This is a genomic window from Paenibacillus sp. JCM 10914, assembly GCF_001315105.1.
Classification (GTDB): Bacteria; Bacillota; Bacilli; order Paenibacillales; family Paenibacillaceae; genus Paenibacillus_AQ.
In genome coordinates this window covers 1-57671 of record NZ_BAZR01000026.1, presented here as the reverse complement: position 1 = coordinate 57671, position 57671 = coordinate 1, and the positions used below count along the sequence as shown (strand labels likewise).

The window sequence follows — 57671 nt, the reverse complement described above, 5'->3', positions numbered from 1 at the left end:
ATTTCAAAAAACAGCTCAATTGACCAAAGGCGAGACTGAAATCATACTCGCTGTTCAATTCAAAAGGGCTTTAGTGAACCAAGACCGCGTTGATTTCGATGCTCCGGTTGAGCTCATCCAAAACACAACCTATGTACCTTTGAGATTCGTCAGTCAAACCATGGGGGCAGATGTAAAATGGGATCAGAAAGCCAAAGAGGCCATGGTTATTCTGGATGGAAAGCAAGTTGTCGTAAAGTTGAAGGAGCCGAAGTATTCAGTACCAACTAACCAACGACTAAGCGAAACTCGTGTCGCAAGCTTATCGGAGAAATTGAATGAGGCATCTGATCTATCTAAAGTGAAACAGGTTAACACTTACTTCAGACCTTATTTTACAGATCGACTAATTCAGCAAATCATCCAACAAGAAGGACTTAACTTTAAAGAAATGAATTTTGATATGAACACAGCAACCGTGAACTACACAAGCAATACTAGTGCGACACTGATACAATCCTTTGTTCCTGGGAATATATTAACGGGAGAACTGCATTATGTGTTGGATCGGGAAGCGCACGTTATTTATGCAAATGGAGTATGGAAGGTGGACAAGGTAAGAGATCATTTGAGACAGATCCCTAATATGAGTTTGGAACCCGATCTTCAGTAATGATATCGACGAGGCCACGAGTTTTACTCTGTACGATAGAAATACCAGAAGCTCAGGGACTGCTCATGGCAGTCAATGGAGGTAGCTTCAGGGTGCTGATGGGATTGTAGTATTGATGTCAAGCGTAGATAACAGGGCTCAAAATGCCCATAAACAAAGGGTTTCCAGACATTGAGTTTTTCTTTCGGCTGTTAGGCCGGAGGTGCTAATGTCAGGAATCCCTTGATTTTCCATGATATCTCGCCGTTCTTTCTATTTCAGAAGCCACTCTTCAGCTTCTTCTTTACTTTCGTACAATCTAAAATGATTGCCTTTGTTCGTTTCCATAGCCATTTCTTTGAATCTGCCTGTTTGAATGGTCTCCTGAGAAATAATAGCAGCAGCTTTAATACCATAGTTTGTAAATTTCTGAATCATATTGCCGGCTAATTTGGTTTTAAGTTTGAAGAAGTCTTCTGATAAGGCTGCATAGTGTATCATAAGCGCATTTGTCTCATGTTCCCAGCATAAAGATATTAGATCAAGTGTATCATTCTCTGTACTTAAAGGTTCAGTAGAAGACATCAGTTCAATATATTTTTCACTCTCTAGTTCTCTAATTTGATAGTTCATTTTCTCCTCTTCCTCCACAACTTCATTTTCAAACAACTTCTGGCGGGTTTCACGGACCCAATTCAGTTCATTATTATAGGTTGATACAATATTTTCTGAAATCCTCTCCCATATTAAACTTTCCCTGTTGCTTCTATTAGGTGTATGAAGAGCCCGTCTGTATTTCTCATTCTGCATAATCAATTGCAGTCTGATTTCATTTTCATATTTAAAAAGTACCTCATTTAATTCTTGATTACTTAACATATCGGACCATGCTAGCTGCACCAGAAATGCTTTTTTTATCTCAGGAGCTTCTGGTGATGACATAATCCATTTTTTTAGCTCTTTAATTCCTTCTTCCGTTATGGAATATATTTTTTTGGAAGGAGAGTTATCCTGATGAACCACTTCACTGGTAACAAAATCTTCATTTTCCATATTCATTAGCGCTTTGTAAATTTGATTATTATTACCGGACCAATACATGAAGGAGGAATCCTCAAAAATCTTTTTTAATTCATATCCTGTTGAGGACTTCCAACTCAGTATGCCTAATATTGCTAATTGAATTGACATAATTACACCCCGTTATAAACAACATAGGTTAACAGTAACATATGATATAATGTTGGTCAATCTAAATCAAAATATTCAAGGCGCTGGCTCAGCGGGATCGGAGAAGCCGATTACCAATTAGATAAGTATCTAACTGAATTTTACAGCGATTTCATTAAGCTAACGGGCAGGATAGTCTTATCGCTTCTCGAATATATTATTCAGTTTGATAATTCAATGAACGTTGTGAATATAACGTTGTCTGAATGATACGCAAATCTTATATGTGAGGATGATTCGTTTGAAGCAAGGACTCATTGTGTTTATGAACGGAACTTCAAGTTCAGGAAAGACTAGTATTTCTATGGAACTGAAAAATCAGAAAGAGATTCCTTTTCATCATTTATCCATAGATAATTTTTTTGGAAATTACAATGATTTTATTGATAAACAATTTCCAAATATTGAACCTACAAGAGAAGTGGATCATGTCGGACAAATACTTTTTGATCCCATAAACTCAGTGTTCCATGCAACCATTAAATTGTTTTCAGAAATGGGTTTGAATGTAATCATCGATACCGTAATCGACAATGACAAGCGGTTTAATGATTATCTTGATGCGCTTTTTGATCATCCTACTTTATTTGTAGGTGTACTATGCTCGAAAGAAGAACTCATAAGAAGAGAGCAAATAAGAGGAGATCGACAGATTGGATTAGCAAATTCCCAGTTCGACAAAGTATATTCCTTTAATGAATATGACCTTGAAGTAAATACTGAAGAGTTGAGTCCAACAGAATGTGCCGAAAGGATATTATGTTTTATTAAATCCGATCAGGATTACTCAGTATTTAAGAAATTAAGTAAAAGAGAGGCTAGTGTTTCATAAAAGGCAAATCCATCAGGATAACAACATATTCAACGGGAAACGAAGGTTGAAATCATATCAAATACGAGCAAAGCGAGGGGAAATCGATGTCTACAGCGATTGAGGAAAGAATTGAAGCCATTATCCATCGTTTACTACCGGAAACCCATTATAAAAATAAATACGGCCAGGAAGCAACGCTAGCTGAACGAATGAAATATTACAACACGCCTGGGGTATCCATTGCGGTTATCCATAATTTCAAACTGGAATGGGCTCGGGGATTCGGAATCCGCGAGGCGGGTAAACCCGATCCGGTAACCGAAACAACACTTTTCCAAGCCGGGTCGATCAGTAAGCCGGTTTTTGCTTTAGCGGTCATGCGATTAGTTCAGGAAGGGAAATTGGATCTTAATCGGGACGTGAACGATTACCTAAAGTCCTGGAAAATACCGTCTGTTTCAGGCTGGCAGCCCAAAGTGACGCTTCGGCAATTACTGAGTCATAGTGCCGGGCTTACTATTCACGGATTTCCCGGTTACGAAACAACCGATGAACTTCCCACGGTAGTGCAAATTCTGAATGGACAACATCCAGCTAATACCTCGGCCGTGGAAGTTAATCTCATTCCGGGATTGCAACACCGATATTCCGGAGGGGGCACCACCGTCGCGCAACAGCTTGTTGTAGATTGGGTGGGTCTACCTTTTGCTGAAATCATGAGCGAGTTGCTATTCAAACCGTTAGGTCTTGCGAACAGTACATACGAACAGCCGCTGCCACCTCAATGGCATGAGTTTACCGCAACGGCACACCCTTGGAAAGGCAGGCCCCTCCCAGGCAAGTGGCATGTCTATCCCGAAATGGCGGCCGCAGGCCTATGGACGACGCCTTCAGATCTGGCCCGTTTAGGTGTCGAATTGCAATTAGCATTGAAAAATAATTCGAATGGCATTCTTTCTGCGGACACGCTAAACCAAATGTTAACTGCCCAGGTCGAGAATCATATGGGTATTGGCTTTTTCCTTGAGGGTGAAGGGGAAAGGGTCCGTTTCGGCCATAACGGGTGGGATGAAGGTTTCGTAGCTCGGTTCGTTTTATCCAAACATCTCGGTTTTGGTGCTGTTATCATGATCAACTCGAATGAAGGCAATCCAATAATTAGTGAAATCGAGCAGGCCATCGCGCGCGAATACGAATGGCCCGGATATTTTCCTGACAAAAATAACGTTCATGTACCGCGCAATATACTAAATGAATACGTAGGCGATTATCAAACAACATCCGGACTGCAAGCTTCAGTCATACTGGATGGCAATGACTTGGACTTGCAAATTCAGGAACAGTCCCCAATCCGGCTGTCCCCCGAATCGGAGACGAAATTTTCAACAGAACTAAACGCAGTCGTCGATTTTGAAAGAAACGTGGATGGCCATATTGTGGCATTGCATATTCATCAAGAGGGAAGATCATTCCGGGCGGACAAAAAATTCGCTTAAGTTGCGGAACTGTCTCAATAGGTAATGAATTAAACAGTTGGAGAATGATTCTCAGCGTATTTACATTTTGGTTCAAGAAAGGGCAATCCAGGCGGCATTCTATGAATCGTCAGATGCAAAGACGTAGAGCCGATAACTGCGAGTAAAATCGTAGTTATCGGCTTTCTTTATAATTAACTCATGCATCAACATGCCTGTGATTCAGAGTAGAGGGAAGAAAACACATCCAAAATTTAATGGCCATATGGGTAAATTTCGGGGGATGTCATGATATGGTGGAGATTATCTCCTCTCTGATCATTGTTCAGAATTAATTGTAAAGTATGACACTCATGTAATAGCAACTGTTAAGTTCAATGCAAAACAGCCCCACGAAGTGGAGTGTTGGTTCGAAGTTAACCGCATCGAGCTTTAGCTCAATTGGCGTCTAATTTTATATCACTTTACAGTTATATAACTGCGTGGTAATATAAAATCGTTAAGGTTAATCCAATAGTTGGAGGGATCAATGTGGAGGGAAAAGTTTTACAGATGGATGGTCACCGTGTCGTTAGTTTCGAACGCTATTTGAAGCACCCGGTGGAAAAAGTATGGAGGGCCATCACGAATCCGGAGCATATGGCCAAATGGTTAACCGTGCAGTCGGAGATGGAATTGAGGGTGGACGGTCAGCTGGCGTTTCGTTGGGATAACGGAGATCTCGTAGAGGGGAAGATCACGAAAATCGACCCGCCGCACGAGCTGGAGTACACGTGGTTAGAGGAGGCTTCAGGATACTCTGTGGTGCGATGGAGGTTGAAGGATGAAGGTGAGAGATGCCTTCTTCATCTGACGCATACCTTTTACGAAGTGGCCGTTGTTCCCGATTATCTGGCAGGTTGGCATGTGCATCTTGAAGCGCTGGATGAGGTTATTAATGATCAGTTTACCCGGTTCCCTTGGGAGCGAGTAAAGGAAATGCGCTCGAAATATACTTCTATTATGAATTGAAGAGAGGAGGAAGATAAGATGAAGACACTATCTATTCACCACCGTACGTTCATAAATGCAACTCCGGACAAAGTGTATGCGGCGATTGCAACGGGAGAGGGCTGGGATGCGTGGTTTACGCAAGGCACGACCGTCGATGCGCGACCGGGCGGAACGATTCATTTTCGGTTCAAGGATTTCGGACCCGACCATATTACGCTTGAAGATGGAGGAACGGTTCTGGAAGCGGTCACTGGCGAGAAATTTGTCTATCAATGGACGCCAGGCGAATCAACAACGACGATTTCCTTTCAACTGACGGAACTGGGCGAAGGGACTTTGGTTTCGGTAGTGGAGTCGGGATATAAACAAACAGACACTGACTTAAAGGCGTTCGCCGATTGTGCAGTCGGATGGGGGGAAGCATTGACTTTGCTCAAATATTACTTGGAGCATGGTATCACGTATGGCGCCGTTCCGAAACATCAATTGGAAAAGTCGATGACGGAGCAGTACTCGAAACGAATGGACAATTTCATGAAATCACGTCAATGAGGAAGAGTGCAGACAATGACATCTAAAAGCGTTTTTGAAGTTTTGGCAGAGCCGCACAGACGAACTATCCTGGACTTACTTCGCATTCGTGAGCGTTCGGTTGGGGAGCTTGTGGACATCTGCCAATTGAGTCAGCCGGGAGTTTCCAAGCATCTTCGAATCATGCGGGAAGCCGGCTTGGTTGCAGCACGGTCGGTTTCTCAGAAAAGCATCTATTCGATACGTCCGGAGCCGCTTCAGGAAATCGATCAATGGCTCGAGTCGTATCGACACTTCTGGTCCGGGAAACTTGATGATCTTGAAGCCTTTCTTGATCATGAAGAATAATATCAAGCAAGTAACGATTAGATTCAACTCATCCTTGATTCTACTTCATCGGTCGCGTTTCATATTTCACTCAATAATTCGTATTTTTCCGAAGTGAAAATAAAGAGAATATAGCTACCTATGCCCCTGAGCTTACATGGCCCATCTGGGGGTTGGCGCTTGGCTTGGCTGCTTTAAAGCACCTAGATGTCGAATTTCAGACACTGAGATCTTCACGCTAAGACGAAAAAAAACCTACTGCCACACCTTAGCGTGGGAGTAGGTCTTTTTGTAATAAATGCTTAATGTCTGTATGTATGTATGATGAGTAGTCTACCATATAACAGTAAATGTTCCTGGCAACCAAGGATAATTAAAATTGGATACCTTTATGCGATAGGTACCTGTTAATCCTGTGATTGTTTTGCTTTCAGATTTAGTACCGCTCAAAATATAAGATCCAAACATGTCAAAATCGGTCCCATTTGAAGATTTCAGTAATTCGACAAGCACGTAATTATATTTATCATTCGGTTCATCATTCTTTCCAGGATTAGAGTAGACCGTTATAGTACTATTTGAAAGTGTTAATGTACTAGATGTAGAATTAAAGTCCCAAGATCCTGTTCCAAACGGAGTAATCGAATTATTTGCTTGTGGGTTTATGGATGCTCCTTTATCACTTGCATGCGAAAAACCAGCGGGGAATGCTAATAAGCTAAATAGCATCATTAGAACAAGCGACACTTTGATTTTTTTCATAAGACTTCACCTCTCCAATTTTTTTGATATAGAAAGTCGGTCGATCTATTTGTTCAAAACCATTCAAACCAACCTTTCTCTATTATATTTTGGTACAAAGATACATTTTATGTATATCATATCACACTAAAGGTATAATATGGAATATTAATTATAAACCTAGTCATTTTAACTATTAGATTTTACTTGATAGATTCATAGCTTGTGGCGATGACAGAAATCAGTAGCTATCGCTGTGGCCAACTACCAGCTTTAAACATTTCCCGATAAGAAACCAAACTTTATTTGATATAAGGTGTTATTGTATTTAGATACTCGAAAAATCTTAGTTGGAGGAGAAGTAATGCAGGAAAAAAGCAAATCAACTATTTTGATTGGAATTTTAATTTGTCTTATAATTATTGCTCTTAAGCCAGTCCCCTCATTTAATAATAATGTTCCTGATCCATCATTCGTCAGCGAGTCAGTTGTACAACTAGCTGAGAACAGAATAGCTATAGTTGAAACAGAAACTAATTCTGGACTGAGTGGAGAAGTAATTGTTTTGGAGTTCAATGAGGATAAGAAGACCTTTGAACCTATTGGAAGATATAATTATCTTGACTTTTTTAGAAATCCTGAAAAATATAATTTCTAGATTAAATTAATAATTGAATTTTTGAAACCCGTTGATGATTAGATCCAATGGGTTTTTATTTTCTAAAACGATGATGATAAAAGCTACAAGGCGAAAAGAGCGCAAGTTACAGCAAAGGGTACAAGTTCTTGTCCTATTATGAAGGGAGATTTGGAAAATAAAGAAGAGGCTTCCGCCCTCCGATAAAGCTTCAAAACTTATATACGAGAGAATGTTAGTCAAATGAGCTTGTTTTTTGACGCGAATAAATAGGCGCCGATACCCGTGGCAATGGATAGATTCAGGGAATCCACGTCTGAGGTCTGTGCTATTTTCAAGCCGGTTCCCACATTGCTAAATATTTCTTCGTCAAGACCTGCAGCTTCATTTCCGAAAACAAGGGTAAACAGCTCCGTTACGGGACAGGTCTCGGGTGTCAGTGTGGTTGCAGCACGAAGCATGAAAGTAAACAGGTCGTGCCGACCGAACTGGCTGCGATATGACTCGAAGCTGGGAAAGGAACAGCATTGAATCCGGAATAATGCCCCCATGGAGGCGCGGATGGTTTTGGGATGAAAATGATCTGCTCCGGGAGTAACGATCCCGAGATTGCCAAATCCCAAACCTGCGGTTATCCGGATAATGGTGCCGAGATTGCCCATATCCCCAGGATGAACGAGGAGAATATGAGGTTTATCGGAAGCAAGGCTATCTGAATATTTGGAAAACACCCCAAACACGAAGCAATTTTCTTTCCGATCGACCTTGGCAAAAGCCTTATCCTGCTGGACAACTGGAATATGCTGCTGCTGGCAGAGCGTTTCAAGTACACTGCGATCCCGATAAGCAGAATGGATATAAACGACTTCTACGATCTCCGGCCGTGCCTGAATCATTTCAATAGTTGCGTATGCACCAAGGGTATAGCTATAGTCCTGCTCTTTACGATATTGCTTTAATGAGATATTTGTCATGCTTGTCATCGAAACCCGCTCCTTTATGAATTAATTTCATATAGGATGCAAAGTCTCTGGACCAACAGACCTAACTTAGGATGATAATCTATTAGCTCCACACAAGGTTCAGGGTCTGTTTGCCCTTAAGACTTTGCGTGGAGCAGATCGAGTGTTACACCGAAATTAATAGCCAAAGGATTCACCCTCTTTCTTAGTTTGCCTGATATTATTATATCACTATCGCAACTTAAGCACGTAATTAGAGGCAGGATAGCGTAATGCCCGAAATATCGCTGAGAGTGGACGCATGACTATAATATGTGGAACAATGATGCCTTAGGATATTGAAAAATGTGCGGGCCTTCCCTCTTTAAAAGGGGTTGACTTCCCTCTAACACTTTACTACTATAAAGCATGTGAATTAACCTATATTCTGGGAGGGGATTTTAATGAAGAAGAAAATAATGTATGGGTTATTGGCAGGCACGCTCACGCTGGGGATCGGCACAGGCGCTATGGCATCGTCAGCTTTGGAGCCCATCAAAGCCTATTTGAACAGCAAGATTTCCCTGAAGTTAAACGGTACGGTGGTAATGCCGAAAGACGCAAACGGGAAAGCCGTGCTGCCGATTACCTACAACGGCACGACATACTTGCCTGTGCGAGCTGTAGGCGACCTGATGGATATCGACATTCGTTATGACAGCGCAACTTCTTCAGTACTGATTGGCGGCAATCAGGGAGCCCCCTCCGAAACCGCCAGTCCGTTATCATTAAGCACGCTTGGAGCCTCCGTATTGGGGACATCGGCTTGGCACACCAAAGATTCCAGCGATACGGTCTATAAAGGCAAAGATTATAAAGACGTTTATTTACATACCGATTCGACCAAACAAGGCAGCAGCTTCCAGATCATGACGGGTAAAAAATATGCCAAACTGCATCTTGAGCTGGCCGTGGTTGGCGGCGCGCAAGAAATCGTAATCATGGACCACAACAACACAACGCTCAAAAAGGTGTCCCTGGCTGCTGAAGATGGTCTGGTCGGCGTTGACGTCGATGTATCCGCTGCAGATTTTATTTTTGTGGAGATCGTTGATGAGGGTCCCGGCACTTCTCTGTTTGTTCCTCTGACCAGCTCCTATTTGACAAAATAAGCCCTTGCGATGATTCGCGCGGGCGGAAGACCATGATATTTACAGACGAAAGCCAGGGGTTAGTGACCCCCGGCTTTCGTCTGTCTATTTGTATGATCTGTATTAGCTCTGACAAACAGCTGCTGTTACCTGTTAGGGCCCCGTCTGCGTGGTGATTGTAATCTGACTCTGCTAGATCTCGACGCCCAGCCCCTCTTTCATGGCTTCCATGGAAGGTGGACTGTCAACAGTAAATCAGACAACATTTTTAAGAGCTTCATAACGAAACTGCACAGGCGTCATATAGTCTAAGGTTCCGGGAGTCCGTGGGGCTGGGGTATATCAAATGAAGTTGTAGTCTGTTGGTCGCTAAGCTAAGGGGAAACCTTTCTGGGGAACAGATGGAGTAGTTTGCCGGTTGATTGTCGGGGGAGAAGAACATAGTCCCATTGAAAGTCGCTAAAATAGCGGTTTTTTTGTTTTGTCGGTACAGGTTCTTGTTCCCAACCAGCTAAGTTTACATACAATTTCATTGAACTAACGGGCAGGATAATTGAAGATCTAACACGCTATTGGGCAGCAGAGAACTTGCGGGAGATTTCCCGATATGCTGTTGGTGACATGCCTTTTTTAGCCGTAAATTGTTTTATGAAGTAAGTGTCATACTCAAATCCGGTAGCACGTGCAATTTCATTTAAGCTCATGTCTGTATGCGTCAGAAGATTCCCCGCAACCTTCAAGCGGTGGGACAGTAAGTAACCCATCGCTGTGCACCCGTATCTTTCCTGAAACATCTTATTGAGAGAAACGCGGTTCAAGTACGCGCATTTAGTTAAATCTTCCAGGATGATTTTGTCCGAATAATTTGTGTGTATATATTCCAGAACTAAATCCACAGGTGATTGTTCGCTGTGACGGTTTAAATCCTCAAGCACCCCCATTATTTGTATAAAATATTTTTTTATTCTACATGCCCAGAGTGCATCGCTTTGTGCATACACTTCTGTGCCAAGCACAAAAAACCACTCAAATAATTGTGGATATGCCTTCTCGGTTATGCGAGGTATCCCGGTCCGTGCAGGAGATTTACGAAACAGCGAAAGACCTGTTTGTATTTGTGGATTGGTCGGAAAGTAATTTTGTGTTTCAGAATGAGGGGTCGAATCAAGAAAATCAGCATGAAAACAAAATGATGATGCCGAAGCGTTGTGCTTGCCTAAAACTTGCATCGTATCCTCAGCAGACAAACAAAGAATAGCGGGTGCTGAAATGGTGACCGGGCGTTCGTTCAATATCCCTTTTATACTTCCATTCGTAACAAAAACAAGAGTAAACCGCTCCGGGTAGGGGAAATGTGCAAAATCCTCGGCAGCTACAAATTCGATATTTACCGTTCTGTTTTTATGGCGGTCAATTTGTGGCATGGTTCTCACCTGACAGATAGTATAGTTAAATGCTTCATTTATAACAGTGTATCACAAAAATATAAGGGGTATACTTTGGTTATTGACAAAGAAAGGTGGTTATGATGATGTCAATTAACATCGCAATTAACGGTTTTGGTAGAATTGGTAGACTTGCATTTCGGCAGCTTTTTGATACGGAAGGATATAGAATTGCAGCCATCAATGATCTTACAAGTCCGCAGATGCTGGCGCACTTGCTGAAGCATGATACAACGCAAGGGCGTTATGACGCCAAGATTAGTTATAGTGAAGACAGCTTGACCGTGAACGGCGTGGATATTCCGATCTATGCCGAAAAAGACCCCGGAAAGCTCCCGTGGAAGGAACTGCAAATTGACGTTGTTCTGGAATGCACTGGCTTCTTCGCATCAAAAAAAGCGTCAGCAGCACATATTGAAGCAGGCGCCAAAAAGGTGCTGATCTCCACCACCGCCGGGAAGGATGTTCCCACTATTGTTTTCGGAATCAATGAACATACGTTGGCTAAGAACGACACCATTGTTTCGGCGGCTTCCTGTACGACGAACTGCCTTGCGCCTATGGCGTATTTCTTGAATGAGCTTGCACCACTCAAAAAGGGCTTTATGACCACCATACACGCTTATACAAACGACCAGAATACCTTGGATGGACCCCATGCCAAAGTCGATCTTCGGCGGGCGCGTTCTGCAGCAGGCAACATCATCCCGACCTCAACCGGAGCAGCAAAGGCAATCGGGCTAGTGATTCCGGCCTTGGATGGCAAGCTGGATGGAACATCGCAAAGGGTACCGGTCATGGCGGGCTCACTGACAGAATTAACCGCAGTGGTAGGCGGCTCCGTGACAGCAGAGCAGGTCAATAAGAAGATGGAACAGTCCCAATCGAATGAATATGGGTATACAGATGAACAGCTTGTTTCGTCTGATATTATCGGCATGACTTACGGCAGTTTGTTTGACGCAACACAGACAAAGGTAACCGAGCTAGGAACAGATACATTGGTGAAAATTGCTGCGTGGTATGATAACGAGAATTCCTTTACCAGCCAGTTAATACGCACCGCAAAATACCTAGCAAAATTATAATGTTTAGCGGGCTAGAGGATACTAAAAAATGAGCGTGTGACAAATTAAAAAAAACACCTTCAAGAGAATGCAATCATGTCGTAAGATATGGAGACTACTTTGGAGGTGTTTTTTCATTTTGTCGAGGGACAAGAACATGGTCCCATTGAAAGTCGCTATTATTATCTGACGACAAGAACTTATATACTACGTTTACTAGCGAAAAAGTGCTCAGCTTTACGGATAGTTGAATTCTAGCGGCAATGGAGTCGAACAGTTGGAGATGGTGACGAAAATTTTGCATATTCCAGTACTAGGCGATTGCAGGTGATTAAATGTTATTGACAATCGAAAAAGATACGCTATTATATTAAATAATTCTAAATCCATATGTTATGATTAGAAATAGTAGAAGTGACTTGACCTCTCAGAGAGCCGTTGTTAGGTGGGAAACGGCAGCGTTCGTCATTTCGAAGTCGTCTATGAACAGCTTGCCCGACAAAGTAGGGCAAGACGGAATTCCACCGTTACAGGGATAGATGGTGATGGCCATCGAAAGAGATCATTTTGAGTACGAAATGAATTAGAGTGGTACCGCGGGTCAACCCCGTCTCTATACGTAGAGGCGGGGTTTTTTGTTGCTGAAATTCGTGCTTAGCCTCAAGTGACATACGCTATAAACCCGTTATTTGGAGGCGCTCCAGACGTCCTTAGAAGTATCCGTATTGGACAGGACACTGCACGCCAGAAACCATTTTTATAGACAGAGGAGTTGAAATCTATGCCAAATTCAGAACAACCGAAGCAGCTCTCCAAGACGCTCGTTCTTTTAATGGCGGTGTCGTGCGGACTGGGCATTGCAAATTTGTACTACAATCAACCCTTGTTGGCTGATATTGGGCGAACATTTGGCGCGGATGACCAACAATCAGGCTTGGTCTCGATGCTGACCCAGATCGGCTTCGCCGTAGGTTTATTTATTTTTATCCCTTTTGGAGATATTCTTGAAAAGCGAAAGTTAATAACGGTGCTTCTACTCTCGGTCGGAGTGGCTCTGATTTCTCTATCTGTTGCGCAAAATCTGACATGGGTATACATAGCAAGCTTTATGGTCGGTCTCACCACCGTAACGCCTCAAATCATTGTACCGTTTGTAGCAGAGCTCGCCCCCCCAAACGAAAGGGGCAAAGCGATCGGGAATGTAATGAGCGGCCTATTGATTGGCATTTTGCTAGCACGAACCGTTGCGGGTTTCATCGGGGATCTATTTAGTTGGCGAGCCATGTTCGGATTCGCAGCCGCAATGATGTTTGGGCTTGCGTATGTTCTACATCGTTATCTGCCTGTTAGCCAGCCGATCATGAAACTTTCGTATTCCGGCTTGATCCGATCCATAGGACAGTTGATTGCCAGTCAGCCCACGCTCCGAGAATCCGCGCTCATTGGGGCGTTTGTATTCGGTTCATTCAGTGCATTTTGGACTACGCTGACTTTCTTCTTGGAAGGACCGAACTATCAGTACGGCAGCTCTGCAGCCGGACTATTTGGCCTGGTTGGTATCGTCGGAGCCGCTACAGCTTCCTTAATCGGTCGGTTGGCCGACCGCGTCAGTCCCAAGTACATGATCGGATTGATGAGCATGGTCGTATTAATCGCGTATTTATCCTTTTGGCTGCTTGAAACTCGCCTTTGGGGATTGTTCATCGGAGTCGTTCTGCTGGATCTAGGTTATCAAGGCGTTCATGTATCCAATCAGACTCGCATCTATAGCCTGTTGCCGAATGCGAGAAGCCGGCTTAATACAGTCTATATGGTCAGCTCTTTTCTTGGCGGTTCCATTGGATCCGCATGCGGCACGATCGCATGGCAGCGCTGGGGATGGCTTGGCACGTGCGCCATAGGTGGAGTCATGGCGACAGCGGCCTTCTTGATTTGGCTCGGTCATCGCCTGATCCACCCGCGACGCGAAGTACAGTAAAAAGATGAATAGGTTTTGGTCAAAAGGAAAGGAGGTGTCCTTTTGTCGGGGGACACTGAAGTCGTTAATATTAGCGGCTTTTTTTATTTTATCGGTACAAGTACGTGTCCCGTGCCAAGGACAAGAACATAATCCGATTGCCGATTAGGCATATATCTAAAATAAGTAGTATTAAGAAACACCTCAATTGGACTGGTAACCGATATGAACAAAAAAGTACCGATGATTCTCTAGAAATGGTGCGCCAAATTCACAAGATATATAATTATACCCGGGTGATATTGATCTTTTATTTTTACCCGGGTATAATTATTGAACAAGAGCTCTAAAGAAGGAGGTATAAAATGCAGACTGAACTAACTCAAATAAACTGTACTGCCTTTGTAGGGGGAGAGCGTATTGCCAAAGGGACATTGCAGTACGTTGTTGCTATCGTAAAGGATACCCTGGATGATAAGGAAATCGCCCAACTGCTTATTTTTAACGATTTGACCGGAAAACCAATCGATATTGATTTTCGTGGAAAAACAGCTGAGGTACTTCAACGGTTAAGTAATCACGCTGGCCATGCACCAGCCACGGAAGAAAGCAAACAACCAACAAGGCGGGTTGGGCGCCCCAAGCTGGGGGTGGTATCTGGTGAGGTTACTTTGCTTCCTCGACATTGGGATTGGCTTAAATCTCAACCTGGAGGAGCCTCTGTAACTTTGCGAAAACTGGTCGATGAAGCTCGTCGTTCTGGGAAAAATGAGAGTAAGGTTCGCGCGGCACAAGAAGCAAGTTATCATTTTATGACGGCAATGGCGGGCGATTTCCCTCAGCACGAAGAGGCCTTGAGAGCATTGTATGCTGGAAATCAGGATCGTTTTTACCAATTGATTGACGATTGGGCACCCGATATCAGAGACCATATCAAAACATTAGCCGAGAATGTATTCATAAAGGAAGAGACCTAATTATTGAAAGGAATGTTATGAGCTTGACTAAAATGATTCGTTACATTGAACCGACTCAAAACAATGGCATGAAATTTGTACGCCGAAACATTGAGGGGTGTATATTCATGTTAAATCTGCTGCGTTTTCGTGATATCGCAGACTACACATCTCACCCTGAACTAGCCCCTGATGAACCGATCAGTGGGGCGGAAGCTTTCGACCGATACATTAAACACACACTCCCATTTTTACATGAAAGTGAGGGGGAGATCGTTTTTATGGGCAATGGTGGGGAATATCTGATTGGTCCCGAAGACGAAAGTTGGGATTTTGTCATGTTGATTCGTCAAAGCAGCATGCAGTCGTTTCTTGCTTTTTCGGATCATACAGCGTACTTGGCAGGGATTGGACATCGGACTGCTGCCATTGAAGATTCTCGCCTGCTCCCCATAACAGAGCTTACTAATGTCACTTAAATGAAGGAGAAGACAACAATGAATATTCTGAGAGTAAACGGTATTGATCTCGCCTATGACAGCTATGGCAACGAAACTGAAGAAACCATTCTCCTGATAGCCGGGCTTGGAACCCAAATGATCCGTTGGACAGTTCCATTTTGTGAGATGTTGGCCGCTCGAGGATTTAGAGTTATTCGCTTTGACAATCGTGATACTGGTCTATCCACACACTTTAGTCATCACGCTACGTTAGATTTCGAAGCGCTCGCAAAAACACTTATGGCGGGACAGCGCCCGGATATTCCATATACACTTCATGATATGTCTGACGATGCGATCGGACTGCTCGATGCCCTAGGGGTAAAAAAGGCACATTTCGTTGGACGCTCGATGGGCGGTATGATTGCCCAGCTTGCAGCCAGCAGATACCCGGAACGGGTTCTGTCCCTTACTTCCATCATGTCGACAACAGGAAATCCGGACCTCCCACCAACATCCCCAGAAGTTATGGCATTGATGACTCGACCAGCACCGAATCCGATGGAGGATGAGGCAGGGTATTTGGCGCATAGCCTAGCTTTTGCCAAACGCATTGCCGGTACCGGCTATCCGTTCGAAGCGAATGAGTATCGTTCGCTCATTCGAGAGGAAGTTCAGCGAGCTTATGACCCGGGCAGTGTTGGGCGACAAATCGCAGCAATTGCCGTTTCTGGCGACCGTCGTCCGCATCTGGCCAAAGTAAACGTTCCAGCATTAATTATTCATGGAACGGATGACCCGATGTTTGTCCCCGCATGTGGCAAAGACACGGCACAAGCCATCGCTGGTGCAGAGTTCATGTTGCTTGAAGGCATGGGACATGATCTGCCACCGCAACTGTTTGAAACCATTGTTAATGGAATCGAACGGACAGCCCGGCGCACTGGATAATTTAAAAATACGACATTATCGCAGGACAAGGATAAGAATTCATTATTGGAGTCGTAACCTAAAAACAACCCCAAAAGGGTGACTTCGATTTGGGAAGTCACCCTTTGCATGCTCTAGGATTAAAAGTTGGCACCGAGAGTGGTTACCAAGGAAGAACGAATTCATTGGATTCTGCGCTTGATCAGGCCATGCTTACGGCTTGGGTTTTCGATTTTCGGCAAGAAGCTCACCCATCGCTACCCATTTCGTTTCCTCGGGCGGTGCAGAATAGGTAACCGGAAGTCTCGGAAACAGGAGTTCGGCAATTCGATACGCTTCTTCCAGATGCGGGTAACCCGATAAGATGAAGGTATCTATCCCAAGGTCTGCGTATTCCTGCAAACGCTCTGCCACTTCATCCGCGCTGCCGACCAGTGCCGTACCGACACCGCCCCTGACTTGCCCAATACCCGCCCATAGATTGGGACTGATTTCAAGATCATTCCGATGTTGGTGCACAAGCTGGCTCATACGGCGCTGTCCCACGGAATCGAAACGATGCAGCAACGACTGCGCCTCATTAACATCATCCTCGGTGACATGTGAAATAAGCTTATGGGCTGCATCCCATGCTTCCTCTGATGTTTCCCGAACGATGACTTGAACGCGCAAACCCACTTTGATACTCCTCCACGTTGCCTTGCACGCTCTCTTACGTCTGCAATCTTCTCAGATACCATGGCGGGCGTCTCGGCCCAGGTCAAGTAGGTATCGATATGCTTGGCGGCGACATCGTGTCCGGCTTCCGAAGAAGCACCGATAAACAGTGGAGGAGATTGGCGGCTAAATGGGCCATATTGCAGCTTGGCGCCTTCCACTTGAATATGCTTGCCCTGGAAAGTGACGCTCTCGCCGGTCATGAGCTTATTCCATACTTCGAGAAATTCATCCGTTACTTCATAGCGTTCGCCATGCGAAAGGAAGATTCCGTCGCCTCTCATTTCTACCGGATCGCCGCCCGCAACGACATTAATAAGCAGCCTGCCAGAGGAAAGCCGATCGAAGGATGCCGCCATTCTGGCGGCAATGCTTACCGAGATGCCTCCAGGGCGTACGGCAACGAGAAATTTCAATCTCTCGGTAGCTGAATGAGTGCAGAAGCTACGATCCAACCGTCCTCGCATGCATGGCCGGTAGGAACCAGCATGCCGGTGTAACCGAGCCGGTCTACCGCTTGGGCGATTTGTCGAAAATAGTGCAAGTCGGTTATTTTGGCCCCCCGGGATGTCCCCAAATATCTTCCGTCCCCCATGGTTGGCAAATACCAAAACATTTCCATATGATGCTCGCTCCTTTCGTTTATGTGGTTCAGCGGCCCGCGATAAGAGATACCAGTTCGTGCCGTAAAGCGGCATACTCCTTGGCAGCGCGCAATTCCTGAAAGCCTTCTATCTCCGAATCTTTAAATAGAGGGTTGCTGATATCCTGAACGATTCTGCCAGGATTCGATTGCATAACGATGATTCGGCGCCCCAGCAGCAGCGCTTCATCTACATCGTGCGTAATGAAGAAAAAGCATCGGCGGGTCTGCCGCCAAATTCGGCGCACATGCTGTTGCATTGACTCCCGGGCAAGCGCGTCCAAAGCGCTGAAAGGTTCGTCCATCAATACGATTCGAGCTCGGTCGCCAATGTCCGTGCCAATGCCGTCCGCTGTTTCATGCCTCCGGAAAGCTGATGAGGCAGCCGCGATGAAGCTCCCTCAAGACCAACCATCTCGATGTACCTGCCGCTCTCTGTTTGCGTTCCTTTCTGGACAATCCGGCCATCCGTAGCCCAAACTCCACGTTACCGGTAACAGATAACCATGGGAATAGATTAGCATGCTGGAATACGACGCCGACTTGGGGCGTCGGTTTAGTATGGACCTCGCCGTCAATGGAGACAGACCCGCTTGAAGGTTTCAAATATCCGGCTAAGATATGGAGCAGTGACGATTTCCCGCATCCTGAAGGTCCAACGACACAAACGAATTCATCCGGCGAAAGGGAGAGTTCGATCTGGTCCAAGACCTGGACTTCGTCATGATCTTGGCGATACGTTAGCGAGATGTCCGTCAGCCAGATACCAGACGGCGAAACGGATAATAGGGATGGCGCTTGTTCAGTTGAATTCGCGTCGATGTCGCCCGTTGCCTGTCTTGCCACGCTCATGGTTCTTTCCGCCTTTCTAGTTATTAAATATCAAGTTTCGTTATTCGGTATACAGATTGTTGAGAAGCGCCGCCTCGAACACGCCAAGCTCTGGCGCACTCTTTATCGACTGCTGCTCCACGAGGAAATCAGCAGTTTGTTTTAATAACGCAGCGAATTGACCGGGTTGATCTGGTGTCCCCAGATATTGCACATTCGTCTGTGCCGCTGCGTCAAGTACCGTAATTTCATTCATGGCTTTCAGGGTTTCCTCAGTCGACAATCCGAGCTCTCTGGATAAAGCTTCGGCTGCTTCTTGCGGATGATCCCGGTAATATTTTGTCCCTTCATCGAGCACTTCGATATAAAGTCTGACGACCCCCGGGTATTTTGCGGCAAAGTCGTTGTGAACAACGCCGAATTCACCGGTTAATGCGCCTTTTTCGGCGACTTCCTTGGAGGTAATCACGACTACGCCGTTATCTGCAAGAAGTTTAGATTGCACAGGCTGCCAGGTGTATGCGCCGTCAATGTCGCCACGCTGCCAGGCAGCTATGAGGTCCGGAGCTTGCATGTCAATGATTTTGAGGCTGGCCGGATCCGTACCAGCTTGTTTAAGAGCCGACAACAGGCTGAAATGCGAAGTGGAGCCGAAGGTAGTAGCAATGGTCTTGCCTTTCAAATCTTGAAGAGACTGAATACCGGAATGGTCCTGCACCACGAGTGCTTCGCTCTCTCCGATGACATCATGAATGTAGTAAATCTTGTTCGGTAAGCCTTGGGCGATGCCCGAGGCGCCTGGAGGGGTCCCGACCAGTCCGAAATCAATGCTACCGCTAGCCATAGCGGTATTCACATCGCGCCCGGAATCGAACTTTAACCATGTTACGGTGACGTCGGGGAATTTCTTCTCCGCAAGGCCCAGCGCTTTCGCAACCAGTTCCCCGTTGGGCGAAACCTGATAACCAATCCGGATTTCTTTCGGAAGCTCGTTGGATTGGCTATCGGATGTGGTTGACGCATCTTTGGTTTGGCCTTGCGACTCACCAGGTGGATGGCTGCAGGCTGCAACCGTCAGCACGAAGGCTAACAGCATAAAGGTTGTCGCTAGACGAAACGGTCTAAAAGTAACTAATTTCAGATTCATAGGGATGAGCTCCTTTTTCTTTAGTTATTGTTCAATCCACGGCGAGACCCGTTGAATGAGCAGCCTGATGGCTGTGTCGATAAGAATTGCGATCATTCCCATAAGGATTATGACGGCGTAAATAATATCGCTGCGCAAGTATTTACTGGCATCCAGTACCATCCAGCCAATGCCGGAAACGGCGGCGATCATCTCTGCGGCGACCAAGGTGGCGTACGTGACACCGACGGCCGTGCGCAAACCGGTAAGCAGATCGGGTAGGCAAGAAGGGAAGATGACGTACGCGTATAGCCCCAACTTGTTGGCACCCAAGGACTTGGCCCCGTTGATTCGATCGATCGGGATGCGGCGCGCGCTGTACACGGCGGCAATAAACATAGGCGCGAAGCCGCCCAGGAACAATAGAATGATTTTGGACGTGTCTTGGATTCCGAACCAAAGCACGAGCAGGGAATAATAGGCCAACGGTGGAAGAGGGCGGTAAAACTCAATGAACGGGTCGAAGATCGCTCTTAGTAGCCGGATTCTTCCGCAAAGGATACCGAGCGGAACTGCCGTGAGAAAGACAAGCATTAGGGCGACGGCTATGCGCTGCATGCTGGCGCCGATATGCGCAAGCAAGCTGGTCCCTTTGTATCCTTCCCGGGCGATGGTTACGAAGGCAGAACCCACGTCGCCGGGAGAAGGCAAGAACAAGGGATTAACCCATTCATTGCTGCTCGCGATCCACCACGTAAGCAGGACAAGTCCTACTGATATGGCGGAGACGGCTAAATAGATTCCATTCCTGAGATCGAAGCGGCTTGACGTCGATCGTTGAACATTAGCCATCGATAAGGCTCACATCCTTTTTTGAAAATGTTTAGTATGCCGAGAATTGAAGTGGGGCCGTGCTGAAACGTTCAGATGGGAGTCGATTTGACTTGTGACCGAGAAGGAACTCGGTAAAAAGACAACAAAAAAAGAGAGCATCCTATCGAAACGCTCGGCCTTTTGATCGGCCAACGGCTCGCGATTGTCTCTCCTGATGTCAGGTGGAGGGGAACGATAACTCCTTTGTGGTTGTTTAGAAACATAGAGGCTTAGGTGTCTGTTCGTAATGGTTGCTTGCGCTCTACCTTGTTCAACAGATAAGAGAGCGTATCCGCGCGCAGTTGGTTATCTAACGGAGCAAATCCAAAGAGTTCGCAAAAGAATATACCGTCTGCGGCAAGTCGGGCTATGGTCGCTTCAATCGGATCCTCACATTCGGCTATCATGCGGCTGTGCCACGCGAGGTAGCGCTGCCGCATCGGTTCGAGTAAATCAGGATTGCTGGAGGCGGCAGCTAGTATCCCAAAGCTCATCTCCAGATCGTCTTTGCTGATCTCGAATGTCTTTTTTAGATAGGCTTGTGCCCAACCGTTATGAAGCGTGGTACTGCTTGTTGTTTCTGCGACGGTGTCCGAATCGAATCGGTCCAAAAAGTCTTCTAGGGCTGCCTGGATAAGGCTTTCCTTGGTAGGAAAATGGTATAGAAGCCCGCCTTTGCTAACGCCTGCTTCTCTGGCAACCGCGTCCAATGTAAGGTGGGAAGCGCCCATTTCCCTAACCAATTGGCAGGTTACCTTCAGTATGGCGTCGCGTTTCGAATTCCGATTCATGGCAACACCTCCAGCAATACTATACTGTCCGGACGGTCAAGCAGTCAATCTTTTTTTATATAAAACCGATGTGATAAGTGGGGTATTATAAGCCAAGGACAAGAACTTGTACCGATTACCGATTAGAAAAGTATCTAGCTGGGTTTACATGCAATTTCATTTAACTAACAGGCAGGATAATACAATACTTTTATGGAATGTAAAGGTAATTATCTGTAGGAAAGATAAGGCGAGTACCTCCTGGTACATACCAAGTAATGGTTGTTAATTCGGAATAATATCCTATTTCTAGCAATGGATATATTAATGCTATGTTCTACAATTAATAACATTATAGAAGGGTTGATGATCATGAATAAGAAGCGTTTAAGAATATCTATAATCATTACATCATGTTGTCTTGTATTAATAGGCGCATTTTTTATAATTAGAGAACCAATAGATACTAAGCAAGTTGTAGACTCGACTATTAATGACACCACTCCTCCAAATGAAAAAGAAGCATTAGAAGATTGGCAAATTGAATACGATAGAAGAGCTCGAACGGAACCGGTAGGAAGTGTAGTAACTAAACATGGAGAATTTTATTATGCACCTTTCCCCAAACAATTTCCACCAGAGGAAGTTGTTAGTGAAGATCTTAGTAAAGTGACCAAAGATACAAAACAGTTAACAATAAGAGGTTATTACTACGAGAAAAAACAAGAATAATATCAAATGACATGGAATAAAACGATTGCATCTTTCGTAATTTATATATTGAACATATTGATTGAAATGTGGTGATTCGAATGAACTCAATGGAAAGAATACCTTTGTATCAGATGGTTCAAGAGTATATACGCGACTTGATAACGTCGCAAGTATTGAAGGTTGGAGACCGTATACCTACGGAAAAGGAACTCATGGAGCGATTCGGAGTAAGCAAGATTACGGTCGTTAATGCCCTGTCCGGTTTGGTAAACGAAAGAATCATAACGAGGGTACCTGGAAAGGGGACTTTTGTAAGCAATCCTGAATATGAAATTCCGACGACATCTCCTAAAAGTGCCGTAAAGCAGATCAATAAAACTAGCGAAGAAATGCGGACGCGGTTGATCGGTCTAATTATGCCCAGCATTTATGACTATTTTACCATTAGACTTATACAAGGTATTCAGCAAGCCCTAAATGAGAACGATTACCGCTGCGTTATCTATTTATCTGAGGGCAGCCTTGATAAGGAAAAAGAGGCTATCCAGACATGTATCAAAATCGGAGTTGAAGGGTTACTGATTTTCCCGGTTGACGAGGAATTATTCAACGAGGAAATATTAAGCATGAAATTTGCGGGATTTCCGTTCGTTCTCATCGACCGTTACCTTCCAGGGGTGGAAACTCATTATATCGCATCGGACGGTAGGCTTGGCGTTAACATGGCTGTAAATTACCTGTGGGAGCTGGGGCATCGTGAAATCGCCATATGCTCCGACTCGCCCATACAAACCGTTACCGTTCAAGAGCGGATCGATGGGTATATGAATGCCTTCAAGGAAAAGGGATCACTCATTAACCCTGCCCACATCGTAACCGGTTTTGAAATCGGGAGTCTTGAGCAGGCTGAAACACATCCACTGTACCGCTATATCCAAAATCGAATGGCAACGGCCTATATTACGCTAAACGGAAGTCTTGGAGTGAAAATCTATCAGATTGCGCGTCAAGCCGGATTGAAGGTGCCAGAGGACATATCCATCATCAGTTTTGACGATCCGACTTCAATAATTGAAGGATACAGCACTTTCACACATGTTAAACAGTTTGAACGAGACATGGGCTACCGCGCGGCTTACAAGCTGCTTGAGGTCATTAATAGTGATGACGGGCAAGACGGAAAATACTTTAAAACCCTAGTGGAGCCGGAATTAGTAATTGGCGAGACGACGGGGAAAAACGTTTTAGCCACTTCATGATACCAGTACCCGCTTCTCCTGATATATATGTAACCTAATAACGAGTCCGGCGCGCCTTCTATTCGAACCTGACAATGGAAGGGATGGCTGCCCGGACTCTTCTATTAGGTCAACTTCAATTTTCTCTTCTCATGAAATTCCCCACCATAATAAGTCCCCAAATCAATAAAGAAATCCATCAGAGTTCTTCAATCCATTTCATAAGTATATATTGAATATAATGTATTGCTATTAAAGAATAAAAACACCCGAAAAGAAGGACGGGAGAAGGGGCGCTAAACCCATTATTTATAACCTTAAAGACCTTTTCTTCGATCTGAAGGTTACTTTTTATCCAAATGAGGAAATTAAGGAATTATTTCAACACCATATTGAATATATTTAAAATACAGAATTGAAACCGCTTGCAAAGAAGGAGGGGGGAGCCAGTCACGATATGCCTTAAAATTGTCTCTATTCATAAGCTATCGGGTATGGATTTGTTCCTGAACCTTGACCACCAGAACATCATAATCGAAGTCCCTTAGATTGACTGCTCTATGAAATCTGATACGACGAAGATGTAGGAGGTGTTAGGAGAGTGGTACCAAAAGGTGTTGTTATTCCTGGATTTGAGAAATTAAAAAAGAATAAAAAATTAACTAGAATATGGTATTTCAGGCATATATACTTATTTCTACTCCCTGCTATCATCTGGTTTCTGGTATTTGCTTACTATCCGATGTACGGCATTATAATCGCGTTCAAAGATTATAAATTCAATCTGGGGATATTGGGGAGTCCGTGGGCGGGCTTTAAATATTTCGAACAGTTTTTAAACGATTCCAGTTTTTACGATGTACTCCGAAATACGTTATCCATTAGTGCCCTCAAACTTATTTTCGGATTTCCAGCTCCATTGATCCTAGCCTTAATGCTCAATGCCGTCATGCACAAAAAAATCAAAAGAGTGTTTCAAACGATTTCCTATCTGCCGCACTTCGTGTCGTGGGTCGTTGTCGTTACTTTGCTTCAAAAAATCCTGTCTCCAAACGTAGGGCTTATCAATGACATTCGGTACCAAATGGGTTTGGATCCGATCTTTTTTATGGGAAAGCCGGAACTATTCTATCCATTGGTCCTCATATCCGACATCTGGAAAGGTGTAGGCTGGGGTTCGATCATTTATTTAGCCGCGTTAACGAATATCGATCCGCACTTGTATGAAGCTGCGGATATGGACGGGGCAGGTCGATGGAGCAAACTATTTAAGATCACGCTACCATGTCTTACTCCAACGATCGCTATATTGCTTATTTTCTCCCTCAGCGGAATACTGAACGCGGGTTTTGACCAAATCTGGTTGATGCAGTCCCCAGCAACATTAAGCGTCTCGGAGATATTGGACACTTATGTCTTAAAAACAGGCCTCCAACAGGGGCAACTAGCCTATTCCACGGCCATTGGTTTATTCAAGTCCGCGATCTCGCTGCTTCTCATTGTTGCTGTAAATAATATATCCAGACGCGTGAGTGACGTATCGTTATGGTAATAAAAAAGCTAGCACTGAAGACGAGGAGGTGTGTGTATGGATGCGAGAAGGCTGACGGTAGCAGATAAAATGTATATGACGCTTAACTATTCGGTGCTGTTTCTATTCTGCGCTACGGCACTGTATCCATTTATCTATTTTCTAGCCCTTTCCTTCAATGACGGCTACGATGCGATGAAGGGTGGAATCTATTTTTTTCCTAGAGTGTTTACTTTAGAAAACTATGCGAAAGCGTTTAGCAACTCTTTGATCTTAAATTCGTTTTATATTTCCATTACCCGAACCCTTGTGGTTACGGTTGGCTCCGTATTTTTGACGGCCTTACTAGCTACGCACTTTCGCGGAAGGGTTTGCCGGGAAGAAAATATATCGTATTCTTCTTTTTCTTTACCACGCTGTTCAGCGGAGGACTTATTCCAACTTTTATCCTGTTCCGGCAATTACACATCCTGGATACGTTTTGGGTGTTGGTGTTACCGTCCCTATATAGTTTTTTCAATGCGATTATCATGAAAACCTTCTTCGACGGGATCCCTGAAGGTCTGTCGGAATCGGCCCGAATCGACGGGGCAAGCGAGTTGTCGGTATTTGCAAGAATCATACTCCCTCTATCGATGCCGGTGCTTGCTACCATTGCCTTGTTTGTCGGGGTGGGTGTGTGGAATGACTGGTTTACCGGTCAGTTTTTCATACAGAATGAAAAACTGCAGCCTGCCGCTACGTTTCTTAATAAGATGATCAGCGAAGCGTCTTTCCAGTCGATGACGTCGTCGTCGGGAAATAGCGGATCCGCAATTCAAAATATGACCGAGACTCAGATGGAGCTGCGAGGAGTAACGCCGGAAGCCTTGAGAATGACTTTCGTCATTATTATCACGACCCCGATCATCTGTGTGTATCCATTTCTTCAGAAATATTTTGTGAAAGGCGTACTGGTAGGTTCTCTTAAGGAGTAGTTGGTATAAAGGGCTATGCCTTTTATATAAAAAAACTTCCAGTGGAAGGGGATTGTAGTATGAGGAAGAACAGGCGTAGGAGTGTTCTTGGCGTGACACTAATCGCTTTACTGCTTTTAGTCACCATGACGGCATGCACGGGAACTGGCGGAGAAGAGGGAACTGGCACGGTTGGCACAGGTCCGAATGAGTCAGGTGCTGAAGAAATGAAGCCGGTAACCTTGACTTTCCTTAGTGCTTGGAATGGTGGCGGAGCCGGTTTTCCGCAGGACCAGAAGAATAATCCCGTAGCCCAAAAAATTAGGGAGAAAACCGGGGTAACGTTAAACCTGGAATCCATCACAACAAGCGAAGTAGAAAAACTAAACACCATATTTGCTTCCGGTACGGTGCCGGATATTGTTAACGCACCTTTCTGGTCTACTACAGGAGGAGAAGGGCAGGTCATCAAGAAGGCGGCCATGGAGGGACAGCTTCTGGATTTGACCCCTTATCTCGATAAATACCCGAATATTAAAAGACTGGTGACTACCGGGATTGCGAAGGATTTTGCCGAGTTCGATCTCAATAGTCCCGAATTTGAAGGCAAGACTTATCTCATTCCTACGGAGACCCCGGACGGAACCCCTGAGAGCATTCATAATTGGAATTACGGCCTTTTTGCTAGGGGCGATATCCTGAAAGCTTTAAATGTAAAAGCGGAGGATATTGATACGCAAGAAGAACTAGTGGATCTATTGGTCAAGATAAGAGATGGCGGTTTCAAGGATATTGGCGGGAAGCCGGTCATCCCGGCCGGAACCATGTGGAACGGATGGGATTACGGCCAATTCCTTGCCGGGTGGACGGATTACACGATTTCGGACTTCCGTGAAGTGGATGGAAATCTGATCCACTGGACGCAATCTAAGGATCATGAAGCTAGATTGTTATACATGAGAAAGTTATTAACGGAAGGTTTGTTTGATCTTGAGGCCTTTAACAATACGAGTACTACAGCGAATGAAAAGCTGACTACGGGCAAGCTTGCCGTATTCGGAGCCCAACCAATGTTAGTTGATTTACAAAAAACGCTTTATAAGACGAATCCGGAAATGCAATATGAACTACTCGGACCCATGAAGAATAAGAGCGGAGACATTCGAACACAAGTAGAAAAACCCGGCCGTTCCGGTTTCCCTGCCCTTTTCTTAAGCGCTAACATCAAAGATCCGGATGCGGCATTGCGGTACATTGATTATGTCAACAGCGAGGAAGGTCGATTGCTTGCGTATTTCGGGATCGAAGGAACGAACTACACCATGGAAAACGGGGTACCTCAATGGATTCCTGATGTGAAAAAACAATTCGATGAGAACCCGGATCTGAAACGAGATGCAGGGCTTAATTATCTTCCAGGCAGGTTCATCGGGGCATTCTCCTCTGATGTCACTTGGCCTACGCCCGAAGATCAAAAAACGGAGTGGCAAAAGTTGGAGGAACGTTTCTCGGAAAAAATGCCTATCAAAATCATAGACAAAGTAAGCGCCAGCTATCTCGCAAGAGAGTGGCCCAAATATCAGGAATATATAGATAAAACCAGCAGTTTGAATTTCGATGAGGAATTTAAGAGAGCTTTTTTTGCGGCGTCAGATGAAGAAGCGCTAACTATGCTTCATAATGTTCAAGAAAAATTTAGAGCTGCCGGCGTGGAAGAAATGGCGGAGTTCGTGGCTCAAAAAGCTGCAGAAAGAGATGATGTAGGATTCTAGATGTTTCATGAACATTAGGTCAGTCTTCTTTTAAATATGAAAGGGAGGGGACGACACATGTTAAACCCGATCGTTTCAGCAGGCGAATTCACTGAACTCGATAAGTTTATGTTCGAATCGTGGGGTTACTTCGTCATTCCAAATGTGCTGTTGAAAGAGGAGATCAATGAGTGCTTGCAGGCGTCAACACGACTTCATGAAGCGGCAGGTACCGTCGGTTGGGGTCAAGTCGGCAGAGGGTATGAGTCTGAACACGCGCTTGAAAACTTAATGGATCATCCGGCGGTTTTACCGAAGATAAGAGGTTTACTTGGCGATCGATTCATTATGCAGTCCGGGTGGAACACGAAGCAGCCGGCAAGGGGAGGTATGGGAGGCTGGCATCAAGACGGATCAAGCGCCTTCGATTTTAAGAATCTGGGGTACCCCATTCCCCTTATACAGCTCCGAGCTTCATTTTTATTGACCGATCAAGAAGAACCGGGCATGGGGAATATGGAGTTCATTCCAGGCAGTCACCGCAGTTTCGTTCCTTTACCGGATTCGATCCGGAACGCAAAATCGGATACGCCGATAAGCGATGTGGTATGCGCGCCTGCAGGATCAGTCCTGGTGTTTCACAACGCAGTATGGCATCGGGCACACGAACACAACTGGGATTACGACCGCTATACCATGCATTACATCTATAGCCCTCCGTGGGTAAATCCCTCGGACCGTTTCCGCAACAATGTTGATTTTATGCAAAGAACTACGCCTCTGCGGAGAGCTTTAATGGGGGATTTTTCAAGACCTGATGCGCCATTCGGAGCAAATTATACGCCACCTCCTTTTGAAGAAAACTAAAATCTTGTGAAAAATATAAACGATTACGGAGGGGAAACACATGTTGAACGTTGCGATGTTAAGTAAGTGGCATGTGCATGCAGATGATTACGCGAGAAGGTTACAATCTCACGGTAACGTCAAACTCACGGCAGTCTGGGACGAACAGCCTGAACGCGGAAGCGAATGGGCTGCCCAATTGGGAACGAATTTTGAAGCGGATTTGGACACTCTTTTGCAACGGGAAGACATCGATGGCGTCGTGGTTGATGCGCCTACAAGCATGCACGCAGACGTCATGGTAGCTGCCGCTGAGGCCGGCAAACACATCTTTACCGAGAAAGCCATGGCGCTTACCGTAGAAGAATGCGACCTTATTTCTGCAGCGGTACGCAAAGCAGGCGTCAAGTTCTGCATTTCATTTCCTGCTCTTACAAGACCGCATCAATTGTTCGCTAAACAACTGATCGATGACCAAGTATTAGGAAACGTTACACTTTTGCGCATTCGTAACGGACACGACGGTGCTTTGAATAATTGGCTCCCCGAATACTGGTATGATGAGAAGCAAACAGGGGGCGGAGCCATGATGGATTTGGGCTGTCATCCGATGTACATCGCAAGTATGCTGCTCGGTAAGCCCAAAAGAATCACCTCCATGTTTCATTATTTCACCAATCGGGCCGTCGAAGATAATGCGCAGTGCTCTATTGAGTTCGTCAACAATGCGGTCGCACTGGTCGAAACAAGCCTGGTTACGTACAGAACCCCTTCCGCCTTAGAGATTTACGGAACGGAGGGCACCTTGATGATCTCAGATGATACCGTTAAAGTCATCTCGAAGAAACTCGATTCCCCTTTCTCCGGATGGATCTCACCTGCTCAACTCCCTAAAGAGCAGCCGCTTCCGATCATCCAATGGGCAGATGCATTGCTTCATGACAAGCCGATGCCTTTCGGACTGGAAGAGGGGACGAAATTGACCGAGCTATTGGAAGCGGCATACATCGCTCATAAGGAAAACCGAACAGTAGAGTTCAAATAACGCGGGGGAGGGAATTCGATGAGGACCGTAAAAGTAGGAATCATCGGTTGTGGAATGATTGCGGGCGGCAAACATATGCCGTGTTTATCCAAGCTCGACAATGTACAGATGGTGGCCTTCTGCGACTTGAAGCCGGAAAGGGCCGAGGAAGCCGCGGAAAAATACGGCACGCCTGACGCAAAGGTGTTTACCAATTATAAGGATCTGCTTGCCATGGAAGATATTGAGGTCGTACATGTGCTAACACCGAACAGCTCGCACGCGACGATTTCCATTGATGCTCTTGAAAGTGGCAAACATGTCATGTGCGAAAAACCAATGGCTGTCACAGGTGCGGAGGCCAAAGCGATGTACGAAGCCCACTTGCGAACAGGCAAGAAGCTCACCGTCGGGTACCAGAATCGTTCCAACGCCAAGAGCCAACTGTTAAAAAAGATGATCGCCGATGGAGAACTTGGAGATATCTACTTGGCAAAAGCTGTCGCTACCCGAAGAAGAGGCGTACCTACATGGGGCGTGTTTCTGGATAAAGAGAAACAGGGCGGCGGTCCTATGATCGATATTGGAACCCACTCCCTGGATCTGATCCTATGGCTTATGGATAACTATGAACCGGAGAGTGTCGTCGGTAGTGTCTTCCATAAACTGAAGCATACCGAAAATGCCGCGAACGAATGGGGATCATGGGATCCAAACGAATTCGAGGTAGAAGATTCGGCGTTCGGGTATGTGAAATTTAAAAATGGAGCTACGGTCATCATTGAAACCAGTTGGGCTCTTAACATTGCGGAAGGTGGCGGCAACCTACTTTGCGGAACAAAGGGAGGCGCGGATTTTGCCAAAAATGAACTGCGGATCAATGGCGAGCGAGACGGGAGCTTGTTCCTGAATAAAATCGATGTGAATCCGAATGCAAGAGAACGATTCAGGGGAGAAGAAATGACCGATTTCGAGTATGAAGCCAAACAATGGATTCACAGTATCGTGAACGATACCGAACCCTTGGTTAAACCGAGGGAAGCTATGATTGTTTCACAAATATTAGAAGCGGTGTATATATCCGCGGATACAGGAAAAACCGTTTATTTTGATCAGGAATAAGCACAATAATCATTCATCTGATAGTGGAATTTGAGTCCGCTTTTTATCAGAATGTAGTTCAAAACAAGGTCCTATCCTGAAACATATGTTTCCTGACGGAGGATTTGAGGTCGTATTGGCTAATGTGATGGAGTGGAACAGGAGAAAAAGATATTCTTTTTAGACACGAAAATACCAATATAAAAAGCCTAATTTCTCAGTATTAAAATTGAGAAATTAGGCTTTTATTGCATTGCTTATCCATTAAAGTGCCCGATTATTGAAGAAAACTTGGCCCACTGTAAATTGTTTTCAAAGTCGATAAAGTCTGATGGAAATGGTTGTTTTACAGGAATAGAGAATGGAATTAGAGGGGAACTTATTTAATACTTCGGATGTTGGGGAAAGGGCTGACTGGATTGGATTTTTTCGTAAGTAAAGAATCGTTGACAAGCATTGAATGGATTCTGAGAGCTATCGTCAGCTTTGTTTTTTTACTTCTTGTAACTAAACTAATGGGACAGCGTTCCATTTCTCATTTAAGGTTGCTCGATTTCATTATTGCTCTAACCCTCGGCAATATTATAGCTCACCCGCTCTCGGATGAGAGATTGGGTTTAAAGGGATCTATGATCACAACCATCGTTTTAATTGTGTTATATGTTACAGCGACGTGGTTGAGTTTGAAGTGGCCGTTTTTCAAACGATATCTGGATCCATCACCAATTACACTGGTTAAAAATGGACTCATCCAATTTCAAAACTTATCTAAGGCAAGAATCTCAATTGATTTTTTATTTTCTGAGCTTAGAAAAGAAAAAGTAGAAGATATACAAAAAGTATCCCTTGCGGTATGGGAACCGGGCGGAACCATATCCGTTTTCATGGACACCCAATACCAACCGCTTACACCGGCAGTTATGAAATTAGCAACCCAACCGTTTACGATCTCAAGGCCGATCATCGTAGATGGAAAAATTGATATGAACCTTCTTCAAGAAATTGGCAAAGATCTTGATTGGCTTAAAATAAAAATAGCACCCATTCATAAAAACATCCACGATGTGATATTGGCGACCGTCACCGAGAACGAAAACGTCACAGTCTATTCAGTACCAAAAGAGAAATCGTATAATTAAGAATGTAGCCCGTTTCCAGTATGGAGACGGGCTTTTGCACTTTCATTATTAATGTTCTTTATTGCGCAGAGCAGGTGGGTCTAGGGTATTTTTTTATGAGTCAGGTGAACCATGTCCGTTATACACTTCCAACGACTTTTTTCATTTCCGCATCGATCCCAATGGATCATTTTGACGAACTTCGGAAGCAGTACTCAAACATGAGGTTGGGGTATGTCGAATGAAGTTGTAGTCTATTGTCGCTAAACTAAGGAGAAACCTTTGTGGAGAACAGATGGAGCAGTTTGCCGGTTGACAGCTGCTTCTGTTCATTACTCTAATAGGCAGCATAGTTCAACTATAATTGTTTTCTCAATCCTGTTTATTCGTTGAAACTGTTAAACTGTATTTAACTTGAACGAATAGGGGAATTAGAGATGAGCAAAGGAAAAATCGTATTCTTGAACGGAGTAACCAGTTCAGGAAAAACATCTATAGTAGACGCTATTCAGTTGAAATCGGATGAGTTTTTTTATGTGGTTGCAAACGATCTTTTTGAAAATACAATTGGCGATAACTATCTTCAAGAAGATTATTGGAAATATTTGAGTGATGCAATTATAATGATGTATCATACCACCAAACTATTTTCTGATCATGGTAAAAATGTGCTTATCGATGGCATCTTGGTAGAAAGACCTGAGTTAAAACCACATTATGAAAAGGTTAAGGACCTATTTGCTGAGTATCCCTTTTATATGGTTGAAGTGTTTTGTCCTTTGGATATTTGTCGCCAAAGAAATATTGAACGTGGAGATAGAACTGAAGATCAATCAGACTGGCAAAACAAAATGATGGCAAAAGATATACAGTACGACTGTACTGTCAACACACACATAAATTCTTCTGAAGAATGTGCAGATTCGATTCTAAAATGTTTGTATGGTAAGTCCGAAGATTAATCATATTGCGGCAGCTGAAAGCCCGGCGAAAACTGCTTGATTAGTCAAGCGCTAAAAGGAGAGTAACTCATGACAAAGCTGCAGGTTGAAATTGTTGATTATCTGAATGAGGAACAGAAGGATGAAGTTGCCACACTGTATTATCAGGCATTTCCTTTAAAACTTCAGTCACTATGGATGTTTGCCGGTAGCGAGAGTGAAGCTGTAACAGTACTGAGGCGTAGCCTGCGATATGAAAATGGTCTGTACGCTGTGATGGGAGGAAAGGTACTGGGGTTTATCGGGCTAGAAAAAGGCGATGGGTTCTTTGCTTCACTCCATTACAAAACACTCAAGTCGTCGTTCGGTGTGATTGGTGGAATGTGGCGCTACACGGCCTACGGCATATATCGTTTGTTCCATGGAAATATTCCCAAGGACGCGGTCCATATCGATCCGGTCGTCGTTTCCAGCAATGCAAGAGGATTAGGGATCGGGACCCGATTATTTGAAGCAGCTTTTATCTGGGCACGACAGGCGAACCGCAGTAAAATGGTGCTGGAGGTCGTTGACACTAATCCGCAAGCGAAAAAACTGTACGAAAGACTTGGTTTTGAAGTGTTTAAAGAAGAACATACCGGTCTGTTTACAGAGAAATCCGGTTTCAAAAAAGTCATTCACATGGAGAAATCGCTGAACTCACTGAATCATTCTAAATAAGTTAAATCAACAATTTCATCAAATATAGCAGTCCAAAGTCGGTCAGATACGAAAATACTATGAATGTCCAATGACAAGAACATATAAACTATGAAAGCTGCATAAAATGCGGCTTTTTTTGATTTGAGTACCTAAGTTCTTGTCCTATTTGTAGATCCGTCATGCGAGCCCTACTGATAGGCCAGATGCCTAGTAGTAGGTTTATTCTAGTTAAACGAATCTTAACAATTAGGCAATAAAGTAATAATAAAAGGAGGAGGAAACATGATGCAAGAGGCTGTCGTTTGGGGACCGCTCATTGTTAAATACCATTGGATTGCAATAATCTTTTCTGTACTGGCAGCGCATGTAACCATGAAATATTGGTTGAAGGGTAAGGGCGATTTAAGCAAGCCTATTCTAAATGATATAACGAATGTACTTTTATGGGCATTATTGATTTGGAAGTTTAGTGTGATTATTTTTAATCCCGTCACTGTTTTGAATAATCCGTACTACATTCTTTATTTTACCGGGGGTGAGCGTGGGGTCTTGCTATCGGCGATTGTAGTTCTTATCTTCCTATTTATTCAAAGTAGTAAGCGTAGAATTACCTATTGGGTGTACGCGGCTGTATTGGCGGTAGGCTTATTATCTTATATGATAATCTACTCTATGTTTCAGCTCATCTTTAACAATCCGACAACATCATCATTTCAGTATGGCCTCAGTCAAATTGTTTTAGCCATCGTACTATTGGTTTGGATGTACAGCAGAAAAGAGGGCTTTGAAAAGCCGCAAGAAATCAATCAACTTATTCTTTGGTTTAGCATCGGACAGATTTTAAGTTACTTTTTTAAAAGCTTTTCTGAAGTAGTGTACTTAGGTTTATCGGGTGAGCAGCTAGTTTTTTTTTGGCTGTTGCTCTATGTTGTTTGGCTATTCACAACTTTATAAAAAAAGAGAGCTTTAATGAATCTTAACAATCCTGCGTTATGGTTGTTAGGAATACTTTGCTGGAGGAACTACAAATGGACAATGTTTCAATTTTATTTGCTTTAGCGGCAGGGGCGCTATCCTTTTTTTCACCCTGTATTTTTCCGCTTTTGCCTGCTTATCTTGCTAATCTTACAGGCTCTTATGGGGGTGGGGAAAAAACAAGTGTTTCAAATAGAACACTGATGATTCGTTCCACTCTCTTTATACTTGGCTTTACTGTGGTTTTCCTGCTTATGGGTGCTTCCGCGAGTATGATTGGACAAATTTTCGCTGCGAATCGAGGGTTGCTTGAAAAGATTAGTGGACTACTCATTATTATATTTGGTCTACAGATTGCAGGAATTTTAAATCTTCGTGTTCTCATGTTTCAAAAGCAGCGGGAAACCAAAGCTCCAAAGAACGGAAGCGGGTGGAATTCATTTGTCGTGGGAGTTGCTTTTGGAACGGGTTGGACACCTTGCGTCGGTCTGGCTTTATCTTCAATTTTGCTGTTGGCCGGATCTTCTGAAACGATGTACAATGGAATCTTTTTATTGTTGTTTTATTCGTTGGGTTTAGGAGTTCCTTTTTTATTGATATCAATCTTGATTACGAAATCTAAGGGTATCATGAGAAAAATAAATAAATGGTTACCGAGTTTGGCTCTGCTGAACGGATGGATTTTGATCGCGATGGGCTTACTCTTATTTTCGGGCCAATTGCAAAAGTTAAGTGCATGGCTCGCTTCCTTTGCGCCAATGCTCTAATAAGAGAGGATGATCTTTCCTATGAAAAAAAATATTATCGTCATTGTTATCTTGCTCGGTTTGGTTGGGTGGGGAATTTACGATACAAGTAAGAAAAATGATGAACGTCAAGCAAGCTTGGCTAGTAGCGAACAAGCAATGGAGGGAATAGATGACTCCTCACTGAGTATTGGTATTAACCAAGGGAACATTGCACCAGACTTTGAGTTAAATAGTCTGGATGGTAAAAGTTCTAAGCTTTCTGATTTCAGAGGACAGAAGGTAATCGTCAATATGTGGGCAACCTGGTGTCCGCCGTGTAGAGCAGAAATGCCGGATATGCAAAAATTTTATGATAAGTATAAAGGCGAAAATACCACAATAATTGCTATAAATATGACAACTTCAGAGAAAAGTGTAGATAGAATTCCCGAGTTTTTAGATGAATTCGGGATTACATTCCCCGTTTTATTGGATAAGCAAAATAAAATAGGTGAAATATACCAAGTGTATGCTCTTCCTACAAGCTATATCATTGATTCGCAGGGCATTATTCAGCAAAAAGTTACAGGTCCAATGAATTATGAAATGATGGAAAAACTAGTTAAAGAAATACGCTAAGTAAATTTGGAGGTAGTTGGAATGACAGTAGCGGGAGCCGGAATTTTAGTAGTAGAAGATGATGTGAAAATTCGAAAGCTGATCGTCTTGTACCTGGAAAAGGAAGGGTATGAAGTATATGAGGCTGGGGATGGGGAAGAAGCTCTAGATGCCTTTAAAAAATATGACCCTTGCCTTGTTATTCTGGATTTAATGCTTCCGAAAATAAGTGGTGAAGAAGTCTGTAGGAGTATTCGAGCAGATATGAAAGAAGAAATTCCTATTATTATGTTAACAGCTAAAGTAGAGGAACATAACCGGATCGAAGGATTAAAATCGGGAGCGGATGATTATGTAACGAAACCGTTTAGTCCGGGTGAATTGGTTGCAAGGGTAGAATCCATCTTGCGGAGGACGGGCCAGCGGTGTAGCAAACTTACGTACCGCGGAGTAACCATCAAACCGTTACGGGGTGAAGTACACTATAAAGGGGAGAATCTTCAACTCACACAGCACGAGTTCCGTCTTCTGTATTTTCTAATGGTGCATCCCAATCAAATTCTAACCAGGGAACAGATCATTGATGAACTGTATCCCAATAACGAAAAGGCAGTAACAGAAAGGTCGATCGATGTTCATATAGGTAGATTAAGAGAAAAACTGATGTGGGATGGGGACAACGAACTAATCGAAACTATTCGAGGAATGGGGTATCGCTTTGTTGCTTTTTAAAAATAATCCATTACGAATCAACATCATGTGGAAGTTCACACTGATCAATGTCGCGGTCATTGGTATTGCCATTTGGCTCGCAGGAGTTTCGGTAAAAGACTATGCTTGTCTGTTGTTTGCTAATTCCCCGTCTGTGACTATAGAAGAAAGCGCCATTTTCGATCAAACGATGCAGACTTTTTTAATTAAAGCAAGTCTGACGGCTGTGTTGATTGCAGCGTTCATCCACTACTTTTTGTGAGAAAGTTGATTCTTCCTCTCAAAGAATTGGGTCATGCAACGCGACAAATGGCTCAAGGAGAAATGCCAAACCCCTTATCGATTCGTGTTCACGATGAAATTGGTCTGTTGACGGCTGACTTTAATCAATTGAGCCAGAAATTGAAACTGGTAGAGGATTTAAGAAAAAAAATGCTGTCTGATATCTCACATGAACTGCGGACACCATTAACGAATATAAACGGATATTTGGAAGCTTTAAGCACAGGGGTTATTCCTGGCAATAAAGAGCTATTCGACTCCATTCACGAAGAATCGATACGCATTACCCGTTTAGTTGAGCAGTTACACCAATTAAATGTGTGGCAAGGAAAGAAGATTTCCAATGAGAATAAGATGAACGTACTCTCTATAGAAAAGCTGATTGATTCCTGTGTGGATCACTTTTCGTTGGAGTTCAAGAATAGAGGGGTCATTATTGATCTCAAGACTGAAGCAGCGAAAGTAGTAGGAGATGAAGATGGGCTAAAACAGGTGCTTCACAATCTTCTGACCAATGTACTGCAATATGACGAGGGTGGATGGGTTGAGATTACAGGGAAGCAGAAGGAGTCAAACTACCAAGTAATCGTCAAGAATTTAGGCCAGCCGATTCCTGAAGAACATGAATCTCTAATATTCGAGAGATTCTATCGGGTAGATTCATCCCGCAGTAGGGATTCAGGAGGATCAGGATTAGGCTTATCTTTAGTGAAGGAAATTATTGAGCAGCAGGGTGGAAAAGCAGGATTGCGGTCAAAAGGGAATGAGCACTCCTTTTGGTTTACCGTACCTTTAGAAAAATAAAACCAATATTATTGAACTATATCCTTTGTAGAAGACATTTTTAAAAAAAGCTAGGCGACTTGAATGAGACGAAAAAAACAGTCTGTCATTTGACAGTCCGTTCTTTTTACAATAACAGCATAAGTACTAAGAAGATAATTGAGATGAACAGTAGTATAAATGCTGATATAAATGAAGCTTTATGTCTTTTTGTTTCTTTGATATACTTCCGTTCCATATAACCTCGATAGAAAAACGGCAAAGCGAGCAGAAAAGCTAGTAATGGTTGAGGCTGACTACGGTTTAAAATCCAGAATGTGATAAAAACTGGAACTAGCAAAATCAGTGATACAGTAATATACGTCCATAAATACATTTCAAAGTCGCTAATTTAGCGGCTTTTTTGTTTTATCGGTTCAAGTTCTTGTTCCGAGTCAAGGACAAGAACTTGCTTCGATTACCGATTAGATAAATTTCTGACTGAATTTCATTGCTAATTCTTTAAGCTAACAGGCAGGATAGTCAGTCTATTCTAGATGGAATTTATTCAGCTGAATTTAGCGATCAAAAATACCCTGAACAACGTCTTCGGTCTTGAAAGGAAGCTAGTATGGAGACATCCGAATTACTTCAGAGCGGAGACAGCTCAAATGATGACATAGCGAAGATCGCCTGTTCCTCTACGTATCATTTTAAAGTAAGGGTTGGAAATTTTATAGAAATCAATAATTTTTCTTCAAAAATATAAAAAATGGGTACTCCTAACCGATATAGTAATAGCGACAATAAAAGCCATCTATATAGATCTGCTGAATCGATAGTCCTATATAAATAGTCCATTCGCAGGATTTCGAGTCATGATATGAAATATTAGACAGGTTATTATTGATACATATATGCTCATATGATCATATATAAGTTGATAGAATGGTTGAAAAGTAGCGTAAAGAGGCGTGCTTTATACCATGCATAATAGAGCTGGCTGTCCCATTGAAGGGGGTGGATACAAGAGGGATTGGTTAGTTCTGCAATGCAATAACATCACGAATACTTATTAAGGAGGAGAAATATGCACACTCAATTGAAAAAAATGAAAAAATGGTCCGTTTTGTTGATGACAACAGTCATGTTCTTTTCAATTTTTGGATCATCTGCTAGCGCAGCTAATCGTCCTACGACGATGGCGCCAAACGGTATTGTTACAACACCTCATTATTTAGCTTCCGCTGCAGCGCTAGAGGTGCTTCAGGATGGTGGTAATGCCGTTGATGCAGCGATTGCTGCACAAGCGACACTCGCGGTCGTATATCCGCAATACACAGGTATAGGCGGGGATGCATTCTGGCTTATCTACAACGCGGAGACAAAAGAGATTAAAGCGTTGAATGCAAGCGGACGTTCCGGTGAGAAGACAACCATTGACTTTTATAAAGATAAGGGCTTTGATAAAATCCCTTCCCGCGGTTACTTGGCAGCTAACACCGTTCCAGGGACGGTATCAGGTTGGGGCGAAGCTTACCAATATGCTGAAGAAACGATGAAATCGTCTATGGACTGGTACGATTTGTTGAGACGCGCAATTCAGTATGCGGAGAAAGGCTACCCTGTAACTCCTAACCAAGAAAGATGGACAAACACGGCTATCGATCCAACGGATCAAGAGTTAAAAGATTTGGGACGGTTTGAAACGTTCCGTGAAATTTTCTTGAAGAAGGACGGCACGCCTTTCAAAACAGGTGAAATGATGGTGCAAAAAGATTTGGCAAAGACGTTGAAAGGTATTGCCATAAACGGCGCTAGTGAGTTTTACGAAGGTGAAACGGGTAAAAAGATTGCTGCCGACATTCAAGCTAATGGTGGCTCCTTGACTCATCGAGATTTTATTAATCACAAAGCGGATTGGGTTAAACCAATCTCTGTCGACTATCGTGGCTACCAAGCTTACAACGTTCCGCCGAATTCTCAAGGCATGGCTTCCTTGTCTATCTTGAACATTTTGAACAACTTTGACTTGAAGCAAATGGGTGAGGGCACAGCTGACTACTACCATGTTATGGTTGAAGCTACAAAGCAAGCATTTGCTGATCGTGACAAATGGCTGACTGATCCAGACTTCGTTAAAATACCAGTGGATGAGTTGTTGTCAAAAGAGCATGGCCAAAAGTTAGCGGCACGCATTGATATGAACAAAGCTGCTACAGAAGTAAAACCGCTTGACCCTAAAGGTGACACCGTATGGCTCGGAATCGTTGATAAAGATGGCAACGCTGTATCCGTCATTCAAAGTCATTACTTTGACTGGGGTGCAGGTGTAGTTGCGAAAGACACAGGCGTTCTATTGCAAAACCGTGGTAGCTTCTTCTCCTTAGATAAAACTAACATTAACCACTTAGAGCCTAAGAAGCGTACGTTCCATACGCTCAATCCTGCAATGTTGATGAAAGACGGTAAGCCGTATATGTTATATGGTACACAAGGCGGCGAGGGACAACCTCAAACACAAGCAGCGTTGGTTACACGTTTCGTTGATTTTGGCATGACGGTTCAAGATGCAATAGAAGCTCCAAGATGGTTGCATGGCCGTAACTGGGGAGAGACTGCTAACGGATTAAGAATGGAAGGCCGGATTCCTCAATCCGTCATGAATGAATTGATTCGTCGCGGCCATCCTGTGCAAAAGATTGACGACTACACAGACCAAGTCGGTCAATCCGGTATGGTTGTGATAGATCCAATTACAAATGTTAGGTTTGCTGGCGCTGACCCGCGCGGTGAAGGCGCGGCTATAGGCTATTAATCATTTTAAGGCATAATTAATTCAATGTAAGAATGAAGAGGTTGTCAAGAAAGGCAGTTAGTAGATTGCCTTGACGACCTCTTCAACATGCTCAAATTCGTCTGACGCGACAAGGAAATATAGCTATTAACGATTAAATGACATTTATGTGTTTACTAAACGGAGGTACTGAGGTAATGAAAAAACAGGCAAAACCAAAAGAGAAGGATGCATCCGCAGTTGCTATAGTGGGCAAGGTGTTTAAGGGTAAGCTAAATAATCGACTAATAGCTTGGTTTCTACTTGTTTCCCTTATTCCCCTTATCCTCACCTCAATATTCGTATATAGTACAGCATCCTCTAATTTGATTGAGAGACAAAGTGATGCCTATGTTTCGCTGGTGAAAAGCAGAGCTGAAATGATGGATCAGTTTTTGAAAGAACGTATGAGTGAAATGCGGATTCTCGCTAGTACTTCTGATATCCGTACAGATGATAATACGAATAAAATGACATTTATCCAAAGTTTAAAAGAGAACACCCCGCACTATGACGGTAACACATTTATCGGTATGGATGGCATTGTGAAAGCAGACACATTTGAAGGGAGTGTAGGCATTGACTTAGGCATGCGTCCTTTCTTTCAAAACGCAATGGAAGGAAAAGAAACATTTACAGAAGTTATTTTAGCAATGACAACAGGTCAACGCTCGATCATTGTAGCCGTACCTGTAAAGCAGGCGAATGGAAAAGTGACGGGGGCCTTAACGGGACTTGTCAATTTCGAAGAATTCACGAATGAGATTTTTGATAGCTTGTACATTGATAATGGGGTGGGGTATCCGATCGTCGTAGACAATCAAGGGATGATTCAACTCCACAAGGATAAAGAATTAATCGGAAAGACGGCGGAAGAAGCGAATTTGACGTCTGGATTAGTTCAAATTTTGGGTCAAGAAAAGTCAGAAGCAACGTCTTTTGACTACTCGGATGATGGGGAAAAATACATGGTTGCCTATGCTTCAGTCCCTACCGCAGGATATGACATTTATATGCACATTCCAGAAGATTCGATTACAGCAGCCGTTTCTTCTATTAAATGGACGGTGTTCATTATCGTAGTCGCGGTCTGTTTAGTTGTCATCCTTCTGGCTTACTTTATCGCGCAGCAGATTACGCGTCCGATCGTTGCGGTTGCGGAAGCGGCGGAACGTGTATCTAACGGTGATCTGAATCAAGTGGAATTAGCCGTGAAGTCGAGTGATGAGGTCGGCAAGCTGACTGGTGCTGTAAACACGATGATTCGTACGCTGCGTCAGTTCATTCAACAAGTTAGTCGTACATCTGAAAATGTAGCGATATCTGCAGAGGAACTGTCTGCTAACGCCGAGCATACGAGCAAGGCGACAGAACATATTGCAGTATCGATTCAAGAAGTAGCAACTGGTTCTGAGCAGCAGGTACATAACGTGAAGGAAAGTGTACGTTCAATCCATCAAGTTGCCGAAGGTGTACAACAAATTTCAAACAATGCCCAGAGTGTTGCGCTTTCTGCTTTGAACGCTTCGGAAAGTGCTGAAATGGGTAACCGTAGACTACAATCGGTCATGCAGCAAATGCAATCGATACAAAATACGGTTAATACGATAAACGGTACCGTGAATCAGCTCGGACAGCGCTCGGCTGCCATCGACAATATCGTTCAGGTCATCTCTGGTATCGCGGCTCAAACGAACTTGTTGGCGCTTAATGCTGCGATTGAGGCGGCGCGTGCCGGTGAGCATGGACGCGGCTTCGCAGTCGTAGCGGGCGAGGTGCGCAAGTTATCTGAGCAATCGGCCCAATCAACGAATCAGATCGCTGAACTGCTCGCTTCCATTCAGAGCGAGACCGAGATTGCGATTGATTCAATAGAAGAAGGCACACGTGAAGTTGAGATTGGAATGGATGTCGTGAACCAAGCAGGCGCAGCGTTTACTGATATACTAGAGTCTGTTCAACAAGTAGCTGCACAAATTCAAGAGGTAACGACTTATTCCATCCAGATGAACAGCAACACGGAACACGCTGTTGATCAGGTCAATGTGATTACCGAAATAGCAGGACGTTCAGCAGAGGGTACGCAAAATGTATCGGCTGCAACGGAGGAGCAATTGGCGGCAATGGAGCAGGTCAGTGCTTCGGCAACATCATTGGCACAGATGGCAGAGGATTTACAATCTTACTTGCGTCAATTTAAAGTGTAAAAGCTAGGGGCGATAAGCCCCTTTTTTCGTGTGGGGAGTATTGAAAATAGTAGGGTCAAGCTGACTTTTTCGGGATTATTCATTATTATGACCGGATAGACCAATGTTTTAATCCACCTATCCTGTTAAGCTTTAATGGCGTGGAATCGAAATGTCCAATATTTAGTAACCCCTGGAAATTCATACTTTTGAAAGTGTCTATATATATGATTTGCTATAAAGCTTGATTTATCAGGCTTTTTTATTTTTATGTAGAATAATTTGTGTCATCAAAAGAGTGGCGATGCTGATGGGGCACTATAAAGAGAACGGGACGACGAATATCGAAATGACGATGATTTATTCGCCTGGTACTGAGGATCTCGAGGCGGTGATGGAGTCAATCAGTTGGACTTAATTAAATGGAGGGATTGCATTGGCATACACGTTTGAATGGAATCCATTGCTGATTCTGAAGAAGTAAAGTGGAGGTTGAGGCGTTTAAAGCATGTGCTTCGTCTAACAAAACATCATTGACACACAACAAGAACATGTACCTTCTTCAATAAGGAGTGTTTTGATTATGGGTTACATACGGGAACTCTCCATAGAAGAATTAGATTTCCTTTTATAATCAATCGATAAGAACCCTGACCATCCAAGATAAGATCCTCGTCACTTTCCCCTATTAATTCGAGGGATGGTCGTGATAATGAGTTCTAGAACGTTTAGCTGGCGATCGTTGGCCATAATTGCTGCAAATACCATGGAGACAAGCTTTCCAATGGGCGATCTTGAACTTCAGTGCATAGTGTTTCGCTCTCTGTGCGTTCACAAGAATTTCTCCAGACGATCTCGAGACCAATTTCTTGGTTTATTCACTGAACCTCATTATCAAGGCTAATTTCTATAAAGTAATTTATTTACCTTTAGTTTAACTTTCACGCCCACTTAGTTTAACAATTCTTGCTATGATATTTCGAAGGTATTTTTCATTAAGACAGTTAACTCATTGCCACCAATTTTGAATAAGAAGGTGCAGTTCTTCAAGCGAAATAGTCCTGTATATGTACTATGGATTAGAGAGGTAACCCCTTCAATGTAGCTGGTATATTTGCACAATGCTGAGGTAATAATACGAAATAGATTTCCCACCAGACAATCTTGCAAAATGTAGAGATTGCCTTGACGTTATAGGTGCCAGCGTTACTGAGCGTTGAGAAAAGGTAAGATAGATATGACAGTTCCGAGAGTCTCATAGAGCATACGAATGTGTTGACAGCAGACTATTTTGATAACATCGCTAACATTCAGGCAACGTTGCTGATGCTGTGAATACCGTATTGCGCAATTGACCATGATTCATTCAGCCGCCTTGATAGCAGATAGCATGTTGTTGACATAGATAACTGGTTTAATTCCGGCAAGAGCCGCTACCAAATTATTAATGAATGATCCAGAATGGAAAGAAATTTCCGGATCGGTTATTGATTTCTGTAAGCAATAGTGGTTTTCAGGCCCTTGAGATGGAAATGCTGGAACGAAGTACCTTGAATCATGTGCGTAGCCTGTGACGAAGGCTTCGTTTTTTCACATACCGTATATCGGGCTGTGGTGTTGCTGAGCGGTCTTCTTGATCTGCTGAAAAGCGATCCGTTGAACGATTTGTTTCAAGTAGGAGCCATTCCATCTTCCATGTGATAAGAAATGACTTAAGGTTCTGCGACCCCGATTATGTAAGCTTTCACGATGAACCCCTATTATTTGTATATTTGCCCTACCACTATATAACAATGATTATGAAAGGAACTAATAAATGTGAGTGTGAAGCGACGATTGTTTATTTCTAATATGTTAATGCTTGTTCTTCCTATTATACTTATATTTCTGACAATCATTAGTTTTGTGCTAATTTACACTGGGGTAACCGGTATGCGTGAAGCTAATTCTATAAAATATGTCGATGTATTCTTTGATCTAGTGGATGATGTTGATGAATTAGTTGAGAAATTAAAATATAGGGAAAAAGTCCAAGATATTGAGGCTGATATTGATTTGTTTAACTCAAGGCAAAAAAAATTCGGGGTTTCTTTGTCCTTATATTCTGGATCGAGATTAGTGTATCCGACAACGAATGAAGGCATTCCAACCAAAGAGCTTGTATCTAGTGATCAAAATTTCATTCTGATTTCCGAAAGCCATGCAATATATCGGGTTGAAACAGGGGGGGAGTATTCACTTGTATTAGTTGACCCCAGTTTTACGATTTTTATTCGAGATAAGTATCAGAAACGATTATATCTGGGTTGGCTTATGGTTGTAGTGCTCATCATTGTGGTGCTCGTGACAAATCGGGCATTAACCAAGTTTGTATATCGAAGCATTATGGATCCAATAAATATATTAGTTCAAGGTGTGCATCAAATTCGGGACGGAAATCTGAAATATCGAATCAATTATAAAAAGCAGGATGAGTTTGCTGGTGTATGTTCGGATTTTAACGATATGGCACAGCGATTATCAACCATGGTAAATGAACGGCAGAAAGATGAAACCAATCGGAGGGAATTGATTGCAGGGATTTCTCATGATCTCCGTACGCCATTAACATCGATTAATGCATACTTGGAGGGGATTGAAAAAGGTGTGGCGTCCACACCGGAAAAACAACGTAAGTATTTTGAGATTATAAAAAGTAAAACGTCCAATCTTGAACACCTTATAAATCAGTTGTTTTCATTTTCTAAACTGGATATCGGTGAATTTCCATTTCATCTTGAGCGGATTAATGTGGGGGACGAAATTCGCAGGATGATGGGAGTCTTTTCAGCCGAATATGAATCCCGTGGGCTAGATATTCACTTGGAAAATCACATTCGGCAAGCAATTGTGCAAATCGATGTAGTTCAGTTTCGTAATGTGATTCAAAATATTCTCGAAAACAGTCTTAAGTATAAAGTTATGGAAAGAGCAAAGGTGAGGATGATCTGCTCTGAAGAAGAGGATAATATTCAACTAAAATTAGTTGATAATGGTCCTGGTGTGTCCGAAGATGACTTGGAAAAAATGTTTGATGTTTTCTATCGTGGTGATGTGTCGCGTGGAAAATCGGATTTGGGCAGCGGGTTGGGTCTTGCGATATCGAAAAAAATTATCGAGGGGTTGGGAGGAAATATTTATGCAGAGCATGAACCTTAAATGGTCTTGCAATTATAATAATCATTCCAAAATATTCGGAGTAGGTGAAATGCTTTATGAAGAGAATCCTGATAATAGAAGATGATCCGGCAATAGCTGAAATCGAAAGGGATTTCATGGAAATCGATGGATTAATAGTGACCATAGCAACAGATGGAACGAAAGGACTAGAATTGGCATTATCGAAGGATTTTGACCTCATTATTCTTGATCTAATGCTTCCGGGCATAAATGGGTATGATATTTGCCGTGCAATACGTGAAAAGATGGATATACCGATTTTAATGGTTACAGCAAAGATTGAGTTGTCGGATAAAGTAAGAGGACTTGGGTTGGGAGCGGACGATTACATTTCAAAACCCTTTTCCCCGTCGGAGCTCCTTGCACGAGTAAAAGCAAATTTGGCTCAATATGAGCGCTTGAAAAATAAAGGTACTGACAGATCCAGAGAGGTAATTGTAGGCCCGATAAGGATGAATAAAATGACTCATCGTGTTTACATCCATGAGAACGAGGTAGAGTTTAAAAATAAGGAATTCGAGATGCTTCTTCTTTTGATTTCGAATCCTGATGTTGTATTTAGCAAGGAGCAGCTTTACACAAGAATTTGGGGGATGGATGCTTTTGGTGATCTGAAAACTGTGGCGGTTCACATCAATAGGTTACGTGAAAAAATAGAGAAAGAACCACAGAATCCTTTACATATTCAAACTGTATGGGGAGTAGGATATCGATTCAAACTCTAGTGAATTTTTTAAGTCTAGTTTAACTTTATTTAAACTCTTAACCCCTTGGGATTTTAACATTGGTTGATATGATTGGGTAAATCCAAAAGAAGAGGAGACCCATCATGTCTAAACTAAAATTAACTGATATTAAAAAATCATATCAAAGTGCGGAAGTAGTGCATGCCTTAAAAGGGGTATCGTTGGAATTTAGGGAAAGTGAGTTTGTTTCTATCCTAGGCCCGTCCGGTTGTGGTAAGACCACGTTCCTTAACATTATTGGAGGGTTAGATCGTTATAGTGAGGGAGATTTATCATTAGGCGGGAAGTCGACTAAACACTTTAGTGATAATGATTGGGATGCTTACCGAAACCACTCGATCGGTTTTGTTTTTCAAAACTACAACTTGATTTCGCATCAAACGATAGCGCAAAATGTGGAAATTGCCATGACGATATCAGGGGTTTCAATATCGGAGCGTAGAAAAAAAGCAAAACAAGCCCTTGTAGCGGTTGGTCTAGGAGACAAGCTGAATATGAAGCCTAACCAGCTCTCTGGCGGACAGATGCAGCGCGTTGCCATTGCACGGGCTCTTGTAAACAATCCAGATATTATCCTTGCCGATGAACCGACTGGAGCACTCGACAGTCAAACGAGTATTCAGGTAATGGAGATCCTGAAAGAAATATCAAAGACGAAATTAGTCATAATGGTCACCCATAATGGCGATCTCGCAAAAGAATACAGCAGTAGAATTATCCATCTTCATGATGGCGAAGTTCAGTCGGACAGCAATCCGATTTTAAACGATAAGCTACCAAAGATTCAGAAAGAAACAAAGCTAAACTTAGGCAAAACAGCAATGTCTTTATTTACAGCAATGTCACTTTCCCTCAAAAATCTGCTCTCAAAAAAGGGAGGACAGTCATTACCGCTTTTGCAGGGAGCATTGGAATTATCGGTGTAGCCTAGTATTAGCATTGTCAACCGGACTCTCTGACTATATAACGAAATTACAGTCGGATACATTGGTGGGTTTTCCAGTGAGCATATCGGACGGTGTGCAAAATCGAGGGCCTGGGGGCGGTGGGAGCCTATTTGGGAGTAATACGGAGGAAGAAAAGGAATACCCCAGCGAGAATGTTCTTTATCGATACGATTCCGCTACCAACCTAGCCAACACAGCAACACATACTAATGTATTGACAACAGAATATTTCGACTATATCAAAAACATTCAAGTGGCACTTCCTGATGCCATAAATGCTGTTTCCTATGGAAGGGAAGTGGAAATGAATGTGCTGGCAAAAGGTGAGAAGGACATAGTTAAATTTGAAACCTCGGCGAATGCGGACAATTCAAATGAGGGTTTTGGATCTGCGCCGATTTACTGGGGAGAATTGCCAGAAGACAATGATTTTATTCTTTCCCTATATGATTTAATTGGAGAAGGAAGCCGTTATCCAACAGCGAAAAATGAGATTGCGATTGTAGTAGACAAATATAATCGGATAGATAAAGAGTTTTTTGAAAAATTGGGTATTTTTTCAAACCAAGCGGATTATGAACTTAGTGACTTTATTGGAAAATCATTTTTATCGATTGTTCCAAATAACAACTTCTATACCAAAAGTGAAAATGGATTGTTTGCGCCCGCTACAGCTGAATCATATGCGCAATTGTATGATAGTTCTGACGTGATTCAGCTGGAAATTACAGGGGCATTACGTTTGAAAGAAGGTTTAACTTCTGCAAGTGGTTATTTATCGGAAGGTCTGGTTTATACAACAGCATTAACTGATTATATTGTTGAAGATGCAGCAACATCAGAAATTGCTCTGGCTCAGAAGAATTCAGATCGAGATGTCATCCTAAACTCTCCCTTCGCTAATAAAGAAGTTAAGCAGCTGAGAATGCGTAACCTTGGTGCAGACACATCTCCTTCAATTATTAGTATTTACCCCAAGGACTTCACGGGAAAAGCTGAAATCAAACAATATTTGGATGATTATAACTCAGAAAAGGGAGAGACCGACCAAGTTGTTTACTCTGATCTATCTGATATGATAGGATCCACCATTCAAACACTTTTAAATTCTGTTTCTTATGTTTTAATTGGATTTGCTGCGATTTCACTCATAGTGTCTACAATAATGATTGGAATCATTACGTATATTTCTGTGCTTGAGCGAACAAAGGAAATAGGCATTCTGAGAAGCATTGGGGCAAGAAAAAAGGATGTATCACGGGTTTTCAATGCGGAAACATTAATCGTTGGATTTGTGGCAGGCTCACTCGGAATTATTATTTCGTACTCGTTGGTATTTGTGATGAACATCATTATTTCCAATCTTATTAATATTGACGGGCTTGCAAAATTGACCGGCACTCATTCCACTGTACTAATATTGGGAAGCATGCTTCTGACTTTAATTGCTGGCTTGATTCCTGCCAGAATGGCTACTAAAAAGGATCCTGTCCTGGCGTTAAGATCCGAATAAGAAAGATTTAAAAATCAACAAATTCTGGGATGGTACAGAGATGTTTAAAACGATAGAACCGACTAGCAGTAACCCGCAATGTATCGATACCGAGTGGGGCGCTGGATATCGCATCAATTGACGAAGTGGTGAAATGAAAATTGCTATTGTGACCAGGTTGACGGCTTCCATCCGGCATTATCTGGAGGACGGCCATGAGGTGACTATTATTGCGCCCGACTTGGGGGTAGCGCATTTTGACGCTGCAAACATTCGAGGATTGCCGGAAAGAACGCTCCCTTTTTACCACACCAAAAGATTTGCCTTGCCTAGCCGAAAGGTCGGGCTGCTGCTGAAGGAAAGCGCGCCTGATATCGTATATGTCGTGAATCCCTGCTGTATTCCCTTGTTGGCGTCCTATCACACGAATATTGCAGGAGCGTCTAGGTTAAAAATGAGAGGAGAAAATGTAGTGAAACTAAAAATTTTCTTACTTATTAGTATTATTCTTGCAGTCTTCTCAGCAGGCATGTATTTTGCTCCATATCTAGCATTTACAAAATCTATGGCTGTTTTTGAACCTAGAGATCTGATTAAAATAACTGAGACATTAAATGGAAATATGGCACCTCTTATGACCACTCTAATCCCTATACAAATCCTCGCCATTTTTCCTGTTCTTTTGTTCTCATTTAGAAGAAGCAAGTTCATATTCTATATGAGCCTAATTGGTTTAATGCTATCCATACTATCTTTGGTTGTAACTGTGACTATTGAAGTCCCTATCGTAACAAAAATCGTAGAATGGACGCCCTCCACATTGCCCAATGATTGGGAGGTCATCAGAGACCGTTGGATTTCTTTTCATTACTATAGAATAACTGGTGGTGTCGGGGCTGTTATTTTCCTTTTAATAGGGGCAATGTTTAATGACAATAAGAATCGTCGGCAACGACAAATGCGAGAGGAGTAGCAGTCTTATCAGTGAAAAGCACGTTCATACTCGACCGTATAATTCAGAGTTTTAGTGAAGTAATCACTTGCTTTCCTGTAGTCCTCAAACATATAGGAGCAGCCAAGAGCTGTGCCTTTAATGTGTTCAACAAAATCTTGCCCAATGATGGCATAGATGCAAGGGACGATTTATCGTCCCTTGCTTTCTTTAGAAAAGTAATCCAAAACAGCTGCCCCTATGAGGGCAAGTAGGCTGGCTAATCCTGTTCCTATGCTGATGACCCCTAACCCCATACTTCACATTTAATGATTAAGCTTAAAACGAATAATAGGAGACTTGCAATAAAACCAAAGATCGACGGTGTATACATCATCGGTTTCTTATGTGGTAATTTTTTGTATATCGCGTAAGAGAGGATTAGCATGGAGCCATCCCGAGACCACATTTGGGGATGGCTCCATTCTTTTTTGTCATTTGACTAGCAGATCGGTACGGTGACAACTTTTTACTCCACATGCTCCTCCTCTGCAACGGGGACCGTGACGACCTCCGGCGTCACAGGAAGATCTGTGCCAATCACGCTTTCCAGAGGATCCACATCCTAGCCGGTACCGCCCACGATCATATCTCCAAACCGTCCACGGGATACTCTTGTCCGGTTTCCGGCGTGGTGATGGCCGGATCTTCTATAGAGAGGGCAGGAATCTGAGATAGGATGATATGGTTCAGTCAGGATTGTTCCACCTCTCTTGGTCGGCGAGCGGCTTTACGGCTAGTAAACTGATATACTACCAATGACAGTCTTTATTTATCCGACAAGCACATACTCTTTACAGGATGATCTTTTTTATTGCATTTTCTTGATAGTAATCCAGTTTTATAGGAGTGGACATCGTGAAGACTTTAAATCGAAATCATGTACTCATTGTTGAAGATGAGGACAATATTAGACGTTTTATATCCATTAATTTAGCGAATAACGGATTTGTGGTAAGTGAGGCTGCATGTGGAGCTGAAGCCGTACAGAGCTTCATAGCGAATCGTCCCGACGTTATTGTTTTGGACATTATGCTGCCGGATGGGAACGGATTTGATATCTGCCGGAAGCTAAGGGAAATGAACCCTGCGGTCATCATCGTCTTCTTAACTGCACGTGGACAAGATCTGGACAAAATCAAAGGACTTGAAATCGGGGGCGACGATTATATTGTCAAACCATTTAATCCACTAGAGCTTGTAGCACGAATTAAAGCCATACTACGCCGTACAGAGGCGCCTATACTACCGCAAAGGCCCGTACTTCAATCCGGTCCTATTCGCATGGACCTCAATTCGAATAAGGTGTACAAACACGACACCTTTATTGAATTAACACCGAAGGAATTCCAAATGATCAGAACTTTCCTCGAACATCCTAATACAGCCCTATCCAGAAATGAATTAATGAATCTCATATGGGGAGAGGATTATATCGGTGATCCGAAAACCGTAGATGTTCATGTGCGAAAGCTAAGAGAGAAGATTGAAGATGATGGTTCCAAACCTCATTGGATCGAGACGGTATGGGGGCTCGGATATCGCTTCAGGAAGGAAGATTGAAAACATGGGCATTCAGAAAAGATTAGTAGGGAGCTATTTTGTGGTCATATGCCTCACCGTGCTCATACTTGAGATTTTTCTCATCGTTTCCGTGAGGTATTATTATTTCCACAATGTAGAGCGAATTCTGATGAATCAGGCGGAGCTATCCGCTTCTTTTTTTCAACAATATTTTTCGGATGAGGATCTGGAGAAACAATCGGATCGATTATTGAAAGGTTTCGCTAACAATTCCGATGCGCAAGTGCAGATTATTAATCCATCGGGTCGACTATTACAGGACTCTACCGGATCAGGCGACGATTCAATGTCTAAGTATATAGGTGTGCAATCAGCCATTCATGGGCAGCCGGCCACCTGGAAAGGGAAGGACCCTTCGACCCAAGAAGCCATATTAGCGGTATCTTATCCCCTGCAAGCGAAGGATATCATCGTAGGGGAAGTCAGGTTTATCACGTCCTTAACTGAAACAATAAATACGGTTAATCAAATTGCAGTCTTACTGATTAGTGTCGGAATACTGGTGATTGTGATAGTTACGATCCTTGGACTTGTAATATCTTGGACCATTACGAGATCCATTAAAGACCTTAAACTGGCAGCAGATCAGATGACAGAAGGAGATTTTAGCATAAGAGTGCAGAAGCGCTATCGAGATGAACTGGGTACCTTGGCCGATACGTTAAATATGATGGCAAGTAGAATAGCGAAGAGCGAACAGCTTAAGAATGATTTTATTTCATCTGTGTCGCATGAACTGCGTACGCCGTTAACATCGATTAAAGGCTGGATCATCACTTTGAAATCGAATGGGACAGACAACAGGCCCCTGCTTCATGATGGACTTGATATTATTGAATCAGAAAGTGACCGGTTAACTCGAATGGTGGATGAACTATTAGATTTCTCTAAATTGGATAATGGAAGAATGGCCATCCACTTAGCACCTGTTCAGTTATCAAGATTGCTGGATTATACGATCAGACAACTCGCCCCAAGAGCTGCTCGCCAAGGGATCTCACTCGAACTGCAAGTAGATGAGCCCCTTCCTACTATTCAAGCAGACGAGAACCGATTGAAGCAAGTTCTGATTAACCTCATTGATAATTCCATTAAATTTACAGCCCCCTCAGGGCGAATCTTTGTCCATGCTTATACGGCCCCGAGAAAAGTCGTGATTGCCATTGAGGATACTGGCTCAGGAATTCCAGAAGAGGATTTAGGGAATGTGATGCAAAAATTCTACAAAGGAAATCAATATGCTTCTGGCAGTGGTTTGGGTCTATCCATATCGGATCAGATCGTTAAGCTGCATCATGGAGTATTACGGATAACCAGTGAAGTTGGCAAGGGAACGATTGTCCAGATCGATCTGCCGGTATAATTGGAAATTTAACTATTTCATAACCACTTTATTATCTACAACAGATAGAATACTAATAAGCTGATAAGCGAGGAGTCGATGATCTCAATGTCGGTCAAGATGATTAGAATGGGTGCGATATTGATTACGCTATGGTTGCTCGCAGGATGTGGGGTTCCAGCGACACCACTAGATACGATAAAACCTCCTTTGTCAGAAGCAAGCATGCAGCGAAACGAAACCAGCCAAGAGTTGATCAAACTATTGCCTGATAAAGCTCAATTGTTAGCGCCTTTGCAGGGAGCAGGAGGGCATGATATTTCATTCGGTGATTTAGACGGAGACGGTATCGATGAAGCTGTCGTTGTATATGAAGACAATAAAGGCACAGGCAATACACTGAAAGCTGCACTGTTTAGGCAGCACAATGAGGCTTGGCAAAAGATCTCGGAAGTCTATGGTTTTGGTTACGGTCTGGAATATGTCGGAATATTAGACGTTAATCATGACGGTATTAACGAGCTCGTGCTGGGCTGGTCATTGGGTGACGCAGGAAACGGCCTGGATATCTACAGGTTCAGTGAAGATCAGTTAAAGTTATTATCTAATAAGGTATATGACGGTAATTTGGATCTTGAGTAATGATTCGCCAGGGTCGTTGATTAATGGAGGTGTTCTATGATTGAACAGTAACATAAGAGGACGCCCTGATTTTTTACTGCTATTTTTGACGGTAATGCTTGTTGGATTTGGTCTGATGATGGTGTTTAGTGCAAGCTATCCGGTTGCCATATTAAAATATGATCGTCCGTGGCACTACGTCTTGAGACAAGGTGTATTTGCGCTTATCGGATTATTTGTGATGTTCATTATTATGGGGATCCCTTTTTCTCGGTGGAAGAAAGCTTCACCAGCCTTGCTGTTCTTCTCTTTGCTGGCTCTTATCCTCGTACTCATAGGGGGAGCGAACATCAATGGCGCGAAAAGATGGTTCGTTCTAAGCGGCTTTAGTATTCAGCCGGCTGAGTTCGCCAAGCTATCTATCATCGTATATTTATCAGCAATCATTAGTAGAAAAGGGGATCGAATTCGCAATTTCCGTAGAGGCTTATTTCCCATTTTAGTGATGATCGGCATCATTTTGCTGCTCGTCATGAAACAGCCCGATTTCGGCACGGTGCTCATCATGTTTTTTATTGCAGTTACGATTCTATTTGTCGGCGGTGTTGATCTCCGTCATCTTTTCATTTTGTTCTTGGGGCTCGTCCCTATTTTTATTTACCTAGCCATGAGTAAGAGTTATCGTCTCCAGCGGATCACCTCTTTTTTAAATCCATTTGATGATCCGGAAGATTCGGGCTATCAACTTATTCAGTCGCTGTATGCGTTAGGGCATGGAGGTCTTAATGGGACTGGAATCGGTCACAGCGTGCAGAAGCTCTTTTATTTACCGGAAGCACATACCGATTTTATCTTTGCTGTGATTGGCGAGGAATTAGGTTTATTGGCACATCGCTGCTCATCATCGTATTTTTTCTTTTTATCTGGCGAGGTTTTGTTGCAGCAATCAGGAGTCATGATCCATTCGGTCTCATGCTGGGGATGGGGATCGTAATGATGATGTTTATCCAATTTATGTTTAATATTGGCGCTGTTATCGGCAGTCTGCCCATCACAGGAGTACCACTGCCTTTTATCAGCTATGGAGGATCTTCGCTCATTTTGTGTTTAGCGAGTACAGGCATTCTCCTTAGTATTTCGAGAGACAACGATAGAAGACGTAAAGAAAACTACAGAAATTCAACAAAATAGAGGTTGTCATATGTTGATCACCAGGAAATTTGCAAAACTGGATAAATTCACGCTTCTCCTTATCGTATGTCTGGTTGCCATTGGGACCCTAGCTATTTATAAAGCCACTTCGGATACACAGTTGGCAGGTCTTCACATTAGTAATCTATATCTATTTGCGGCGTTTTGCATTCCGATGCTCTTTCTCACCGTGATAGATTACCGTGTTCTACTTGGTAAGCTGTCCTATGTTTTATATGGAATCAGCGTCGGGATGCTACTTCTAGTCAAGCTGTTCGGAGAAAATATTAATGGTGCGGCTCGATGGATAAGCATGGGGCCCTTTCAGCTTCAGCCTTCGGAGCTGGCTAAGGTAGCTACAGTTCTTCTGATTGCTCATGTATTGGGGAAGAGAGAGGGGAAGAAGCTCCGTTTTTTTCAAGATGTAATACCGGTTTGCGGCATTTTTTTAGTTCCTTTCATTTTTATTATGAAGCAGCCTGATTTAGGCACTTCTCTCGTTTTTGTGGGCATTTTACTAAGTATGCTGTGGATTGGCAACATTCGTGCTTTATATATGATACTGTTCGTCATCACGATGGCGGTCATGATCGGCACAATACTATGGCTGTACTATGCCAACTTTGAATTGTTATCGAAGATTGTAGAGCCGCATCAGATATCCAGAATTCAGGCTTTCTTAGACCCCACCAGCGATCCTGATAAATCATGGCATGTTAAAAACGCGATGAAGGCGATTGGCTCGGGAGGTTTGACTGGAAGTGAGGGTGTTTACTTACGTAAAGGTTTTATTCCTTATGCGTATTCTGATTCGATCTATGTGGCTATCGGCGAGAATTATGGTTTTTTAGGCTCTTCGGTGCTATTACTGCTGTTTTTACTACTTATATATCGAATGGTTCATATCGCCATGGAAAGCAGGGAACTTGCAGGATCGTATCTTGTTATTGGGTTTATTGCAACGTTAGTCTTTCAAATTTCCGTTAACATTGGAATGCATATCGGTTTGTTGCCCCTGACGGGTATTTCCTTACCGTTCATAAGTTACGGTGGCAGTTCACTGCTTAGCAATATGATGGCGATGGGTTTGGTGTTAAGTGTCAAAGTTCATAAAGATGAGATTGAAGTCAGAATGAACGAAGAATCAGATAGCAGGTTATGAAGAATTGAGTGGAGGAAATCATGTCTGTGAAATGGAAGAGAAAAGCAATTCGTAAAGTGTTGATAAGCATATGCCTGGTCATAATGACTCTCATCATTGGAGTAGGAATTTATGTGGGGTATATATATTATAAGGCAGAATCAGCCATTCAACGCATCGCAGCACCAGAAGACCATCAGAGCACGGAGACGATCAGTGAGAAGAAAGTATCCATCCAACCTATGATATTTCTTGTCGCAGGTATAGATAGTCGGGAAGGTGGGGGTGGGGTTATAAATACGGATGTTCTTATGCTCGTCAGCTATAATCCGCAAACCCTTTCTGCCAGCCTCTTGTCGCTACCACGTGATTTATTACTAAAACCTGAATCATTGCCTTCCCGTAAAGCCAATTATTATTATGCTTATTACTATATAAAAGATAAGTCAAATGCTATTTCCCAAACCAAGCATTTTTTCGGGGATTTGCTAGATCTTCCAATCGATCATATGGTTGTGGTAAATTTTGATGCGATTCGGCAGACGGTCGATGCGCTTGGGGGATTAGACATTGATGTCGACATGGACATGAAGTATAACGATTACGCGGACGGGACTCATATTGATTTGAAAAAAGGCCAGCAACTTCTTAATGGTCAGCAAGTACTTGATTTTGTGCGTTATCGCAAATCGAATCAAGGAACCCTGGAGTCCTCTGATTTTGCACGTAATGATCGACAGCAGCAAGTGATCAAACAAATGGTCGAGAAGTTGGGGGCCTTCCAAGGAGTTTCCCAATGGGGCAAAATTCTGGACATTATCGGTGAAAATGTGGAGTCAGATATTCGTCAATCAGATCTGCAACAATGGGTGTTTAACTTCCCCAAAATCAAACCGGAGCATATTCGCTCATTACAATTGGAAGCACGTTGGGAAAGCCCATATGTTTATGTGGATATAAACGATTTGCAGCAGAGTCTCGCAGCTCTTCGTGATGAGGCAGGTGTTCGTTCAGAAAGTCCGTCTAACTTAGAAGCGATTGGGAAGATAGAGGACAGATGATTAGTTAAGATCCCTATCTTACATAAAAAATGGAGCAATCCCTACATGACCTTGGGAATGGCTCCAGGGGCCGGCTGTGTGCTCTATCAAATTATATTTTTTTCGATAAAAAAGGTATTTATTTAGTGAATGAGAGACAAGAACATGAATACTTTAAAAGTCGCATAATATGCGACTTTTTTTGTTTTAAGTATATAAGTTCTTATCGTAACTCAATGACAAGAACTGGATTACTTGGCTGATTAGATGAGTATCTAATGTCTGGTGGTTAGAAGGCGCTACAAGAGCAATTTATAAGAAATAACCGACTTAATTCTTTGATACAGTTAGAGTATTCGAGATGGGGGAAGACTCCAATACGATTCGATGCTTTGATCACTCAGCTATTTACAGTTCCAGTGCTGAAGAAAAATCAAAAAAGAAAGGGTTTGAAAATGAAGACACAAACGGAAGAATACAAGCAGAAGCATTGGAAAAGAAACATTATTCTGTTTTTAAGCAGCCAGACGCTCTCGCTGTTTGGTTCCGCACTGGTACAATATGCCATTATGTGGTATATCACGCTGACTACGCAGTCGGGGATCATGATGACGTTGTATATCATTTGTGGATTCATTCCGACGTTTCTGTTATCACCGTTTGCGGGCGTCTGGGCGGACCGGTTCAACCGTAAATCGCTTATTATGATAGCGGATGCCATGATCGCGGTCGTTACGCTTATTCTGGCCATTACGTTTTTGCTCGGCTACGATGCGATATGGCTGCTCTTCGTCATCGCTGCCGTACGCGCCCTCGGAGCAGGTATTCAGACGCCAGCGGTCGGAGCCGTTTTGCCGCAAATTGTCCCGCAAGACAAGTTGACGAAGGTTAACGGTATTAACGGAAGCCTGCAGGCACTCATGACGTTTGTTGCGCCTATAGTTAGCGCGACGCTGCTCACGATGGCGACGATCGAAATAATCTTATTTATTGATGTCATTACTGCTGCACTCGCAATCTCCACCTTGTTTTTCTTTCTCAAATTCCGCTGCACCAAAAGGCGGCCGACGAGCAAACGACGAGCTACCATGCCAGTAGTGAATTTCAAAAA

At 43.2% G+C, this 57671-nt stretch carries 51 protein-coding genes, 4 pseudogenes and 1 other annotated feature (1 of these 56 running past the window's edge); of the genes and pseudogenes, 44 read left to right on the top strand and 11 right to left on the bottom strand.

Translation table 11 applies throughout. The annotated features are described in order from the left end of the window. Nucleotides 1–652: the 3' portion of a copper amine oxidase N-terminal domain-containing protein gene (locus tag JCM10914_RS21890; protein WP_023964765.1), read on the top strand. The gene continues 176 nt to the left of window position 1, outside the view; only the last 652 of its 828 coding nucleotides appear in the window; the start codon falls outside the window, past its left edge; it ends in the stop codon at nt 650–652. 252 nt (nt 653–904) lie between these two features. On the opposite strand, the gene JCM10914_RS21885 is transcribed toward JCM10914_RS21890, so the two are convergent. Beyond that, on the bottom strand, nt 905–1822 hold the full coding sequence (locus tag JCM10914_RS21885) for a DUF4180 domain-containing protein (RefSeq protein WP_023964763.1): 918 nt from the start codon (nt 1820–1822) through the stop codon (nt 905–907). 280 nt (nt 1823–2102) lie between these two features. Here JCM10914_RS21885 and JCM10914_RS21880 point away from each other — a divergent pair, with 280 nt between their 5' ends. From JCM10914_RS21880 to JCM10914_RS21860, 5 genes are all read left to right on the top strand, one after another. Beyond that, nucleotides 2103–2693, top strand: a complete 591-nt coding sequence (locus tag JCM10914_RS21880; protein WP_023964761.1) for a chloramphenicol phosphotransferase CPT family protein — start codon at nt 2103–2105, stop codon at nt 2691–2693. Nucleotides 2694–2779: 86 nt separating this feature from the next. Next, on the top strand, nt 2780–4171 hold the full coding sequence (locus JCM10914_RS21875) for a serine hydrolase (RefSeq protein WP_023964759.1): 1392 nt from the start codon (nt 2780–2782) through the stop codon (nt 4169–4171). Nucleotides 4172–4681: 510 nt separating this feature from the next. After that, a complete protein-coding gene (locus JCM10914_RS21870) occupies nt 4682–5161 on the top strand; it encodes an SRPBCC family protein (protein WP_023964757.1) in 480 nt (159 codons plus the stop codon). Between the two features lie 18 nt (nt 5162–5179). Further along, nucleotides 5180–5695: an SRPBCC domain-containing protein gene (locus JCM10914_RS21865; RefSeq protein WP_023964755.1), complete on the top strand. Its 516-nt coding sequence runs from the start codon at nt 5180–5182 to the stop codon at nt 5693–5695. A gap of 15 nt (nt 5696–5710) precedes the next feature. Then, nucleotides 5711–6022 carry a helix-turn-helix transcriptional regulator gene (locus tag JCM10914_RS21860; RefSeq protein ID WP_036719500.1) on the top strand — a complete coding sequence of 104 codons (312 nt, stop codon included), beginning with the start codon at nt 5711–5713 and terminating at the stop codon, nt 6020–6022. 312 nt (nt 6023–6334) lie between these two features. Here JCM10914_RS21860 and JCM10914_RS29030 read toward each other — a convergent pair whose 3' ends face one another. Continuing rightward, nucleotides 6335–6763: a hypothetical protein gene (locus JCM10914_RS29030; protein ID WP_148300243.1), complete on the bottom strand. Its 429-nt coding sequence runs from the start codon at nt 6761–6763 to the stop codon at nt 6335–6337. A gap of 343 nt (nt 6764–7106) precedes the next feature. On the opposite strand from JCM10914_RS29030, the gene JCM10914_RS21855 reads away from it, so the two are divergent. After that, nucleotides 7107–7400, top strand: a complete 294-nt coding sequence (locus JCM10914_RS21855) for a hypothetical protein (RefSeq protein WP_036719497.1) — start codon at nt 7107–7109, stop codon at nt 7398–7400. A 218-nt stretch (nt 7401–7618) separates the two neighbouring features. Here the strand turns inward: JCM10914_RS21855 and JCM10914_RS21850 are convergent, their stop codons facing one another. Continuing rightward, nucleotides 7619–8362: an RNA methyltransferase gene (locus JCM10914_RS21850; protein WP_023964751.1), complete on the bottom strand. Its 744-nt coding sequence runs from the start codon at nt 8360–8362 to the stop codon at nt 7619–7621. 422 nt (nt 8363–8784) lie between these two features. On the opposite strand from JCM10914_RS21850, the gene JCM10914_RS21845 reads away from it, so the two are divergent. Beyond that, nucleotides 8785–9492, top strand: a complete 708-nt coding sequence (locus JCM10914_RS21845) for a hypothetical protein (protein ID WP_023964749.1) — start codon at nt 8785–8787, stop codon at nt 9490–9492. Between the two features lie 548 nt (nt 9493–10040). On the opposite strand, the gene JCM10914_RS21840 is transcribed toward JCM10914_RS21845, so the two are convergent. Next, on the bottom strand, nt 10041–10895 hold the full coding sequence (locus tag JCM10914_RS21840) for an AraC family transcriptional regulator (RefSeq protein WP_023964747.1): 855 nt from the start codon (nt 10893–10895) through the stop codon (nt 10041–10043). Between the two features lie 107 nt (nt 10896–11002). Between JCM10914_RS21840 and gap the strand changes: the two genes are divergently transcribed. The 5 genes from gap to JCM10914_RS21815 all read left to right on the top strand — a co-directional run bounded on the left by gap (nt 11003) and on the right by JCM10914_RS21815 (nt 16287). Continuing rightward, nucleotides 11003–12004: a type I glyceraldehyde-3-phosphate dehydrogenase gene (gene gap / locus JCM10914_RS21835; RefSeq protein WP_081739871.1), complete on the top strand. Its 1002-nt coding sequence runs from the start codon at nt 11003–11005 to the stop codon at nt 12002–12004. Nucleotides 12005–12369: 365 nt separating this feature from the next. Then, nucleotides 12370–12601: a binding site (T-box leader), on the top strand. Between the two features lie 163 nt (nt 12602–12764). Next, nucleotides 12765–13961, top strand: coding sequence for an MFS transporter (locus JCM10914_RS21830; RefSeq protein ID WP_023964743.1), 1197 nt, complete (start codon nt 12765–12767; stop codon nt 13959–13961). A gap of 344 nt (nt 13962–14305) precedes the next feature. Then, nucleotides 14306–14917: a DUF2239 family protein gene (locus JCM10914_RS21825; protein WP_023964741.1), complete on the top strand. Its 612-nt coding sequence runs from the start codon at nt 14306–14308 to the stop codon at nt 14915–14917. Between the two features lie 107 nt (nt 14918–15024). Beyond that, on the top strand, nt 15025–15375 hold the full coding sequence (locus JCM10914_RS21820) for a DUF1330 domain-containing protein (protein ID WP_231638735.1): 351 nt from the start codon (nt 15025–15027) through the stop codon (nt 15373–15375). A gap of 18 nt (nt 15376–15393) precedes the next feature. After that, entirely contained in the window at nt 15394–16287 is an 894-nt protein-coding gene (locus JCM10914_RS21815; protein ID WP_023964737.1) for an alpha/beta fold hydrolase, read from the top strand. Between the two features lie 192 nt (nt 16288–16479). Here JCM10914_RS21815 and ssuD read toward each other — a convergent pair. From ssuD to JCM10914_RS21790, 6 genes and pseudogenes are all read right to left on the bottom strand, one after another. Further along, nucleotides 16480–17605, bottom strand: a pseudogene (gene ssuD / locus JCM10914_RS21810) (FMNH2-dependent alkanesulfonate monooxygenase). A gap of 29 nt (nt 17606–17634) precedes the next feature. Further along, entirely contained in the window at nt 17635–17886 is a 252-nt protein-coding gene (locus tag JCM10914_RS30830) for a ribonucleotide reductase of class III (RefSeq protein ID WP_023964731.1), read from the bottom strand. Between the two features lie 97 nt (nt 17887–17983). After that, complete coding sequence (locus JCM10914_RS30825; RefSeq protein ID WP_231638734.1) at nt 17984–18478, bottom strand: ATP-binding cassette domain-containing protein; 495 nt, start codon at nt 18476–18478, stop codon at nt 17984–17986. 40 nt (nt 18479–18518) lie between these two features. Next, entirely contained in the window at nt 18519–19604 is a 1086-nt protein-coding gene (locus tag JCM10914_RS21800; protein ID WP_023964730.1) for an aliphatic sulfonate ABC transporter substrate-binding protein, read from the bottom strand. Nucleotides 19605–19628: 24 nt separating this feature from the next. Further along, nucleotides 19629–20435, bottom strand: a complete 807-nt coding sequence (locus JCM10914_RS21795; protein WP_023964728.1) for an ABC transporter permease subunit — start codon at nt 20433–20435, stop codon at nt 19629–19631. Between the two features lie 251 nt (nt 20436–20686). Continuing rightward, nucleotides 20687–21247 (bottom strand): TetR/AcrR family transcriptional regulator, encoded by a 561-nt coding sequence (locus JCM10914_RS21790; RefSeq protein WP_023964726.1) that lies wholly within the window; start codon nt 21245–21247, stop codon nt 20687–20689. 351 nt (nt 21248–21598) lie between these two features. Between JCM10914_RS21790 and JCM10914_RS21785 the strand changes: the two genes are divergently transcribed. The 17 genes and pseudogenes from JCM10914_RS21785 (at nt 21599) to JCM10914_RS21705 (ending at nt 37266) form a co-directional block, all read left to right on the top strand. Beyond that, nucleotides 21599–21958, top strand: coding sequence for a hypothetical protein (locus tag JCM10914_RS21785; protein WP_036719491.1), 360 nt, complete (start codon nt 21599–21601; stop codon nt 21956–21958). 80 nt (nt 21959–22038) lie between these two features. After that, the gene (locus tag JCM10914_RS21780) at nt 22039–23199 is read left to right on the top strand and encodes a GntR family transcriptional regulator (protein ID WP_023964724.1); all 1161 of its coding nucleotides are present in this window, start codon (nt 22039–22041) and stop codon (nt 23197–23199) included. Between the two features lie 580 nt (nt 23200–23779). Then, nucleotides 23780–24730, top strand: a complete 951-nt coding sequence (locus JCM10914_RS21775; protein ID WP_023964722.1) for a sugar ABC transporter permease — start codon at nt 23780–23782, stop codon at nt 24728–24730. Between the two features lie 36 nt (nt 24731–24766). After that, nucleotides 24767–25686: pseudogene (locus JCM10914_RS21770) on the top strand (carbohydrate ABC transporter permease). Between the two features lie 59 nt (nt 25687–25745). Beyond that, nucleotides 25746–27437, top strand: coding sequence for an extracellular solute-binding protein (locus JCM10914_RS21765; protein ID WP_231638733.1), 1692 nt, complete (start codon nt 25746–25748; stop codon nt 27435–27437). A 57-nt stretch (nt 27438–27494) separates the two neighbouring features. Beyond that, nucleotides 27495–28283: a phytanoyl-CoA dioxygenase family protein gene (locus JCM10914_RS21760; protein WP_023964715.1), complete on the top strand. Its 789-nt coding sequence runs from the start codon at nt 27495–27497 to the stop codon at nt 28281–28283. Between the two features lie 40 nt (nt 28284–28323). After that, nucleotides 28324–29307 carry a Gfo/Idh/MocA family protein gene (locus JCM10914_RS21755; RefSeq protein WP_023964713.1) on the top strand — a complete coding sequence of 328 codons (984 nt, stop codon included), beginning with the start codon at nt 28324–28326 and terminating at the stop codon, nt 29305–29307. A gap of 18 nt (nt 29308–29325) precedes the next feature. Next, nucleotides 29326–30408, top strand: coding sequence for a Gfo/Idh/MocA family protein (locus JCM10914_RS21750; protein ID WP_023964712.1), 1083 nt, complete (start codon nt 29326–29328; stop codon nt 30406–30408). Between the two features lie 398 nt (nt 30409–30806). Continuing rightward, the gene (locus JCM10914_RS21745) at nt 30807–31526 is read left to right on the top strand and encodes a DUF421 domain-containing protein (RefSeq protein WP_036719518.1); all 720 of its coding nucleotides are present in this window, start codon (nt 30807–30809) and stop codon (nt 31524–31526) included. A 416-nt stretch (nt 31527–31942) separates the two neighbouring features. Next, nucleotides 31943–32467 (top strand): AAA family ATPase, encoded by a 525-nt coding sequence (locus tag JCM10914_RS21740; protein WP_036719487.1) that lies wholly within the window; start codon nt 31943–31945, stop codon nt 32465–32467. Nucleotides 32468–32536: 69 nt separating this feature from the next. Then, a complete protein-coding gene (locus tag JCM10914_RS21735) occupies nt 32537–33166 on the top strand; it encodes a GNAT family N-acetyltransferase (RefSeq protein WP_023964708.1) in 630 nt (209 codons plus the stop codon). A gap of 264 nt (nt 33167–33430) precedes the next feature. Beyond that, a complete protein-coding gene (locus JCM10914_RS21730; RefSeq protein ID WP_023964706.1) occupies nt 33431–34102 on the top strand; it encodes a hypothetical protein in 672 nt (223 codons plus the stop codon). A gap of 74 nt (nt 34103–34176) precedes the next feature. Beyond that, nucleotides 34177–34890 carry a cytochrome c biogenesis CcdA family protein gene (locus JCM10914_RS21725; protein ID WP_023964704.1) on the top strand — a complete coding sequence of 238 codons (714 nt, stop codon included), beginning with the start codon at nt 34177–34179 and terminating at the stop codon, nt 34888–34890. 21 nt (nt 34891–34911) lie between these two features. After that, the gene (locus tag JCM10914_RS21720; protein ID WP_023964702.1) at nt 34912–35490 is read left to right on the top strand and encodes a peroxiredoxin; all 579 of its coding nucleotides are present in this window, start codon (nt 34912–34914) and stop codon (nt 35488–35490) included. A 21-nt stretch (nt 35491–35511) separates the two neighbouring features. After that, nucleotides 35512–36201 (top strand): response regulator, encoded by a 690-nt coding sequence (locus JCM10914_RS21715; RefSeq protein ID WP_023964700.1) that lies wholly within the window; start codon nt 35512–35514, stop codon nt 36199–36201. Next, nucleotides 36188–36442 (top strand): hypothetical protein, encoded by a 255-nt coding sequence (locus JCM10914_RS29370; RefSeq protein WP_052019893.1) that lies wholly within the window; start codon nt 36188–36190, stop codon nt 36440–36442. The genes JCM10914_RS21715 and JCM10914_RS29370 overlap by 14 nt, the downstream gene beginning before the upstream one ends. Nucleotides 36443–36489: 47 nt before the next feature. Continuing rightward, a complete protein-coding gene (locus JCM10914_RS21705) occupies nt 36490–37266 on the top strand; it encodes a cell wall metabolism sensor histidine kinase WalK (protein ID WP_231638732.1) in 777 nt (258 codons plus the stop codon). Between the two features lie 106 nt (nt 37267–37372). Here JCM10914_RS21705 and JCM10914_RS32000 read toward each other — a convergent pair whose 3' ends face one another. Continuing rightward, nucleotides 37373–37621 (bottom strand): DUF4181 domain-containing protein, encoded by a 249-nt coding sequence (locus JCM10914_RS32000; protein WP_081739870.1) that lies wholly within the window; start codon nt 37619–37621, stop codon nt 37373–37375. 738 nt (nt 37622–38359) lie between these two features. Between JCM10914_RS32000 and ggt the strand changes: the two genes are divergently transcribed. From ggt to JCM10914_RS21635, 14 genes and pseudogenes are all read left to right on the top strand, one after another. Further along, on the top strand, nt 38360–40042 hold the full coding sequence (gene ggt, locus JCM10914_RS21700; RefSeq protein WP_370570273.1) for a gamma-glutamyltransferase: 1683 nt from the start codon (nt 38360–38362) through the stop codon (nt 40040–40042). A 137-nt stretch (nt 40043–40179) separates the two neighbouring features. After that, nucleotides 40180–42267, top strand: a complete 2088-nt coding sequence (locus tag JCM10914_RS21695) for a methyl-accepting chemotaxis protein (RefSeq protein WP_370570272.1) — start codon at nt 40180–40182, stop codon at nt 42265–42267. 1797 nt (nt 42268–44064) lie between these two features. After that, nucleotides 44065–45444, top strand: a complete 1380-nt coding sequence (locus tag JCM10914_RS21690) for an ATP-binding protein (RefSeq protein WP_023964691.1) — start codon at nt 44065–44067, stop codon at nt 45442–45444. Nucleotides 45445–45500: 56 nt separating this feature from the next. Further along, nucleotides 45501–46190 (top strand): response regulator transcription factor, encoded by a 690-nt coding sequence (locus JCM10914_RS21685; protein WP_023964690.1) that lies wholly within the window; start codon nt 45501–45503, stop codon nt 46188–46190. Nucleotides 46191–46294: 104 nt separating this feature from the next. Then, nucleotides 46295–47137, top strand: coding sequence for an ABC transporter ATP-binding protein (locus tag JCM10914_RS30820; protein WP_023964688.1), 843 nt, complete (start codon nt 46295–46297; stop codon nt 47135–47137). Between the two features lie 76 nt (nt 47138–47213). Further along, nucleotides 47214–48671 (top strand): ABC transporter permease, encoded by a 1458-nt coding sequence (locus tag JCM10914_RS30815; protein WP_023964686.1) that lies wholly within the window; start codon nt 47214–47216, stop codon nt 48669–48671. Between the two features lie 133 nt (nt 48672–48804). Further along, on the top strand, nt 48805–49623 hold the full coding sequence (locus JCM10914_RS21675; protein ID WP_052019892.1) for a glycosyltransferase: 819 nt from the start codon (nt 48805–48807) through the stop codon (nt 49621–49623). An 876-nt stretch (nt 49624–50499) separates the two neighbouring features. Further along, nucleotides 50500–51204, top strand: coding sequence for a response regulator transcription factor (locus JCM10914_RS21665; RefSeq protein ID WP_023964679.1), 705 nt, complete (start codon nt 50500–50502; stop codon nt 51202–51204). 4 nt (nt 51205–51208) lie between these two features. Then, nucleotides 51209–52588: a cell wall metabolism sensor histidine kinase WalK gene (locus JCM10914_RS21660; RefSeq protein ID WP_023964678.1), complete on the top strand. Its 1380-nt coding sequence runs from the start codon at nt 51209–51211 to the stop codon at nt 52586–52588. Between the two features lie 87 nt (nt 52589–52675). Beyond that, nucleotides 52676–53209 carry a hypothetical protein gene (locus JCM10914_RS21655; RefSeq protein ID WP_036719480.1) on the top strand — a complete coding sequence of 178 codons (534 nt, stop codon included), beginning with the start codon at nt 52676–52678 and terminating at the stop codon, nt 53207–53209. 94 nt (nt 53210–53303) lie between these two features. Then, nucleotides 53304–54379: pseudogene (gene ftsW, locus JCM10914_RS21650) on the top strand (putative lipid II flippase FtsW). A gap of 10 nt (nt 54380–54389) precedes the next feature. After that, complete coding sequence (locus JCM10914_RS21645; RefSeq protein WP_023964673.1) at nt 54390–55541, top strand: FtsW/RodA/SpoVE family cell cycle protein; 1152 nt, start codon at nt 54390–54392, stop codon at nt 55539–55541. Between the two features lie 20 nt (nt 55542–55561). Then, on the top strand, nt 55562–56581 hold the full coding sequence (locus tag JCM10914_RS21640) for an LCP family protein (RefSeq protein ID WP_023964671.1): 1020 nt from the start codon (nt 55562–55564) through the stop codon (nt 56579–56581). Nucleotides 56582–57015: 434 nt separating this feature from the next. After that, nucleotides 57016–57671, top strand: a pseudogene (locus tag JCM10914_RS21635) (MFS transporter); the annotation flags it as partial.

What these genes read in the sequence shown, in the direction of transcription:
- JCM10914_RS21640 (WP_023964671.1), top strand. Translation starts at nt 55,562, where the DNA reads ATGTCTGTGAAATGGAAGAGAAAAGCAATTCGTAAAGTGTTGATAAGC.
- JCM10914_RS30820 (WP_023964688.1), top strand. Translation starts at nt 46,295, where the DNA reads ATGTCTAAACTAAAATTAACTGATATTAAAAAATCATATCAAAGTGCG.
- JCM10914_RS21785 (WP_036719491.1), top strand. Translation starts at nt 21,599, where the DNA reads ATGAATAAGAAGCGTTTAAGAATATCTATAATCATTACATCATGTTGT.
- JCM10914_RS21840 (WP_023964747.1), bottom strand. Translation starts at nt 10,895, where the DNA reads ATGCCACAAATTGACCGCCATAAAAACAGAACGGTAAATATCGAATTT.
- gap (WP_081739871.1), top strand. Translation starts at nt 11,003, where the DNA reads ATGTCAATTAACATCGCAATTAACGGTTTTGGTAGAATTGGTAGACTT.
- JCM10914_RS21825 (WP_023964741.1), top strand. Translation starts at nt 14,306, where the DNA reads ATGCAGACTGAACTAACTCAAATAAACTGTACTGCCTTTGTAGGGGGA.
- ggt (WP_370570273.1), top strand. Translation starts at nt 38,360, where the DNA reads ATGACAACAGTCATGTTCTTTTCAATTTTTGGATCATCTGCTAGCGCA.
- JCM10914_RS21675 (WP_052019892.1), top strand. Translation starts at nt 48,805, where the DNA reads ATGAAAATTGCTATTGTGACCAGGTTGACGGCTTCCATCCGGCATTAT.
- JCM10914_RS21860 (WP_036719500.1), top strand. Translation starts at nt 5,711, where the DNA reads ATGACATCTAAAAGCGTTTTTGAAGTTTTGGCAGAGCCGCACAGACGA.
- JCM10914_RS21845 (WP_023964749.1), top strand. Translation starts at nt 8,785, where the DNA reads ATGAAGAAGAAAATAATGTATGGGTTATTGGCAGGCACGCTCACGCTG.
- JCM10914_RS21760 (WP_023964715.1), top strand. Translation starts at nt 27,495, where the DNA reads ATGTTAAACCCGATCGTTTCAGCAGGCGAATTCACTGAACTCGATAAG.
- JCM10914_RS21735 (WP_023964708.1), top strand. Translation starts at nt 32,537, where the DNA reads ATGACAAAGCTGCAGGTTGAAATTGTTGATTATCTGAATGAGGAACAG.
- JCM10914_RS21815 (WP_023964737.1), top strand. Translation starts at nt 15,394, where the DNA reads ATGAATATTCTGAGAGTAAACGGTATTGATCTCGCCTATGACAGCTAT.
- JCM10914_RS21655 (WP_036719480.1), top strand. Translation starts at nt 52,676, where the DNA reads ATGTCGGTCAAGATGATTAGAATGGGTGCGATATTGATTACGCTATGG.
- JCM10914_RS21780 (WP_023964724.1), top strand. Translation starts at nt 22,039, where the DNA reads ATGAACTCAATGGAAAGAATACCTTTGTATCAGATGGTTCAAGAGTAT.
- JCM10914_RS21865 (WP_023964755.1), top strand. Translation starts at nt 5,180, where the DNA reads ATGAAGACACTATCTATTCACCACCGTACGTTCATAAATGCAACTCCG.
- JCM10914_RS21730 (WP_023964706.1), top strand. Translation starts at nt 33,431, where the DNA reads ATGATGCAAGAGGCTGTCGTTTGGGGACCGCTCATTGTTAAATACCAT.
- JCM10914_RS21790 (WP_023964726.1), bottom strand. Translation starts at nt 21,247, where the DNA reads ATGAATCGGAATTCGAAACGCGACGCCATACTGAAGGTAACCTGCCAA.
- JCM10914_RS21695 (WP_370570272.1), top strand. Translation starts at nt 40,180, where the DNA reads ATGACATTTATGTGTTTACTAAACGGAGGTACTGAGGTAATGAAAAAA.
- JCM10914_RS30830 (WP_023964731.1), bottom strand. Translation starts at nt 17,886, where the DNA reads ATGCAACAGCATGTGCGCCGAATTTGGCGGCAGACCCGCCGATGCTTT.
- JCM10914_RS21660 (WP_023964678.1), top strand. Translation starts at nt 51,209, where the DNA reads ATGGGCATTCAGAAAAGATTAGTAGGGAGCTATTTTGTGGTCATATGC.
- JCM10914_RS21850 (WP_023964751.1), bottom strand. Translation starts at nt 8,362, where the DNA reads ATGACAAGCATGACAAATATCTCATTAAAGCAATATCGTAAAGAGCAG.
- JCM10914_RS21740 (WP_036719487.1), top strand. Translation starts at nt 31,943, where the DNA reads ATGAGCAAAGGAAAAATCGTATTCTTGAACGGAGTAACCAGTTCAGGA.
- JCM10914_RS29030 (WP_148300243.1), bottom strand. Translation starts at nt 6,763, where the DNA reads ATGAAAAAAATCAAAGTGTCGCTTGTTCTAATGATGCTATTTAGCTTA.
- JCM10914_RS21885 (WP_023964763.1), bottom strand. Translation starts at nt 1,822, where the DNA reads ATGTCAATTCAATTAGCAATATTAGGCATACTGAGTTGGAAGTCCTCA.
- JCM10914_RS21765 (WP_231638733.1), top strand. Translation starts at nt 25,746, where the DNA reads ATGAGGAAGAACAGGCGTAGGAGTGTTCTTGGCGTGACACTAATCGCT.
- JCM10914_RS21725 (WP_023964704.1), top strand. Translation starts at nt 34,177, where the DNA reads ATGGACAATGTTTCAATTTTATTTGCTTTAGCGGCAGGGGCGCTATCC.
- JCM10914_RS21750 (WP_023964712.1), top strand. Translation starts at nt 29,326, where the DNA reads ATGAGGACCGTAAAAGTAGGAATCATCGGTTGTGGAATGATTGCGGGC.
- JCM10914_RS21830 (WP_023964743.1), top strand. Translation starts at nt 12,765, where the DNA reads ATGCCAAATTCAGAACAACCGAAGCAGCTCTCCAAGACGCTCGTTCTT.
- JCM10914_RS21685 (WP_023964690.1), top strand. Translation starts at nt 45,501, where the DNA reads ATGAAGAGAATCCTGATAATAGAAGATGATCCGGCAATAGCTGAAATC.
- JCM10914_RS21855 (WP_036719497.1), top strand. Translation starts at nt 7,107, where the DNA reads ATGCAGGAAAAAAGCAAATCAACTATTTTGATTGGAATTTTAATTTGT.
- JCM10914_RS21875 (WP_023964759.1), top strand. Translation starts at nt 2,780, where the DNA reads ATGTCTACAGCGATTGAGGAAAGAATTGAAGCCATTATCCATCGTTTA.
- JCM10914_RS21720 (WP_023964702.1), top strand. Translation starts at nt 34,912, where the DNA reads ATGAAAAAAAATATTATCGTCATTGTTATCTTGCTCGGTTTGGTTGGG.
- JCM10914_RS21820 (WP_231638735.1), top strand. Translation starts at nt 15,025, where the DNA reads ATGTTAAATCTGCTGCGTTTTCGTGATATCGCAGACTACACATCTCAC.
- JCM10914_RS21715 (WP_023964700.1), top strand. Translation starts at nt 35,512, where the DNA reads ATGACAGTAGCGGGAGCCGGAATTTTAGTAGTAGAAGATGATGTGAAA.
- JCM10914_RS21795 (WP_023964728.1), bottom strand. Translation starts at nt 20,435, where the DNA reads ATGGCTAATGTTCAACGATCGACGTCAAGCCGCTTCGATCTCAGGAAT.
- JCM10914_RS21755 (WP_023964713.1), top strand. Translation starts at nt 28,324, where the DNA reads ATGTTGAACGTTGCGATGTTAAGTAAGTGGCATGTGCATGCAGATGAT.
- JCM10914_RS21705 (WP_231638732.1), top strand. Translation starts at nt 36,490, where the DNA reads ATGGCTCAAGGAGAAATGCCAAACCCCTTATCGATTCGTGTTCACGAT.
- JCM10914_RS30825 (WP_231638734.1), bottom strand. Translation starts at nt 18,478, where the DNA reads ATGAGCGTGGCAAGACAGGCAACGGGCGACATCGACGCGAATTCAACT.
- JCM10914_RS21645 (WP_023964673.1), top strand. Translation starts at nt 54,390, where the DNA reads ATGTTGATCACCAGGAAATTTGCAAAACTGGATAAATTCACGCTTCTC.
- JCM10914_RS32000 (WP_081739870.1), bottom strand. Translation starts at nt 37,621, where the DNA reads ATGTATTTATGGACGTATATTACTGTATCACTGATTTTGCTAGTTCCA.
- JCM10914_RS21800 (WP_023964730.1), bottom strand. Translation starts at nt 19,604, where the DNA reads ATGAATCTGAAATTAGTTACTTTTAGACCGTTTCGTCTAGCGACAACC.